Source organism: Shewanella profunda (assembly GCF_023283765.1).
Lineage (GTDB): Bacteria > Pseudomonadota > Gammaproteobacteria > Enterobacterales > Shewanellaceae > Shewanella > Shewanella profunda.
Window position 1 is genome coordinate 1 of record NZ_JAKILG010000024.1, and the last position, 57,671, is coordinate 57,671.

The 57,671-nt window shown below is 44.6% G+C and carries 54 protein-coding genes, 2 rRNA genes, 1 other RNA gene and 1 pseudogene (1 of these 58 running past the window's edge); 38 read left to right on the top strand and 20 right to left on the bottom strand.

All coding sequences use genetic code 11. The features are described from left to right. The 3 genes from L2744_RS12375 to L2744_RS12385 all read left to right on the top strand — a co-directional run. Positions 1-218: ribosomal RNA gene (locus L2744_RS12375) — 23S ribosomal RNA — on the top strand; the annotation flags it as partial. A 137-nt stretch (positions 219-355) separates the two neighbouring features. Next, positions 356-471 (top strand): 5S ribosomal RNA (rrf, locus tag L2744_RS12380). 281 nt (positions 472-752) lie between these two features. Continuing rightward, positions 753-2,027, top strand: a complete 1,275-nt coding sequence (locus L2744_RS12385; RefSeq protein WP_248992191.1) for a CinA family nicotinamide mononucleotide deamidase-related protein — start codon at positions 753-755, stop codon at positions 2,025-2,027. Positions 2,028-2,120: 93 nt separating this feature from the next. On the opposite strand, the gene L2744_RS12390 is transcribed toward L2744_RS12385, so the two are convergent. Together L2744_RS12390 and L2744_RS12395 are read right to left on the bottom strand one after the other, a co-directional pair. Further along, positions 2,121-3,308, bottom strand: coding sequence for a flagellar assembly protein T N-terminal domain-containing protein (locus L2744_RS12390; RefSeq protein ID WP_248992192.1), 1,188 nt, complete (start codon positions 3,306-3,308; stop codon positions 2,121-2,123). A 4-nt stretch (positions 3,309-3,312) separates the two neighbouring features. Further along, positions 3,313-4,041 carry a flagellar basal body L-ring protein FlgH gene (locus L2744_RS12395; protein ID WP_248992193.1) on the bottom strand — a complete coding sequence of 243 codons (729 nt, stop codon included), beginning with the start codon at positions 4,039-4,041 and terminating at the stop codon, positions 3,313-3,315. A gap of 586 nt (positions 4,042-4,627) precedes the next feature. On the opposite strand from L2744_RS12395, the gene L2744_RS12400 reads away from it, so the two are divergent. Further along, the gene (locus L2744_RS12400; RefSeq protein ID WP_248992194.1) at positions 4,628-5,428 is read left to right on the top strand and encodes a hypothetical protein; all 801 of its coding nucleotides are present in this window, start codon (positions 4,628-4,630) and stop codon (positions 5,426-5,428) included. A gap of 194 nt (positions 5,429-5,622) precedes the next feature. Further along, complete coding sequence (locus L2744_RS12405; protein ID WP_248992195.1) at positions 5,623-6,084, top strand: LPP20 family lipoprotein; 462 nt, start codon at positions 5,623-5,625, stop codon at positions 6,082-6,084. A gap of 171 nt (positions 6,085-6,255) precedes the next feature. Here L2744_RS12405 and L2744_RS12410 read toward each other — a convergent pair whose 3' ends face one another. Next, positions 6,256-6,810 (bottom strand): YceB family lipoprotein, encoded by a 555-nt coding sequence (locus L2744_RS12410; RefSeq protein WP_248992196.1) that lies wholly within the window; start codon positions 6,808-6,810, stop codon positions 6,256-6,258. Next, positions 6,810-9,479, bottom strand: coding sequence for a phosphoenolpyruvate carboxylase (gene ppc, locus L2744_RS12415; protein WP_248992197.1), 2,670 nt, complete (start codon positions 9,477-9,479; stop codon positions 6,810-6,812). The genes L2744_RS12410 and ppc overlap by 1 nt, the downstream gene beginning before the upstream one ends. A 622-nt stretch (positions 9,480-10,101) precedes the next feature. Between ppc and argC the strand changes: the two genes are divergently transcribed. From argC to argH, 5 genes are all read left to right on the top strand, one after another. Then, on the top strand, positions 10,102-11,082 hold the full coding sequence (gene argC, locus L2744_RS12420; protein ID WP_248992198.1) for an N-acetyl-gamma-glutamyl-phosphate reductase: 981 nt from the start codon (positions 10,102-10,104) through the stop codon (positions 11,080-11,082). Between the two features lie 32 nt (positions 11,083-11,114). Further along, entirely contained in the window at positions 11,115-11,897 is a 783-nt protein-coding gene (gene argB / locus L2744_RS12425; RefSeq protein WP_248992199.1) for an acetylglutamate kinase, read from the top strand. A gap of 12 nt (positions 11,898-11,909) precedes the next feature. Then, on the top strand, positions 11,910-12,815 hold the full coding sequence (locus L2744_RS12430) for an ornithine carbamoyltransferase (protein ID WP_248992200.1): 906 nt from the start codon (positions 11,910-11,912) through the stop codon (positions 12,813-12,815). A 59-nt stretch (positions 12,816-12,874) separates the two neighbouring features. After that, positions 12,875-14,113 (top strand): argininosuccinate synthase, encoded by a 1,239-nt coding sequence (locus L2744_RS12435; RefSeq protein ID WP_248992201.1) that lies wholly within the window; start codon positions 12,875-12,877, stop codon positions 14,111-14,113. Between the two features lie 110 nt (positions 14,114-14,223). Continuing rightward, complete coding sequence (argH, locus tag L2744_RS12440) at positions 14,224-15,591, top strand: argininosuccinate lyase (RefSeq protein ID WP_248992202.1); 1,368 nt, start codon at positions 14,224-14,226, stop codon at positions 15,589-15,591. Between the two features lie 96 nt (positions 15,592-15,687). Here the strand turns inward: argH and L2744_RS12445 are convergent, their stop codons facing one another. Next, on the bottom strand, positions 15,688-18,207 hold the full coding sequence (locus L2744_RS12445) for a penicillin-binding protein 1A (protein ID WP_248992203.1): 2,520 nt from the start codon (positions 18,205-18,207) through the stop codon (positions 15,688-15,690). Positions 18,208-18,395: 188 nt separating this feature from the next. Here L2744_RS12445 and L2744_RS12450 point away from each other — a divergent pair, with 188 nt between their 5' ends. The 9 genes from L2744_RS12450 (at position 18,396) to L2744_RS12490 (ending at position 27,391) form a co-directional block, all read left to right on the top strand. After that, positions 18,396-19,475, top strand: a complete 1,080-nt coding sequence (locus tag L2744_RS12450; RefSeq protein WP_248992204.1) for a pilus assembly protein PilM — start codon at positions 18,396-18,398, stop codon at positions 19,473-19,475. Further along, the gene (locus L2744_RS12455; protein WP_248992205.1) at positions 19,463-20,047 is read left to right on the top strand and encodes a PilN domain-containing protein; all 585 of its coding nucleotides are present in this window, start codon (positions 19,463-19,465) and stop codon (positions 20,045-20,047) included. The genes L2744_RS12450 and L2744_RS12455 overlap by 13 nt, the downstream gene beginning before the upstream one ends. After that, positions 20,044-20,670, top strand: coding sequence for a type IV pilus inner membrane component PilO (locus L2744_RS12460; protein WP_248992206.1), 627 nt, complete (start codon positions 20,044-20,046; stop codon positions 20,668-20,670). The genes L2744_RS12455 and L2744_RS12460 overlap by 4 nt, the downstream gene beginning before the upstream one ends. Further along, positions 20,670-21,185: a pilus assembly protein PilP gene (locus L2744_RS12465; RefSeq protein ID WP_248992246.1), complete on the top strand. Its 516-nt coding sequence runs from the start codon at positions 20,670-20,672 to the stop codon at positions 21,183-21,185. Before L2744_RS12460 ends, L2744_RS12465 begins: the two co-directional genes overlap by 1 nt. Positions 21,186-21,206: 21 nt before the next feature. After that, positions 21,207-23,258, top strand: coding sequence for a type IV pilus secretin PilQ (locus L2744_RS12470; RefSeq protein ID WP_248992207.1), 2,052 nt, complete (start codon positions 21,207-21,209; stop codon positions 23,256-23,258). Positions 23,259-23,474: 216 nt separating this feature from the next. After that, entirely contained in the window at positions 23,475-23,990 is a 516-nt protein-coding gene (gene aroK / locus L2744_RS12475; protein WP_248992208.1) for a shikimate kinase AroK, read from the top strand. Positions 23,991-23,998: 8 nt separating this feature from the next. Then, complete coding sequence (gene aroB, locus L2744_RS12480; RefSeq protein ID WP_248992247.1) at positions 23,999-25,075, top strand: 3-dehydroquinate synthase; 1,077 nt, start codon at positions 23,999-24,001, stop codon at positions 25,073-25,075. Between the two features lie 18 nt (positions 25,076-25,093). Beyond that, entirely contained in the window at positions 25,094-26,503 is a 1,410-nt protein-coding gene (locus tag L2744_RS12485) for an AAA family ATPase (RefSeq protein ID WP_248992209.1), read from the top strand. Between the two features lie 48 nt (positions 26,504-26,551). Further along, positions 26,552-27,391: a Dam family site-specific DNA-(adenine-N6)-methyltransferase gene (locus tag L2744_RS12490; protein ID WP_248992210.1), complete on the top strand. Its 840-nt coding sequence runs from the start codon at positions 26,552-26,554 to the stop codon at positions 27,389-27,391. 17 nt (positions 27,392-27,408) lie between these two features. Here the strand turns inward: L2744_RS12490 and L2744_RS12495 are convergent, their stop codons facing one another. Beyond that, positions 27,409-27,594, bottom strand: coding sequence for a DUF2970 domain-containing protein (locus L2744_RS12495; protein ID WP_248992211.1), 186 nt, complete (start codon positions 27,592-27,594; stop codon positions 27,409-27,411). Beyond that, the gene (locus L2744_RS12500) at positions 27,594-27,959 is read right to left on the bottom strand and encodes a hypothetical protein (RefSeq protein WP_011791073.1); all 366 of its coding nucleotides are present in this window, start codon (positions 27,957-27,959) and stop codon (positions 27,594-27,596) included. Before L2744_RS12500 ends, L2744_RS12495 begins: the two co-directional genes overlap by 1 nt. A 263-nt stretch (positions 27,960-28,222) precedes the next feature. Between L2744_RS12500 and rpe the strand changes: the two genes are divergently transcribed. The 3 genes from rpe (at position 28,223) to trpS (ending at position 30,657) form a co-directional block, all read left to right on the top strand. Further along, the gene (rpe, locus tag L2744_RS12505) at positions 28,223-28,897 is read left to right on the top strand and encodes a ribulose-phosphate 3-epimerase (protein ID WP_248992212.1); all 675 of its coding nucleotides are present in this window, start codon (positions 28,223-28,225) and stop codon (positions 28,895-28,897) included. Between the two features lie 4 nt (positions 28,898-28,901). Then, a complete protein-coding gene (locus tag L2744_RS12510; RefSeq protein WP_248992213.1) occupies positions 28,902-29,576 on the top strand; it encodes a phosphoglycolate phosphatase in 675 nt (224 codons plus the stop codon). An 82-nt stretch (positions 29,577-29,658) separates the two neighbouring features. Continuing rightward, positions 29,659-30,657, top strand: coding sequence for a tryptophan--tRNA ligase (gene trpS, locus L2744_RS12515; RefSeq protein ID WP_248992214.1), 999 nt, complete (start codon positions 29,659-29,661; stop codon positions 30,655-30,657). Between the two features lie 68 nt (positions 30,658-30,725). Here the strand turns inward: trpS and L2744_RS12520 are convergent, their stop codons facing one another. Then, the gene (locus tag L2744_RS12520; protein ID WP_248992215.1) at positions 30,726-31,598 is read right to left on the bottom strand and encodes a LysR substrate-binding domain-containing protein; all 873 of its coding nucleotides are present in this window, start codon (positions 31,596-31,598) and stop codon (positions 30,726-30,728) included. A 119-nt stretch (positions 31,599-31,717) separates the two neighbouring features. On the opposite strand from L2744_RS12520, the gene L2744_RS12525 reads away from it, so the two are divergent. Then, positions 31,718-32,641, top strand: a complete 924-nt coding sequence (locus L2744_RS12525; RefSeq protein ID WP_248992216.1) for a DMT family transporter — start codon at positions 31,718-31,720, stop codon at positions 32,639-32,641. Positions 32,642-32,661: 20 nt separating this feature from the next. Here the strand turns inward: L2744_RS12525 and dolP are convergent, their stop codons facing one another. From dolP to L2744_RS12545, 4 genes are all read right to left on the bottom strand, one after another. Next, positions 32,662-33,228 (bottom strand): division/outer membrane stress-associated lipid-binding lipoprotein, encoded by a 567-nt coding sequence (gene dolP / locus L2744_RS12530; protein ID WP_248992217.1) that lies wholly within the window; start codon positions 33,226-33,228, stop codon positions 32,662-32,664. Continuing rightward, positions 33,225-33,818, bottom strand: a complete 594-nt coding sequence (locus tag L2744_RS12535; RefSeq protein WP_011791066.1) for a phosphoheptose isomerase — start codon at positions 33,816-33,818, stop codon at positions 33,225-33,227. Before L2744_RS12535 ends, dolP begins: the two co-directional genes overlap by 4 nt. A gap of 92 nt (positions 33,819-33,910) precedes the next feature. Beyond that, complete coding sequence (locus tag L2744_RS12540; protein ID WP_248992218.1) at positions 33,911-34,237, bottom strand: YraN family protein; 327 nt, start codon at positions 34,235-34,237, stop codon at positions 33,911-33,913. Then, positions 34,234-36,099: a penicillin-binding protein activator gene (locus tag L2744_RS12545; RefSeq protein WP_248992219.1), complete on the bottom strand. Its 1,866-nt coding sequence runs from the start codon at positions 36,097-36,099 to the stop codon at positions 34,234-34,236. Before L2744_RS12545 ends, L2744_RS12540 begins: the two co-directional genes overlap by 4 nt. Before the next feature lie 88 nt (positions 36,100-36,187). On the opposite strand from L2744_RS12545, the gene rsmI reads away from it, so the two are divergent. The 9 genes and pseudogenes from rsmI to L2744_RS12580 all read left to right on the top strand — a co-directional run bounded on the left by rsmI (position 36,188) and on the right by L2744_RS12580 (position 39,645). Beyond that, a complete protein-coding gene (gene rsmI / locus L2744_RS12550) occupies positions 36,188-37,030 on the top strand; it encodes a 16S rRNA (cytidine(1402)-2'-O)-methyltransferase (protein ID WP_248992220.1) in 843 nt (280 codons plus the stop codon). Between the two features lie 64 nt (positions 37,031-37,094). Beyond that, an RNA gene (rnpB, locus tag L2744_RS12555) (RNase P RNA component class A) lies at positions 37,095-37,448 on the top strand. 31 nt (positions 37,449-37,479) lie between these two features. Beyond that, positions 37,480-37,681: pseudogene (locus L2744_RS21655) on the top strand (isopenicillin N synthase family oxygenase); the annotation flags it as partial. An 18-nt stretch (positions 37,682-37,699) separates the two neighbouring features. After that, positions 37,700-37,963, top strand: a complete 264-nt coding sequence (locus tag L2744_RS12560) for a PLP-dependent transferase (protein ID WP_248992221.1) — start codon at positions 37,700-37,702, stop codon at positions 37,961-37,963. Between the two features lie 114 nt (positions 37,964-38,077). After that, positions 38,078-38,200, top strand: coding sequence for a hypothetical protein (locus tag L2744_RS21575; protein WP_283103967.1), 123 nt, complete (start codon positions 38,078-38,080; stop codon positions 38,198-38,200). Next, positions 38,179-38,295 (top strand): PLP-dependent transferase, encoded by a 117-nt coding sequence (locus L2744_RS12565; protein ID WP_312018327.1) that lies wholly within the window; start codon positions 38,179-38,181, stop codon positions 38,293-38,295. The genes L2744_RS21575 and L2744_RS12565 overlap by 22 nt, the downstream gene beginning before the upstream one ends. 262 nt (positions 38,296-38,557) lie before the next feature. Continuing rightward, positions 38,558-38,881: a DUF883 C-terminal domain-containing protein gene (locus tag L2744_RS12570; protein ID WP_248992222.1), complete on the top strand. Its 324-nt coding sequence runs from the start codon at positions 38,558-38,560 to the stop codon at positions 38,879-38,881. Positions 38,882-38,890: 9 nt separating this feature from the next. After that, positions 38,891-39,388, top strand: a complete 498-nt coding sequence (locus L2744_RS12575; RefSeq protein ID WP_248992223.1) for a hypothetical protein — start codon at positions 38,891-38,893, stop codon at positions 39,386-39,388. 2 nt (positions 39,389-39,390) lie between these two features. After that, positions 39,391-39,645: a hypothetical protein gene (locus L2744_RS12580; protein WP_248992224.1), complete on the top strand. Its 255-nt coding sequence runs from the start codon at positions 39,391-39,393 to the stop codon at positions 39,643-39,645. A 334-nt stretch (positions 39,646-39,979) separates the two neighbouring features. Here L2744_RS12580 and L2744_RS12585 read toward each other — a convergent pair whose 3' ends face one another. Together L2744_RS12585 and L2744_RS12590 are read right to left on the bottom strand one after the other, a co-directional pair. Further along, positions 39,980-41,629, bottom strand: coding sequence for a BamA/TamA family outer membrane protein (locus tag L2744_RS12585; protein ID WP_248992225.1), 1,650 nt, complete (start codon positions 41,627-41,629; stop codon positions 39,980-39,982). A 176-nt stretch (positions 41,630-41,805) separates the two neighbouring features. Next, the gene (locus L2744_RS12590; RefSeq protein WP_248992226.1) at positions 41,806-43,026 is read right to left on the bottom strand and encodes a threonine/serine exporter family protein; all 1,221 of its coding nucleotides are present in this window, start codon (positions 43,024-43,026) and stop codon (positions 41,806-41,808) included. Positions 43,027-43,184: 158 nt separating this feature from the next. Here L2744_RS12590 and L2744_RS12595 point away from each other — a divergent pair, with 158 nt between their 5' ends. Further along, positions 43,185-43,595, top strand: coding sequence for an MAPEG family protein (locus tag L2744_RS12595; RefSeq protein ID WP_248992227.1), 411 nt, complete (start codon positions 43,185-43,187; stop codon positions 43,593-43,595). 201 nt (positions 43,596-43,796) lie between these two features. Then, on the top strand, positions 43,797-46,172 hold the full coding sequence (locus L2744_RS12600) for a YgiQ family radical SAM protein (protein WP_248992228.1): 2,376 nt from the start codon (positions 43,797-43,799) through the stop codon (positions 46,170-46,172). 265 nt (positions 46,173-46,437) lie between these two features. Here L2744_RS12600 and L2744_RS12605 read toward each other — a convergent pair whose 3' ends face one another. The 4 genes from L2744_RS12605 to speFL all read right to left on the bottom strand — a co-directional run bounded on the left by L2744_RS12605 (position 46,438) and on the right by speFL (position 51,723). Then, positions 46,438-47,592 carry a porin gene (locus L2744_RS12605; RefSeq protein ID WP_248992229.1) on the bottom strand — a complete coding sequence of 385 codons (1,155 nt, stop codon included), beginning with the start codon at positions 47,590-47,592 and terminating at the stop codon, positions 46,438-46,440. A 128-nt stretch (positions 47,593-47,720) separates the two neighbouring features. After that, positions 47,721-49,037: a putrescine-ornithine antiporter gene (gene potE / locus L2744_RS12610; RefSeq protein ID WP_248992230.1), complete on the bottom strand. Its 1,317-nt coding sequence runs from the start codon at positions 49,035-49,037 to the stop codon at positions 47,721-47,723. 82 nt (positions 49,038-49,119) lie between these two features. Next, the gene (gene speF / locus L2744_RS12615; RefSeq protein WP_248992231.1) at positions 49,120-51,282 is read right to left on the bottom strand and encodes an ornithine decarboxylase SpeF; all 2,163 of its coding nucleotides are present in this window, start codon (positions 51,280-51,282) and stop codon (positions 49,120-49,122) included. 324 nt (positions 51,283-51,606) lie between these two features. Continuing rightward, the gene (gene speFL, locus L2744_RS21730; RefSeq protein WP_367303096.1) at positions 51,607-51,723 is read right to left on the bottom strand and encodes a leader peptide SpeFL; all 117 of its coding nucleotides are present in this window, start codon (positions 51,721-51,723) and stop codon (positions 51,607-51,609) included. A gap of 610 nt (positions 51,724-52,333) precedes the next feature. Here speFL and L2744_RS12620 point away from each other — a divergent pair. The 4 genes from L2744_RS12620 (at position 52,334) to L2744_RS12635 (ending at position 55,989) form a co-directional block, all read left to right on the top strand. Continuing rightward, the gene (locus L2744_RS12620; protein ID WP_248992232.1) at positions 52,334-52,684 is read left to right on the top strand and encodes a YkvA family protein; all 351 of its coding nucleotides are present in this window, start codon (positions 52,334-52,336) and stop codon (positions 52,682-52,684) included. A gap of 192 nt (positions 52,685-52,876) precedes the next feature. Continuing rightward, positions 52,877-54,274, top strand: a complete 1,398-nt coding sequence (locus L2744_RS12625; RefSeq protein WP_248992233.1) for a hypothetical protein — start codon at positions 52,877-52,879, stop codon at positions 54,272-54,274. A gap of 2 nt (positions 54,275-54,276) precedes the next feature. Beyond that, positions 54,277-55,314, top strand: a complete 1,038-nt coding sequence (locus L2744_RS12630; protein ID WP_248992234.1) for an acyltransferase family protein — start codon at positions 54,277-54,279, stop codon at positions 55,312-55,314. Positions 55,315-55,398: 84 nt separating this feature from the next. Beyond that, positions 55,399-55,989: a hypothetical protein gene (locus L2744_RS12635; protein ID WP_248992235.1), complete on the top strand. Its 591-nt coding sequence runs from the start codon at positions 55,399-55,401 to the stop codon at positions 55,987-55,989. A 355-nt stretch (positions 55,990-56,344) separates the two neighbouring features. Here L2744_RS12635 and L2744_RS12640 read toward each other — a convergent pair whose 3' ends face one another. Next, positions 56,345-56,929 carry a YSC84-related protein gene (locus L2744_RS12640; protein ID WP_248992236.1) on the bottom strand — a complete coding sequence of 195 codons (585 nt, stop codon included), beginning with the start codon at positions 56,927-56,929 and terminating at the stop codon, positions 56,345-56,347. 147 nt (positions 56,930-57,076) lie between these two features. Beyond that, positions 57,077-57,671: the 3' portion of a hypothetical protein gene (locus L2744_RS12645; RefSeq protein ID WP_248992237.1), read on the bottom strand. The gene runs 341 nt beyond the window's last position; only the last 595 of its 936 coding nucleotides appear in the window; its start codon lies beyond the right edge, outside the window; the stop codon is at positions 57,077-57,079.

Below are 57,671 nucleotides of genomic sequence, written 5' to 3' on the forward strand. Positions count from 1 at the left end.
TGTTCGGGTTGTCATGCCAATGGCATTGCCCGGTAGCTACGTTCGGAATCGATAACCGCTGAAAGCATCTAAGCGGGAAGCGAGCCCCAAGATGAGTCATCCCTAGGAATTAAATTCCTCTAAAGAGCCGTTCGAGACTAGGACGTTGATAGGCATGGTGTGTAAGCGTTGTGAGGCGTTGAGCTAACATGTACTAATGACTCGAGAGGCTTAACCATACAACCCAGATGGGTTTTACTGCAAAGTGACCTTAGACAGAATATAAACACTTAATGAAGTGTGAACTCAAAGCAATCAGCTTTCCGAATTATTATTAACGTGAGCCAGAGACGGACACGGTAATAAACAGAATTTGCTTGGTGACAATAGCATTGTGGAACCACCTGATCCCATCCCGAACTCAGAAGTGAAACGCAAACGCGCCGATGGTAGTGTGGGGTCTCCCCATGTGAGAGTAGGTCATCGCCAAGCGCCTAATTATCTTGTAAAGATGTAACTAAGCCAGCTGAATAAGCTGGCTTTTTTGCGTCTGTAATTTGTACAATTTAGTCTATTTTTCCTACAGATGAGTAAGATTTTTTCTCCATCACACACAATAATCTGTGCCGTCTGGCTTTTATTTCTACCTTTATTAAGGTAATGCTCCGATTTCGCTACAGTGATCTTAACGCTGGATCGAGCCTAGCTATTGCTATTAGTTAAGCGGTTACTTACCTTATATTTTAATTTGTTGGGGTAGATAAGGATCTGAGATGAAGTTAGAGATGATTTGTACTGGGGAAGAGGTGTTGGCGGGGCAGATTGTTGATACCAACGCCGCTTGGTTTGCCAGTACTATGATGGAGCATGGTGTCGAGATCCAGCGTCGAGTGACTGTCGGCGATCGCCTAGAGGATCTAATAGCAGTATTTCAAGAACGTAGCTTACATGCCGATGTGATTTTGGTTAATGGTGGCCTTGGGCCGACAAGTGATGATATGTCTGCAGAAGCTATGGCTAAGGCGAAAGGTGAATCATTAGTTGAGAATACGCAGTGGCGTGAGCGTTTAGAGGATTGGTTTACCCGTAATAACCGTGAAATGCCCTTAAGCAATCTTAAGCAAGCTATGTTGCCAGCATCTGCCATAATGGTTGATAACCCAGTGGGAACCGCCTGTGGCTTTAGAGTTAAGCTTAATCGAGCCTGGTTATTTTTCACACCTGGGGTGCCTTTTGAGCTCAAACACATGGTGATCGAGCAGTTTGTCCCTTTTATCCGTGAAGAATTTAATCTTGATTCCAAGGTCGCCCTAAAGAAGCTGTTGACCATAGGCCAAGGTGAGTCGGCTTTAGCAGACAAATTAGAACCTTTAGAGTTGCCCGAAGGCATTACGATTGGCTACCGTTCTTCTATGCCACATATTGAGATTAAGATCTTTGCCCGTGGCGAGAAGGCGATTGCAGTATTACCTCGGGTCGCTGGGCATATTAAGATGGTGCTCGGTACCGCGGTCGTCGCAGAAGATAAAGCAACTCTTGCCGAAGAAGTTCATTATAAGTTACTCAACTCTGGTTTGACCTTAAGTGTTGCTGAATCTTGTACTGGTGGCATGATCACCAGCCAGTTGGTTGATTTTGCAGGGAGTTCTTCTTACTTGCAACATGGATTAGTCACTTATAGCAATGAATCTAAAGTGCGCGTATTAGGTGTCAATCCTTCAACCTTAGATGATTATGGTGCCGTTTCAATTGCGACTGTGGAAGAAATGGCTAAGGGTGCAAGGCAAATCTTAGACAGTGACTATGCGCTGGCTACCAGTGGGATTGCAGGGCCTGATGGTGGGACAGAACAAAAGCCTGTGGGTACGGTTGCAATAGCACTTTCGACTCGGCGTGGCGTGTATAGCCAGATGCTTAAGTTTCCAGCCCGCTCTCGGGAGTTAGTTCGTGGCCTAAGCGCTGCTGTCGCATTTGATATGTTACGCCGCGAGTTACTTGATGAAGCCGTAATTGTCGACTACGGCTCATTTAAACGTGCGTTGAAGTGAGTGGTGCTTAATCCACCTAACAAAAACTGTGACGATATCGCCACAGTTTTTGTTTAGAATAAATCCTATTTGATTGGTATTAGCTAATGATATTTATGGATTGAAAGGCATTATCACATCGAAGAGATCAACTTGATCTTGTTGTTTTCCTTGTGAATTACTTTCAGGAGATACTCTCAATAAACTTACATTATCGCTTGTGTGAATAACATCTAAGATCACAGGTGAACTTAATGGAATGAGTAAATTGAGCATGCCATTTGTGGTCGGTAGATTCCGTTGTTTGACTAGTTTGAACTTGTCATCAAGTTTTACGCCATGTTGGGTACCTAAGTTAATGGTCACCAAATCATCCTCTTTATAGAGTATGCTGGCACGGGTCGGCTGACAGCTTAAGGTATCGTTAATATCACTTGCTGCATTGTATAATGTGTCGACTATTACTTTGCCATAATCGCTGCGCCAGAACAGACTATTGGCAAGATCCACTGTTGCGTTTGAATCAAAGCTCCATCCTCCTTCTCCATGATATTCGGTTTGCAATAGCAGGCTTTGGCTTAACCTGTCGTAGACAAAGACCTTGATGGTGAAATTCCGCATGGGCTTGATTTTGGTTTGCAGTAACTGAGTCTTTTTCTCTTCAAATAAGCTTACATCACGAATGTATCCGAAGATCAGGTACTGACTTTGAAAACGGTGACTGAGAGACAGAGAAATCGCTTCAATATGTTTAATGTCTATACTATCTAACGGCTCGTCAACATCGACAATTGTTTGTGGCAATAAGGTTTCAACGAAGATGCTGGGTTGATTAGTCAACTTGGTTTTAAAGCGTGAACTGATGTGATCTGGGAGTTTATAGATCCCGCCGTCGGACGCTTGCGCTGGTATCAGTAGCGGAAATTGGCCAATAATGATCTGTTTTGTATATTTGTCTTTAATACAGTTAGTTTGGGATTGAATATTTACTTTTAGGTTAATTGTTAGGGCGTTTTGTGCAACCGATTCGTTGAGTATCACAACCTCAGCAATATGATTTTCTGATAACAGTGCGCTCGAGCTTTCAGCTAAAATGCCGTTGGTTACAGTGTTTTTTATGCTGATGAAACTGCTGGCTTGTAACGATGCATTCTCAATTGCCTGCTTTATAGTTTCAGAGCGTATCTTATTATAGTCTTCATCACCTAGCGATAGTGTGGCTTGGCCGATATACCATTGTGCATGGCAAAGTGGTGCGATTAGCCCTAATGCTAACAATAGAATCCGCATGCTTGCTTGCATCTAATTATCCAAAAATATTGAGGAGTTTACCTATTAGAGAGGTATCTTGATTGTCCTGCTGTTCGCCTTTTCCACTGACTTCAATTACGGAGTTACCCACTAAGATAGAGTCAATTGAATGGTCATATGCGATATCACTGACTCGTACTTCGCCAGAGAAGCGGACGTATTCATCGCCCTTATTGAGTTTGATCCACTTTTCACCAGCGATTATCAAGTTCCCATTAGGTAATTTTTCTCGAACAGAGACCGTTATAGTGCCTGAAAGCGAGTTTTTATGGTTGCTGGCGGATGAGCTATCAAAAGACTTTTCTTGCTTGTAGTCAGCGCTGAGATTGTCGTTGTTGATGGCAATGTTACCGGCTTTGATATCTGGGGATAATTCGAATTGGTCAGACTTATCTCGCTGGTAGCTCAGCGACTTTTCGGAAGATATTTTTTCGTTTAGCCGAACTAAGATCATATCGCCAATCTCATAACGGCTGTTGTTTTGATAGATGTCTCGCATGTCACTCGCGTTAAAAATGGAGCCTGTTACTGGCTGTACTTGGGATAAGTTCCCATCACGCACGGGCCGATATTCTGGTTCTCCACGAACAGGCCCAGCTTCTTTGGTGAGTACTTGTAAGATTGTGTCTTCTTTCGTTGGGCTTTTTATTTCTTGCTTTTCGACCGTTGTACAAGCGGTAAGTAATAAACAGAGTAGTAGGTAATATATCGTCGTGGATTTCATTGATATAAAATTCTTATTGTGTCGTTTTTTTATGTTATCCGAAAAATTTATGGTTTGAATGTTTTTACGGTTTCTTTTCAATTCTTTTCAGTGAGACATTAAAATGATTACAGTTATTTACGTAACTATTGTTTAATTTACTTTTGTTTAAGTTGTTGCGCTAATTGTTATTTTGAATTTTATATCTCGGATTTTCTATGATCTAAACAATAAATTTACGTTTAAATACAGTATGTTGTTTATTTTTTGTGATATGGTCGATATCGATGGGTAGGAATGCTGCATTATTTGATTATCAGAAGTTTATATTTTGGATGGCTTTACTCTAGGCAACTGCTGATTTTTAAATTCAGTATTATATTTGTTGCTATTTCTGCGTTTGTTGTTTAATAATCAGATTTGAAAGCCTTTTTAAATCTATATTTTTAGTTTTATTGCTATATGTTAGTTATCAGATTGGATTAACTTATGAAATCTCATTTGTATAAATTATTTTATAAGCAAGTTTAAATTGTTAGCTTAGTTCTTATCATAAAAACAACATAGTTATTAAGATTAATATAATAAATAGCCATCATGGATATATATGTCATTGGTTGATTTACTAAAAAATGGTACGGCTCAGGCTAGTACCGCAGCAGTGGCGACCAAGAGTACGGGCCCATCTTCCTTGGCTCCGGATACTGGTATCGCATCTACGACAACATCAGAACAAGCTGGGTTTAGCCAAGTCTTTGCTACTATGTTGTCGAACCAATCACAGTTGATAGGTAGTCTGGTTCAAACCGAAACGGCTATCGATGTCAGTGGGATAGGAAACTTGGCTGCGGTTGACACGAGTCAAACAGAGACTTTTACTGAACTCCAGTCTCTGTTTTTAAGTGGAGCCGGGTTAGCATCGGTATTCCCAGCCAGTATGATTAGTTCAAGTGGCACGACACCACTTGTCGATGCTAATGCTCTTACCCAATTGCAGCAAGGGATGTTAAGTGGGCTCGCCAATAACCTTGTTGGAAAGAGTGCTGTTGACACAAGTGGCGTTAATATTGACACCAGTACTGGTTCTGAGTTGGTTCAGTTTGGATTTGGCGTAGACGGTTTAGATCAAAACGACCTATTTGATTCCATCAACGTACTTAATCACATCCCATTAGTATCAGATTATTATCAATCAGCCACCGATACCCATATCAGTAATGCATCAAAACTAGCGGGTAGCTTTATTTATGGCGGCGTTCCGGGATTAGCTCTTTTGGCTGTGGAGGTGGGCGTAGATTACTTTGGAGGCTACAAGGTTACAGATCTCATCGGATCGATGGGATTGGAACCGATGGCTAACAGTGTGGAGGAGGTAATCCAGCCAATTACGGATCTGACTTCGATGTAGTCGTCTTGAGTTTAATCCGTTTAACACTAGGTATTATGATCTTAAGTGGATGTATTTTTAACACTTTTTGCCTGGATATTAAGGGTGCATAGATATTAAAAAGGCCCAGAACCCTATCTGTATCATTTTAGCTTTAGAATTTTTCTCCCTATAGCTGCATCTGCAGTTGAATTAGCTAAAACGCGAGAATTTATATGCTACGAGATTTAATTATTTTGGTCGCCCTTTACTCTTTAACTGGCTGTAATATGTTGAAATCCACCAATGAGCCTTATACTCCGTCGACTTTCCCTGTGCTGAGTGCGATCGGCTATGCGCCGATCGATACCCAGCCGTCAGAATTTCATACTGAGAAAGTCTTAATGGCGATGGAGTCATCGAAGATTTTGGCTTATCGCGAGTTAGCTGAGCAGGTCTATGGTTTACAACTTGATTCGAATACTAAGGTCAAAGATTGGTTGGTTAACGTTAATGTGACCAGTACAAAAGTCGGTGGTTTAATTAAAGGTGCACGAGTGGTGAAATCCTATCCCGTTGATAAATTTTATGTCACTGAGCTGGAACTGGATTTTCGCTTAGTATGGGAGCTTTATCAGCAAGCAGATAGCCCTCGCCAAGAGCGTGTTTTAGTGATAGAACCTGCGCAGAATTTTTAGATAAATACTGCAATATCAATTACATCAGTTATTTTAATCTTCGTAATGGCTTAAATATTCTGCTTTGATTAGGTAAAATTAATGCTTTGTCATAAGCATATAGATTACATATGGCATAGACAAAGCATTAGCTGATACTTAAAACGACACCCATTCGATGTAGCTCAAGTGTTATTTAGTGTTCTCTTGGAACTGTAAGATCAGTTTCCCAGGAACTACCTCTATTCGCTTCGTCATCTCGGCGATTAAGGCTTGGTTACTCTCTTTGATATCCAGTACATAGACTGGTTGAGTCTCAAGGAAATGAGTTAAAAACTGCATAACTTGAGGCGCTATAGATGTTATCGCTTTTTCAATATCCTTCGGTGTTGACTCTACTTTGACTAACTTAAGCTGGCGCAGATAGACACTGTGCGTCGTGCTGTCATACCAAGGCTTAGCCTCAAATGTCGTGGTGAGTTTTGCGCTCAATGGGAAGATCGGATTCTTAATTGATACCTGCGCCGCGGCACTTACGCTCATAGTGTCAGGTTTTTCACCTAGTCTGACGCTGATGTCGTTAATGCGAACTTCTGTGCCAACCAATTGATTGCCTTGTTTTACCTCAAAGTGGATCTCTTTGCTGAGGTACTGTTCCATTTCGCGTTCGCTGATACTGTACTGAGAGACGCAGCCGCCCAGCAGTACAGTCAGTCCTAAGCAAATTGTGTGGTAAAGTTTTTTCATTAACCAGTGTTTCTCATACCCGCTGCCACACCTGCAATGGTCAGCATTAGCGCTAACTGCACATGTCCAGACGCGGGTGTTTCGGTGGTTTCTTTACGCGTCCGTGCTAATAGCTCGGTTTGTAAGAAGTTTAATGGATCGATATACGGATTTCGCAGCTTAACAGACTCGCGATTCCACGGCGTATGCGCCATTAAACTATCCGATTTTGTCAGTTCAAGCACGACTTTAATGCCCAATTCTAAGCGTTGGCGCAAGGTTTCGCCTAAGTGATGCAAGTCCTTCGGAACTAAACAGGTTTCGTAGTAGCGGGCCAAATTGGGTTCTGCCTTGGCGTAAACCATTTCCAGCATTGAAATTCGGGTGCTGAAGAAAGGCCATTCGCGTTCCATCTCTTGGAGTAAGTCCATTTCGCCACGTTCACTGGCAGCTTGTAGTGCTTCACCCGCACCGAGCCATGCTGGCAACATCAAACGGTTTTGTGACCAAGCAAAAATCCACGGAATTGCCCGCAGACTTTCGATCCCACCATCGACACGACGTTTGGCTGGACGACTACCGAGTGGCAGCTTCCCTAATTCCACTTCTGGCGTTGCCGCGCGGAAATAAGCCACAAAATCAGGTTCATCACGTACTATGCCGCGGTAAGCGCCCACTGATTCTTCGGCGATACGTTGCATGCAATCGCGCCATTCTTGCTTCGGTTCTGGCGGTGGTAACAGTGTCGCTTCCAATACGGCCGAGGTATACAGAGCTAAGCTCTGAACTGCGAGTTTTGGCAAGCCAAATTTGAAGCGGATCATCTCGCCCTGTTCGGTAACACGAATGCGGCCATCTACCGAACCCGGTGGTTGGGATAGAATTGCCTTGTGTGCCGGGCCGCCTCCGCGACCAATACTGCCACCACGGCCATGGAACAGAGTGAGCTTCACGCCCGCTTGTTTACAGACTGCGACTAATTGCTCTTGGGCACGATACTGAGCCCAAGCCGCAGCCATGACACCTGCATCTTTGGCTGAGTCAGAGTAACCTATCATGACTTCTTGCATACCCTTGGTGTAACCACGATACCAGTCGATATCGAGCAAGTCGGTAACACACTTAGCGGCGTTGTTTAAGTCGCTTAAGGTTTCAAATAACGGCACCACGCGCATTGGGTGCGAGCAGCCCGTCTCTTTGAGTAATAGTAAAACCGTTAATACATCCGATGGTTTACCCGCCATCGAAATCACATAGGAGCCGAGTGCCTTGGCGGGATGTTTAGCGATTAAACGACAGGTATTGAGCACTTCGGCCACATCGGCTGAGGGTTGCCAGTTACTTGGGATCAGCGGACGACGATTGCTGAGTTCACGTAATAAGAAGGCTTGCTTCTCTGTTTCGTCCCAATGATTGAAATCACCCATGCCGAGATAGCGCGTTAACTCGGCGAGCACATCGCTGTGACGGCTGGCGTCTTGGCGAATGTCGAGTCTGAGCATATGAATGCCAAAACAGGCGAGGCGACGGAGGATATCGAGCAATAAACCGTTGGCGATTAAGCGCATGCCGCAGTCGGTTAAACTCTTATAGAGCATTTCTAACGGCGCTTTGAGATCGCTTTCTTGCCAGATCAGGCTCGATTTATCGACTTCAGGATTATGGCCTTCGATGCGCGCATTTAAATAATCTATGGTATCGCGCAGCCTTTGACGAAGTGAGCGTAATACATGGCGATAGGGCTCGCAGTTATTGTTGGTATAAGCCTTTAACTCATCATTGGCTTCTTCCATCGACAGCTCACCAACGAGTAGGACGATATCTTTTAAGAATAATCTGGCGGCGGCATGGCGGTTACGGTCGAGCACTTCTTGGGTGACTTTGGCAGTTACAAACGGGTTGCCATCGCGATCGCCACCCATCCAACTTGAAAAACGCACTGGCGCGATATCAATGGGTAATTGCTGGCCAGTGCGTTGTTGTACTTGATCGTTAAGCTGTCTTAAAAAGTCAGGCACTGCATGCCAGAGCGACTCTTCAATGGTGGATAATCCCCAGCGGGCTTCATCCACAGGTGTTGGACGCTCGCGGCGGATCTCATTGGTGTGCCATATTTGCGCGATTAATTGGCGTAGGCGCAGGTTGATTTGCTGACGCTCTCTATCCGACAGTTGGTCATTTTCCTGCTCAGTTAGGCAGTCGACGATGGCTGCGTACTTTTGGATCAGGGTACGACGGGATATTTCAGTGGGATGCGCCGTCAGTACTAGATCGATATCTAATGTTTTTAGGCAATCGAGCATCTTTGTTTGATCAATCCGACCATTAAGCATGCGGCCTAGAAGTTGTTCCACCGGATCTGGTACACAGACGAGTTCGTCACAGTTACGACTAATAGTATGAAATTGCTCTGATAAGTTAGCTAGATTGAGGAACTGGTTGAATGCTTTTGCGAAAGGTACTAACTCTTCGTCGGGAAGGGCTGTGAGTAACTCGAGCATTTGCTCTCTGGCGGCTTGATCGCCTCGGCGTGAATCTTTGGCAAGTTTACGGATCTGTTCAACCTTTTCAAGAAAAGAGTCCCCAAGGTGGGTACGCATAGTGTCACCGAGGATTTGTCCTAACATACTCACGTTCGATCTTAATGACGCATACATATCTGTCATATTGTCTGCCATGGTTACTGCCATAGTTACTCCGAATAAAAAACACGAAAAATCTGCTTTACATATCACCCGTTAGCACAATACCTACCACTTGGGTCAATGGTCAACAGAAGAACTTATAACTTATACGACTGGCTTATTTGATGCGCAATCAATCACGGTAATTGATGAAGAATATTCAATAGAAATGCGAACTCTCGCAACATTTCTTGATAATTAGCGTAAGTGAATATGAAGTGCATTATTTTAAGCTTGGTGTTTATGTCTCCTAGCTGTTAATAAAAAGGATTGATATTTTGCGAGTCTAGCCATGGATAACAGATTTATTAAAGGGTTAGCTTAACTAAGCATGTTGGAGTGAGATCTAAGTTTATCGATAAAATACCGAAATTTATTAAAAATATATATTCACATATATTGCATAAATAGATCTTTGTGGTAGTCTAGCCAACAGTTGAGATGAGTCACCATCAGTGGCCTACAGAGTAAATATCATGATGCAAAGTATTAACCCGACAGTGAATAAAATAACAACCTATTACGATTTTCTGCGACGATAGCCTTGTCATTATAGTTATACGCTGATGCGTGTACGCTATTCATCTATTCTTTAAGTTTCTTTAATTCGGTTTATAAGACAAAACACATGAAAAATATCGCCATTATCGGTGCCAGTGGTTACACAGGCGCACAGCTCACCGCTTTAATCCATGCAGAATCAGATCTGACGATTCAGGGTTTGTATGTTTCTGAAAATAGTTTAGATAAAGGTAAACCTTTAGCGGATTTGTATCCTAGCTATAGCCATATCGCATTAACGCTGTCGCCATTGTCCGATGAAGCTAAGGCTAAAATTGTTGCTGAAGCAGATGCCGTGGTCTTAGCGACTGAGCATTCAGTAAGCTTGCATTTAGCGGCTTGGTTTTATGCACAAGGTTTGGCGGTATTCGATTTAAGCGGGGCTTACCGTTTCAGCGATGTAGCCCAATATCCGAAGTGGTATGGCTTTGAGCATGAATATCCAGAGATTTTAGCCAAAGCCGTATACGGCCTGGCTGAATGGAACGCCAAAGAAATCGCTGCGACTAAGATGATTGCCGTACCTGGTTGTTATCCAACGGCATCACTTACCGCACTAAAACCACTGGCGAGTTTACTGACATCGGCTTATCCGGTGATCAATGCGGTGAGCGGCGTGACAGGTGCGGGTCGCAAAGCGCAGTTACACACCAGTTTTTGTGAAGTGAGCCTAACGCCTTACGGCGTATTAGGTCACAGACATCAACCCGAGATCGCCACTCAACTCGGACAAGAAGTGATTTTCACTCCGCACCTTGGCAACTTTAAGCGCGGCATTTTAGCGACAATTACTGTGCAGCTAAAACCGGGCACAACCACTGCCGATGTGGCAGCGGCCTATAGCGTGTATGACAAGGCACCATTGGTAACCGTGAAGCACAACCAGTTCCCGAAAGTGGATGATGTGGTGCTTACACCAAACTGCCACTTAGGTTGGAAGTTTGATGAAAATAGCGGTTACTTAGTCGTAGCCAGTGCCATCGATAATTTGATGAAAGGTGCTGCCAGCCAAGCGCTGCAGTGCATAAAGATTCATTTTAACCTTTAATTGTTCATCCTTAATTTAAGAGAGTCGTCAAGATGTCTACAAACAACTCAATATTAGTTCTTAAAGTTGGTGGCGCGCTGCTGCAGTGTGAAATGGGGATGGCGCGGTTAATGGATACGGCTGCGGTTATGTTAGCCAATGGTCAGCAAGTGTTGATGGTGCATGGCGGCGGCTGTTTGGTGGATGAACAGCTAGCGGCCAACGGCATGGAAACCGTCAAGTTAGAAGGTTTGCGGGTGACTCCGCCTGAGCAAATGCCGATCATTGCCGGTGCCCTTGCGGGTACTTCAAACAAGATCCTCCAAGGCGCAGCCACTAAGGCGGGCATTGTGAGCGTGGGCATGAGCCTCGCCGATGGCAATACTGTCTCGGCTAAGATTAAAGATGAGCGTTTAGGCCTTGTGGGCGAAGTCACGCCAAAGGATGGCACTTATCTTAAGTTTATCCTCGCCCAAGGTTGGATGCCGATTTGTAGCTCGATCGCCATGATGGACGATGGCCAAATGCTTAACGTCAATGCTGATCAAGCGGCGACGGCATTAGCTAAATTAGTGGGCGGCAAGTTAGTGCTACTGTCGGATGTGTCTGGCGTGCTCGATGGTAAAGGTCAGCTCATTCACAGTTTAAATGGCAAGCAGATTGCTGACCTTGTTAAACAGGGTGTGATCGAAAAGGGAATGAAGGTCAAAGTGGAAGCTGCGCTCGAAGTGGCGCAGTGGATGGGGCAGGCGGTACAAGTTGCCTCGTGGCGTGATGCAAGCCAATTAATCGCATTAGCAAAAGGTGAAGCCGTAGGAACACAAATACAACCATAAGTGGAGTAGGTTATGAAGCATTTACTATCGATAAAAGACTTAACACAGCAGCAGTTACAGGATCTGATTGCCTTGGCAAAAACGATCAAAGCCAATCCGGCTGAGTATCGCCATGCGCTGGATGGCAAGAGTGTGGTGATGTTATTTGAAAAGCCCTCGCTCAGAACTCGCGTTAGCTTTGATATCGGTATTAATAAGCTCGGTGGCCACTGTTTATACCTAGACCAGCAAAATGGTGAACTGGGTAAACGGGAATCGGTTGCTGACTTTGCTTCTAACCTGTCCTGTTGGGCCGATGCGATTGTGGCAAGAACCTATGCACATACCACCATTGAGCAATTAGCCGAGTTTGGCACAGTGCCCGTGATCAATGCGCTGTCGGATCTTTATCATCCTTGCCAAGCCTTAGCCGACTTTTTAACACTGGCCGAGCAGTTTGAGGATGTCAGCAAAGCTAAATTAGCTTATGTTGGTGATGGTAATAATGTCACTAACTCGCTGATGTACTGCGCGGCTATTCTCGGTGCTACCATGACAGTGATCTGCCCAGCGGGTCACTTTCCTGATGGCTACGTAGTGGCAGAAGTGCAAGAGCTCGCCAAACGATATGGCGGCAAGATAGTGCTGACTTCAGATATCGATGCGATTGAAGGTCACGATGCGATTTATACTGATACCTGGATTTCAATGGGCGATCCAACGCCTTTGTCAGATATCAAAGGTAAGTTTGCACCTTATCAAGTGAACAAAGCCTTGATGGCGAAAGCGGGCGCTAACTTCTTTATGCATTGTTTGCCCGCCCACCGTGGTGTAGAAGTAACAGATGAAGTGATGGACGGTGCAGGCTCCTTAATTCTGCAACAAGCCGAAAATCGGATGCATGCCCAAAATGCGGTACTGGTAAGCTTATTTAGTTAAATTAACCCTGTTTAGCAGCCTGTTTTCTCCTTGAGAGAAACGAGTCATAGGAATTTAAGATGTCTATCGAGATAAAAAATACTGGCGTGAAAAAAGTGGTTTTAGCCTATTCAGGTGGTCTAGATACCTCGGCCATTATTCCTTGGTTAAAAGAAAACTACGATAACTGCGAAATCATTGCATTTTGCGCCGACGTCGGCCAAGGCGAAGAAGAGCTAGTTGGCTTGACCGAAAAAGCCTTAGCGTCTGGTGCTTCTGAATGTCATATCGTCGATCTAAAAGAAGAATTTGTTAAAGACTATATCTACCCAACGATTGCGAGCGGTGCGATTTACGAAGGCACTTATTTACTCGGTACTTCAATGGCGCGTCCTATTATTGCCAAAGCGCAGGTTGAAGTGGCCCGTAAAGTGGGCGCCGATGCTCTGTGCCACGGTTGTACCGGTAAAGGTAATGACCAAGTGCGTTTCGAAGGTTGCTTCGCGGCATTAGCACCTGATTTAAAAGTGATTGCGCCATGGCGTGAATGGACCATGCAGAGCCGTGAAGATCTGTTGGACTATTTAGCCGAGCGCAATATCAAGACATCAGCGTCAGCGACTAAAATCTATAGCCGTGATGCCAACGCCTTCCATATTTCCCACGAAGGTGGTGAGTTAGAAGATCCGTGGAACGAGCCAAGCAAAGGTGTATGGACACTGACTGCCGATCCTGAAGATGCACCGAACAAGCCTGAATATGTGTCGCTAGAAGTAGAGCATGGCCGTGTGACTAAAGTGAATGGTGAGGCATTAACACCCTACGGTGTACTGATGACATTAAACGCCATTGCAGCGCCACACGGTGTGGGTCGTATCGACATTACCGAAAACCGTTTAGTGGGTATGAAGTCCCGTGGCTGTTACGAAACGCCGAGCGGCACTGTGATGTTCGCTGCACTGCGAGCCATTGAAGAGCTAGTGCTAGACAAAACCAGCCGTAACTGGCGTGAGCAAGTGGCCGCACAAATGGCGCATTTAGTGTATGACGGCCGTTGGTTTACGCCACTGTGCAAGTCACTGTTGGCGGCATCTGAGTCATTGGCTGAGTCAGTGAACGGTGAAGTCGTCGTTAAACTCTACAAGGGTCAAGCGAGCGCAGTGAAGAAACGTTCACCCAACAGCTTGTACTCTGAAGCGTTTGCCACCTTCGGTGAAGATCAAGTGTACGATCAAAAACATGCTGAAGGCTTTATCCGCCTGTATTCATTAGCAAGCCGCATCCGCGCACTCAATGCTAATGATGTAAAGTCTAAGTAATAGGTCGTGTAAAAGGGCGCCTAGCGCCCTTTTTTGTTTCTAGGTTTTGATCCAGTTTTTTGATTCAGATGAGTCGATTTCAAATAAGCAGTAAGCAAGGGGGAGTTAGCATGGCTTTATGGGGTGGAAGATTTCAGGGCGAAACGAGCGCGCTATTTAAATTATTCAACGATTCGCTACCCGTGGATTATCGCCTGTTCGAACAGGATGTGGTCGGCTCTATTGCTTGGGCGGATGCGATTGCCAGCGTTGGTATTATCACGGCAACTGAATGCAGTGACTTAAAACAAGCGCTTAATGAGCTGCTAGTGGAAGTACAGGGCGATCCGGCGATTATTCTCGCCTCGGGCGCCGAAGATATTCACAGCTTCGTGGAATCTGCGCTGATCGCCAAAGTCGGCGATCTTGGTAAAAAACTCCATACGGGCCGTAGCCGTAACGATCAAGTTGCCACCGATTTAAAGCTTTGGTGTCAATCCGAAGGCAAAGCATTACTCGCACGCCTTCAAGGCTTACATGCTGAACTGCTGGCTTTGGCCGAGCGTGAATTTGATGCGGTAATGCCAGGTTACACTCACTTGCAGCGCGCTCAACCTATAACATTTGGCCACTGGTGTTTAGCTTATGTGGAAATGACTGAGCGTGATATCAGCCGTTTAACCGATGCGTTAACCCGCGCTAATACCTGTCCTTTAGGTTCTGGGGCCCTTGCGGGCACAGCTTATAAGATGGATAGACATGCGCTGGCCGCGGCGCTGAACTTTGCCTCGCCGACGCTTAATAGTTTAGACAGTGTGTCAGACAGAGATCATGTGGTAGAACTTTGTTCAACCGCATCGATCAGCATGATGCACTTAAGCCGTATGGCTGAAGATCTGATTTTCTTTAACTCCGGTGAAGCGAATTTTATTTCCCTGAGTGATGAAGTGACCTCGGGTTCATCCCTGATGCCACAGAAGAAAAATCCAGACGCACTAGAGCTTATCCGTGGTAAAACCGGCCGAGTTTATGGCAGTTTAGTGGGTATTCTCACCACCATGAAAGCCCTGCCTTTGGCGTACAACAAAGATATGCAGGAAGACAAAGAAGGCCTGTTTGATGTGGTTGATAGCTGGGCAATTTGCCTCGATATGGCAGCATTAGTGTTATCAGGTCTGAAAGTCAATCGTCCTAATGCGCTGCTAGCCGCGCAGCAAGGTTATGCTAATTCGACTGAGTTGGCCGACTATCTGGTGTCTAAAGGTATGCCTTTCCGTGAAGCGCACCATGTGGTCGGTGAGGTGGTGGTTGCCGCGATAGCGAAGCAAATTCCGCTGGAGGATTTCTCCTTGGCCGAATTAAAAACCTTTGCCACCGTCATTGAAGATGATGTTTATCCAAATCTCACCATTGAAGCCTGTTTAGCGAAACGCGATGTGCTTGGTGGTACTGCATTGCCACAAATTCAGCAGGCGATTGCCGCCAAGAAAGCACGCTAAGGTGTGCTTAATACGATAACAAACGCGACTCTAAGTCGCGTTTTTTATTGTTTATTAATAGTTGTCTATTAATAGTTATCGCATAGAGGGTTAAGCCTATTGGAATAAATCATCCGCTGGCGACTCGATAAAGAGACTATTTTCATCCTGTGTTTCACTGATGTATTCCTTAGGTTCAGTGCCCGAAATAAAGTATTCAAAGGCGCTGGTATAGTCGGTTTTGCGGGTGAGTTTACCCGTTGCTAAGTCGATCCGCACCGAGACAATACCTTCGGGTGGAATTGCTGTCACTTCCGGTGTGCCTTTTAGGACATTGTTCATAAACTCATTCCAACCAGGACCTGCGGTTTTTGCGCCGGCTTCTGTGCCTGTGATCTGGTCTTTCTCGCCATTTGAGTTCCATGCCGTTCTGCCCAGTTGACGACCATGATCGTCAAATCCGACCCAGAAAGTGCTGGTAAGCGTAGGACTAAAGCCACTGAACCAAGTATCACGTGATTCGTTGGTTGTACCTGTTTTACCTGCAATATCATGACGTTTAATTAATTGTGCCGCACGCCAAGCCGTACCTTGCCAACCAGTACCCTTACTCCAATCACCGCCACCCCAGATAACACTTTTTAGGGCTTCAGTAATTAAAAATGCCACCTGCTCTGAAATGATTTGTGGCGCATAGCGGCCTGTTTGCTCAAAGCAACTGGCGATAGGTGCGTCTGTTTCTAAGCCCGCATTGCCAAAAGCCATAGGATCACTTGATGGCTGTATCGCTAGGTTGTTTGGTTTGCAAGCTAAGGTTGGATTGGCTTCCTCAATCACAGTGCCATAGGCATCTTCTACTCGAGCAATATAGAAAGGCTCAACTAAGTAACCACCGTTGGCAAACACGTTAAACGCGGTTGCGACTTGTAGTGGGGTTACCGAAGGTGAACCTAAAGCCAAAGATTCGTTACGGGGTAGATCATTTGGATTAAAACCAAATTTTACCAGCCCAGCTATCGCGGCATCCAAGCCGATATGGCGCATGGCTCGGACCGACATAACGTTAATCGATTGCGCTAAACCCACCCGTAAACGGGTTGGGCCGCCATAAATATCAGGCGAGTTTTTAGGGCGCCACGCAGTACCTTGGCTGATATCGGGTTTATTGATCGGCGCATTGTTGATTAGGGTCGCTAAGGTAAAGCCTTTCTCCAATCCAGCGGCATAGATGAAAGGTTTGATATTCGAACCTAATTGGCGCTTTGCTTGAGTCACACGGTTATATTGACTTTGACTAAAGCTATAGCCTCCGACTAAGGTGCGAATGGCGCCATTTTGTGGATCGATTGAAACGGTTGCACTCGCGACTTCCGGCACTTGGGACAACTGCAGATATTGGCCGTTATCTCTGATCCAAATACGTTCGCCTACATTCAGCATATCGGATGCGGATTTTGGTACGCTGCCTTGACGTTTATCGGTAATAAACTTTCTGGCCCATTTTAACCCATCCCAGGTGATGACTTTGGTTTCACCTTTGGCGGTTAATACGTTGGCCTGCTGATCAGTGATACTTAACACAGCTGCAGGTTGTAATTCCTGTACTGCTGTAATCTTGGCGAGTTCTGTTTGAATTTGGGTATTATCGGGTTTGGTATCCGTCCATAGCACAGCCGCGGGACCTCTATAGCCATGACGCTCATCGTAGGCGTAGACGTTATTACGTAAAGCCTGTTGAGCGAGTAACTGAAGATCCGATGAAATAGTAGTGTAGACGTTATAGCCATTGGTATAGGCTTCTTCTTCGCCATATTTTTGCACCATATAATCCCGCGCCATTTCCGAAATATAAGGGGCGTAAAGATCAATTTCGGCACCATGGTATTTAGCAACTAAAGGCTCTTGTAGGGCGACTTGATATTCTGCTTGATTGATATAACCCACTTCATTCATTCGCATTAAGACTAAATTCCTGCGCGCCAAGGCGCGCGCAGGCGAAGTGATAGGGTTAAGTGTTGAAGGTGCCTTAGGCAAACCCGCAATCATGCTCATTTCAGATAGGCTGAGATCCTGCACGTTTTTACCAAAATACACCTGCGCCGCAGCACCAACACCATAGGCTCTTTGGCCTAGGTAAATTCGGTTAACGTAGAGCTCGAGGATTTCGTCTTTTGTGAGTAACTGTTCAATGTGATAGGAAATAAATATTTCCTTCACTTTACGAATAATCGTTTTGTCACGGGTAAGGAAGAAGTTACGCGCTACCTGCATGGTGATAGTACTTGCACCTTGTTTCTTTTCGCCCGTAGTTAACATGACGACTGCCGCACGCATAACACCAACAGGATCGATCCCGCCGTGCTCATAGAAACGTGCATCCTCTGTTGCAAGAAATGCTTGCAATAGCGGTTTAGGTACTTCTTCCAGTTTCAATGGAATACGCCGCTTTTCACCAAACTGAGAAATGAGTTTGCCGTCACTACTATAAATGCGCAAAGGTGTTTGTAATTGCACATTTTTTAGTGTTGAAACATCCGGTAAGTCCGGCAAAACATAAAAGTATGCTGCAACAATGGCGCCTACACCCAGAAGGGCTAGACTGAATAGAGCTATAACAATACGTTTTAACCACTTCACCTAAATTGTTCCTAATGTTCAGTTAAGTGCGACAGTATATAAGGCGCACACGTCTTGGTGAAGTAAAAACGTGATGTCCATAAAATAGCCTTTGTAAAATATTGAAACATTTTCTACAAATGATTATAACAAGTTGATTTTGTGCTAATCTCTTTAACTGAATGATAACTAAAAAGTGACAACGGACTATGCTTTCAAATTTATGGAAGCGTCAGGCTCCGCAGATGGTGGGAATCGATATAGGTTCACATGAAGTCAAGGCCATTTTGCTGAGTAAGACTGCTGATGGATACAAAATACTAAGTCATGCAGCGGTACCTGTAAAAAAGGGAGCCATTAACGATCATGATATTCGCGATGTCGATGCCGTTGTCGAATGTTTAAGGCAAGTTAAGCGTACCTTACCTAAATCGGTGAAATATGCGGCGGTTGCGGTATCTGGTTCGGCAGTTATGACAAAAGTGATCTACATGGACGCTTCGCTGAGTGAAGAAGAAATGGAAGCTCAGATCGAGATTGAAGCCGATAACTTAATTCCCTATTCCCTTGATGAAGTGAGCATTGATTTCGAAACTCTCAGTACCAACAGCACAGATCCTTCCAAGGTTGATGTGTTACTTAGCGCCTGCCGTACCGATAATATTGACGTGAGAGTTGATGCATTAGATACGGTTGAACTTGAGACTAAAGTTGTTGATGTTGAAGGATACGCGCTTGGGCGTGCGGCAGAATTAATTTTAGCTCAGTTACCAGAAGGAGCGCGGCAAAAAGCCGTTGCACTGGTTGATATCGGTGCCAATATGACGACCTTTTCCGTAGTGGAGTCCGGTGAGACAACCTTTATTCGTGAACAAGCATTTGGTGGTGAGTTGTTTACCCAGTCAATACTGTCTTTTTATGGTATGTCCTACGAGCAAGCTGAAAAGGCCAAGATAGAAGGCGATCTACCGCGTAATTATATGTTTGAAGTGTTGTCACCTTTTCAAACTCAACTACTACAGCAGATTAAACGTACGCTGCAAATCTATTGCACATCCAGCGGTAAGGATAAAGTCGATTACCTCGTGTTATGTGGTGGAACTTCTAAGTTGGAAGGAATGGCTAACTTATTAACTAATGAATTAGGTGTTCATACAATTATTGCCGATCCTTTTCAAGGATGTTTACACGCTGACGAATCGGTTAAAAATATTCTGCAACCTAACATCAGTAAATATATGGTTGCTTGTGGCTTAGCGCTGAGGAGCTACGGTCAATGGCGAACATAAACCTACTTCCTTGGCGTGAAGAGGCGAGAGAAAAGCAAAAACGTGACTATATTGGCATCTTAGCACTGGTTTTTTTGGGTGCGGCTATTTTAGTGTATGTCGCCTTGTCATTGCTTGAAATCATGACCGATGAACAGCGTGGGCGTAATGCCTATCTGCAGTCAGAAATTCAATTACTTGAAACTCAAATCGCCGAGATTAAAAAGATCACCGAGCGTAAGAAAGACATTGAGCGTCGTACCGAGATTATTCTTAACCTCCAACAATCCCGCAATTTGCCAACCCATGTTTTAGATGAGCTAGTGCGTGTAGTGCCACCTGGAATATACCTATCAAGTATCGAGAAAAAGGGCAGTCTATTACTCATAGAAGGCCGAAGCGAGTCTAACAATAACGTTGCTAATATGATGCGCAAAGTTAAAGCTTCGGAATGGTTAACCGACCCGAATATGCAATCTATCGTTACCCAAGATGATGAATTAAGGCAATTACAGCAATTTAATTTGAGGGTTAGCGTAAAAGGTGCGATAGCTGATGATCCTGTAAAAGTGGCGAAAGGAGCGAGTAAATGAAACTCGATCTAAGTCAGTTCAATGACATTGACTTTGAAAATATTGGTGGTTGGCCTAATCAGGTAAAAACTTTTTTTGCAATATTATTAGCGCTTTGTGTTTTTGCTGCAGGCTATTTTCTCGTGATAGCGGATGCTGTTGATTTGTATAGCGCAGAGCAAAATAAAGAGGCGCAGTTAAGAGATGATTTTAAAAATAAATATCAACTGGCGGCAAATTTAAAACTCTACCGTGAACAATTAGCCATTATGGAGGTGCAATTTGCCGAATTGCTTAAAATGTTACCGTCTGAGAATGAAATGCCAGGTTTGCTCGATGATCTTACTTTTGTCGCAACCGATGCAGGATTAAGAATTAAGAGTTTAAATTGGGAGCCAGAGATTCAGCGTGATTTTTATATTGAGTTTCCCATTAAAATGTCTGTTACTGGCGATTATCATCAGCTAGGTAATATGGTCAGTGGTGTCGCAAAATTACCACGGATTGTTAGCCTCCATGATTTTACGATTAAACGGGATGGTTCGGATAATTTAGCGATGGATATTCTAGCTAAAACCTACCGCTTTAAAGAAGGAGCAGAGTTACCACCCGAAAAAACATTAGATAATAAGGGGGCAAAATGATGAAACTCTTCCCCTTACTAGCCTTGAGTATTTTTTTGGTGGGTTGTGTTGGCGATCGTAGTGATTTGGAGCTATTTGTTACTACTACCAAGGCGCAGCATGTGGCTCACATACCGACGCTAAAAGAACCACCTAAGTTTGAACATTTTGCCTATCAAGCAGAGTTGATGCGAAGTCCTTTTGTTCCACCCTCTCGTGAGCTAACAGAGGAGGTGGTGGATACCAGTAAGAACTGCTTACAACCAGATTTAAAACGTCGTAAAGGTCGTTTAGAAACCTATGCAATTGATAATTTAAAAATGCGCGGCACCTTAAGTGAAGCCGATACGACTTGGGCACTTATCGAAACAAATGACGCTAGTGTATATCGTATCGGTGTGGGTGAGTACTTAGGGCTGTTTAATGGGCGTGTAACCAAGGTGACTTCACAAGCTGTTGAAGTAATAGAATTAATTCCAGATGGCTCTGGTTGTTGGTCTGAACGACTCAACAAATTAGAACTTTCTGGAGAATAACGAGCGAAGGATGAAGGAATAATGAAATCTTCTGCTGCGATAAAAATTCCATTAATACTCTCAGGTTTAATCAAGCCTGCTATTGGGATCGTATTCGTATTTGGCATTTTGCCATCGAGTTTTGCTGCAAATCGATTATTAGATGTTAAATATCATGCTTTGGTTGATCACCAGTTAGAAGTTGAGTTAGTTTTTGAAGATGCTGTAACACAGCCTGTCATTGATTCCAATGCATCACCAGCCGAGTTGGTTTTAACATTTGATAACAGTATTTCTGGTTTATCTAAAGATCGTTTACCAATAAATCAAGTTGGCGTAAATGAAATAAGAACAGAGCAGCAGGATTCTCAACTAAAAGTCGCCTTAGGCTTATCTAAAGTGAAGCCATATCAAGGTGCTGTGATAGGTAACTCTTACCGTTTAACGATCAATGATGAAGTCGCTAGTGTGCAGACTATTAGTGATAATCCCTTTGTTAATAGTATTAAAAATATCGATTTTCGCCGTAATGCTGATGGGGGGGGGGAATTACTGGTCTATTTAAATAATCGCTCAGTTGCTGCCAATGTTGAACAAATTGGCGCCAAGCTTGAGATAAAGTTATTTAATACCGACATTAATAATGATTTGCTCTATGTGATGGATGTGCAGGATTTTTCAACACCAGTAAAAAGTTTTGAAACCTTCAAGGAAGATTTAACTACGCGAATATTAGTTGATATTTCAGGTAACTACGACTTCAATTATAAACAGGAAGATAATCTGTTTAGACTCTCAATGAATAAAGTTGAGCGAGTTGCCGCAACAAAAGAAGTAAAGAAATACAACGGTAGAACGTTATCGCTTAATTTCCAAAATATCTCTGTTCGGACAGTGCTGCAGATCATCGCCGATTATAATAATTTCAATCTAGTGACCAGTGACACTGTTGAGGGCAATATTACCCTTAGACTCGATGACGTGCCTTGGGATCAGGCGTTAGATTTAATATTACAAACCAAAGGGTTAGATAAACGCATCGAAGGTAATATTTTAATGGTGGCGCCAAGTGAGGAGCTGGCGATACGGGAGAGTCAAAACCTTAAAAATAAACAAGAGGTTAAGGAATTAGCACCTCTCTATTCTGAATACCTACAAATCAATTATGCCAAAGCGATAGACATTGCTGAATTGTTAAAGAGTGCAGATTCGAGTCTTTTATCTCCTCGAGGTTCCGTTGCAGTGGATGAACGGACAAACACGGTTCTGGTGAAAGACACTGCAGAGATGATAGAAAATATCCATCGTTTAGTGGCAGTGCTGGATATTCCGATCCGCCAGGTGTTGATTGAATCACGTATGGTTACAGTCAAAGATAATGTGTCAGAAGATTTAGGTATACGGTGGGGTGTTACAGATCAGCAAGGTAATAAAGGTTCATCTGGAACCATCGAGGGGGCTCAAGATATCGCAAATGGTGTCGTTCCTAGTTTGGCTGATCGTTTAAATGTGAATTTGCCTGCACAAGTTGATAGTGCGGCGAGTATTGCATTTCATGTCGCCAAATTAGCCGATGGAACTATTTTAGATCTAGAACTGAGCGCACTTGAGCAAGAAAACAAAGGTGAAATTATTGCCAGTCCACGTATTACCACCTCTAACCAAAAAGCGGCTTACATTGAACAGGGTATTGAGATCCCCTATGTTCAGTCAACCTCAAGTGGTGCTACATCGGTAACCTTTAAGAAAGCGGTGCTATCACTGCGGGTGACTCCGCAGATTACTCCTGATAATCGAGTGATTTTAGATTTAGAAATTACGCAAGATTCTGAAGGGAAAACCGTTCCTACATCAACTGGACCTGCAGTAGCTATTGATACTCAGCGTATTGGTACACAGGTGTTGGTCAATAATGGTGAAACTATTGTACTCGGTGGTATTTACCAGCAAAACCTTATCAGTCGGGTTAGCAAAGTACCTGTTTTAGGCGATATCCCCTTAGTGGGTTTCTTGTTTAGGAACACAACAGATAAAAATGAACGCCAAGAGTTACTGATTTTTGTGACACCTAAAATTGTGGATGAGAAGCTCTAATTACCTGTTGTACTTTGAATAAAGCCAGCAAGTGTTGCTGGCTTTATCGTATCTGAAATACAATTCTTAGTATAAATAGCGCACATGACTTGCCATAGTAGACCCTAAACTGAGATAATCCGCGGTCAAGTCTCATAAGAGCAAGGTAACATATAGGTCGGCTTGATTGTGAGTCGATATCGGCATACTTTTCAATAAGATTCAGACGTACAAGAAATGGCTGAAAAACGTAATATTTTTCTGGTAGGCCCTATGGGCGCAGGTAAAAGCACAATTGGTCGCCATCTGGCGCAAATGCTGCATTTAGAATTCCACGATTCAGATCAAGAGATTGAGCAACGCACAGGCGCTGATATTGCTTGGGTGTTTGACGTCGAAGGCGAAGAAGGTTTCCGCCGCCGTGAAGCTCAGGTTATTGCTGATTTGTCTGAAAAACAAGGTATCGTCCTTGCCACCGGTGGTGGTTCAGTACAAAGCAAAGATATCCGTAATCATCTGTCTGCCCGTGGGATTGTTGTTTATCTGGAAACCACTATCGACAAACAGGTCGCTCGTACTCAAAGAGACAAGCGACGCCCATTATTGCAAGTAGATGATCCTCGAGAAGTGTTGGAGAGTCTTGCAGAGATCCGTAACCCGTTATACGAAGAAATTGCCGATGTGGTCGTCAAAACTGATGATCAAAGTGCAAAAATCGTTGCAAATCAGATCATTGAGAAATTAGGTTTCTAGGCAGAATGATGAAGCAAATTCAGGTTGATTTAGGTGAACGTAGTTACTCCATTTATATTGGCCAGAATTTGATGAATGATTGCGAGACACTGTCTCGCTACCTGCTTAAAAAACGCATCCTTATCGTCACCAATGAAACCATCGCTCCTCTATATCTTAAACAGATACAAGAAATGATGGCTTCTTTTGGTGAGGTAGAGAGTGTTATTCTGCCTGATGGCGAGCAATTCAAAGACTTAGCACATTTAGATTCTATTTTTACTGCACTATTGCAGCGAAATTATGGTCGAGATTCTGTGCTAGTGGCTTTGGGTGGCGGCGTGATTGGTGATATGACAGGATTTGCTGCCGCGAGTTATCAACGCGGTATTAATTTTATTCAGATCCCAACGACATTATTATCGCAAGTAGATTCTTCTGTTGGTGGTAAAACTGCCGTAAATCATCCCTTAGGTAAAAACATGATTGGGGCTTTTTACCAGCCACAGTTTGTGTTGATCGATACTCAATGTCTTCAAACGTTACCAGCGCGCGAATTTGCCGCGGGAATGGCCGAGGTCATTAAGTATGGCATTATGTGGGATGGCGATTTTTTTCAATGGCTTGAAAATAATGTGCAGGCATTAAAAAGATTAGAAACTGAAGCGTTAGTGTACGCTATTTCCCGTTGTTGTGAGATTAAGGCCGATGTTGTCAGCCAAGATGAAACTGAGCAGGGGGTTCGTGCTTTGTTAAATCTTGGACACACTTTTGGTCATGCAATTGAAGCTGAAATGGGTTATGGCAACTGGCTTCATGGTGAGGCTGTTGCTGCTGGCACAGTCCTTGCTGCACAAACGGCTAAGTCAGTGGGACTGATTGATGAGTCAATTGTTTGTCGTATTGTGCAGTTGTTTCAAGCCTTCGATCTCCCTGTGAGTGCGCCGAAATCTATGAATTTCGACAGTTTCATTCAACATATGCGACGCGATAAGAAAGTGTTAGGTGGTCAGATTCGACTGGTGCTTCCGACTGGAATTGGTCAAGCGGATGTCTTTAGTCAAGTCACTGAATCTACCCTTGAACAGGTTATTCGCTGCGCATAAACACTGTGTGGTGAGTGAGTGACGTTTCAGGGTTTAGTCTTGCTTCCTTCTCAGGAAGCACTTATACAAAGATTGTATCATATTGCCAGTTATAGCGACCAGCTACTGGTGCTTTCTGGTACCCCAGGTTCAGGTAAAACGACACTTGTTACTGCATTAGCGACCGATTTTGATGAGTCAAATGCGGCGTTAGTGATTTGTCCAATGCATGCGGCAAATGCTGAAATTCGACGTAAGATATTGGTGCAATTGATTTCATCACCGATATTTGATGATGATATTCCGCTTGCTGAAACGCTATTGCGTGTTGCTCCTACTCAAACCAAACCATTACATATCATCATAGATGACGCCCATTTGCTTTCTAAAGAACTATGGGCAGAATGCATTATCCTCAATCAAATCCAATGTGCGGGTAAACGTATAGCGGTCACTCTTACTGTTCCTTCTGCATTTTTGGTAGATTTATTGCCACAGTTACCTGAACAATTAAGGCGGCAAGTTTTACCCGTCAGTATTGAGCCATTAACACTCCCTGAGCGTGAAGCTCTGTACCAAACTTTGCTTAGGTATAGTGACCAAAATCCCTTTACACCAAGGGAGATAGTGCGTGCACAACTCGAAACGCAAGCTGGCACTCCACAGGAAGTCGTTAATTTACTTGAGCTTGCCCTCCATGGTCAGCCTAAGCAAAAATCTGCTTGGAGAAAATATAAAGCACTATCTATTGGCTTCGTTAGTGTGCTGCTCGTGTTAGCTGTTTGGGGAGCCATAACTCAGCTTTCTCCCAATGGGCGAATCTTGGAGCCTATAACCTATCCTGCGATGGATTCACCCGAATTCCTTGCCCATGGTCAACAACGGCTAGCACCTTATTTTAGCCAACGCGCCGAGCAGCTTAGGCTTTCACTGATTGAAGCAGAAGAGATTGTAGAGCCTGAACCTTTGGCAGATTTCCATGGCGAGACTCCGCAAATTGAGTCCGATATGCCAATTGAACATCCTATTGATGAGGCAAGTAGCAAGGCGGCTACAACAGAGTCTAAAAGCGCTATACCAACATCGGCTAAGTCAGAGAGTTCTGATGTTAGTCAAACTGCAAAGGTTAAGGTTGCTCAACATTCCACAATAGCGGCACAGCAGAAGCCGACTAAGGGTTATACCATTCAACTGGCAAGTGTTTCGCAATTGCGCTCTTTACGTTCGACTTTAAAAATGATTGAAGGAGTCGAAGGGGTCAGAGTTGCAAAGTATAAACAACGTTGGGTGGTATTCGTTGGTCACTATACCAATCATCAATCAGCACAGAACGCCGCAACGCAATTAGCTAAGCAATATCGCCTCGATCAACCTTGGGTCAGAAAATGGTCGGAATTGCGAGAATATCAGCTACAAGAAAGTCTCCCGAATCGTGAAATTTCAGAATAAACAGAGTACAATCATGGCCTTTATTTATGTCGGTATTCATCAAATTAAATGATTAAAAAACATAGAGCCTTCCTGAAGTGGGCTGGCGGAAAATTTAAGTTGGTGGATGAGTTAACGAACTATTTACCTGCTGGGGACCGTTTAGTTGAGCCATTTGTAGGGGCGGGTTCGGTGTTTTTAAATACGGATTATCCGAGTTATTTGCTTTGCGACATAAATCAGGATCTGATCGAACTCTATAAAATAGTAAAAGAAAAACCTGCCGAATATATTACTGCTGCTAAAAAGATGTTTGTCGATGAGATGAACCAGAAGGACGCTTACTACAGGGTGCGTACTGAGTTTAACAAAACCAGCGATCCCTTTGTGCGTTCGGTTTATTTCCTCTACTTAAATCGCCATGGCTTTAATGGCTTATGCCGTTATAACCGCAAAGGTGGGTTTAATGTGCCCTTTGGCTCTTACAAAAAACCTTACTTTCCTGAAAAGGAAATTTGGGCATTTTCTGAAAAGGCTCAATGTGCCGAGTTTAAATGTATTGGCTATGAAAAGGCATTTGAACAGATCCGTACTGGCGATGTGATTTATTGCGATCCGCCCTATGCACCTTTATCAACTACTGCCAGCTTTACCACCTATGTAGGCGCTGGTTTTAGCCTAGATGATCAGGCTTTACTCGCTCGACATTCTCGCCATACAGCGCTTGAACGTGGCATTCCAGTGTTGATCAGCAACCATGACATCCCCTTAACGCGGGAGCTATATCGTGGAGCTCACCTTGCAAAGATCCAGGTACAGCGCAACATCAGTCAAAACGGCAGTAGCCGCAATAAAGTGGATGAATTGATGGCGCTATACGATGAAAACTACGATCTACAGGACGAGTGATGTTGATTGTAACAGCATTAGCTAAGCACTTGACCAACAAGTAATATAAGGCTTACCACTAAGACTATTGCCAGCACTATGCCCATAACGATATAGGGTAGGGGTGAATTGGTTTGGAAATCTTGTGTGCGATTTCTATCGGATTGCACACCAAAAAAAGCGGCTAAGGTGCTCTGAAATATTTGCCAAATGCGACTAAACATTAATAGGAAAGTTGCGAATTAGTGGGTTTCATATCATCGATAGGCTTATCTTTATGCCCATATAATAATTCAAGCAGATCAACGAAGTGAAACTGGCTCGAACGATTTTTACCCGTAAGCCAAGTTGTCCAACTTAAGGGTTGTGCTTGGTTGGCACAGCGGTTGTTGGGATGGCTGCTTGGCAAAGAGTTGTTATAGCGAGTGTCACTGCTGCAAGCGCAGGCGGTAGTTTCAGTATTGTCAGTGAGTTTTTGAGCGCCAAAGGCCAAGGAGGCAACAACGACAGCAGTAAATGCTAACATCATTGATGACTTAAATGTGACTAAACCTAGTAAGTTTGAAAAATGATTTAACCGCCCTTTCATAATGCTTCCTTCAACATAACCCTGTGCAGCGTTTCGAGTATAACAAACTCGCTTAGTTTATGAACAATAATTTATCAATCTCTACTAAAATGTTCGAAATCTAGTTTTTCAGCCGTATTTCTTGAAAAGCGTTTGTATTATTAGTATGCATTTCACTGACACCACATTGAATTCAATTACCATAAATGTGGCTTTAGCTATAGAGGCTTAGCGTGGCTAAGGGTAAAATGAAGCACTTTTTGTTCAATTACAGCGAGTGTTTTATGCGTCCATTCTTAATTGCTCCATCGATTTTATCTGCCGATTTTGCCCGTTTAGGGGATGATGTAAAAGCCGTATTAGATGCGGGTGCCGACGTAGTGCATTTTGACGTAATGGATAATCACTATGTACCTAACTTAACCATAGGCCCTATGGTGTGTCAGGCGCTGCGTAACTATGGTATTACCGCCGATATTGATGTGCATTTAATGGTTAAACCCGTTGATCGAATAGTGCCTGACTTTGCTAAAGCAGGGGCTTCTATCATTACTTTCCATCCTGAAGCCTCAGAGCACGTCGATCGTACACTCCAGCTCATCAAAGAATGCGGTTGTAAGGCGGGTCTCGTGTTTAACCCAGCGACCCCATTGCATTACCTTGATCATGTGATGGATAAACTCGATCTGATTTTATTAATGTCGGTAAACCCTGGTTTTGGTGGGCAATCTTTTATCCCATCGACCTTAGATAAGCTGCGCCAAGTGCGTGCGCGTATTGATGCTAGCGGTTTCGATATTCGTTTAGAAGTCGATGGTGGTGTGAAGGTGGACAATATTGCCGAAATTGCGGCCGCGGGTGCGGATATGTTTGTGGCGGGTTCTGCCATTTTTAGTCAACCGGATTACAAGGCCGTTATCGATGAAATGCGTGCCGAACTTGCTAAAGTCGAGGCATAAGCGCATGCAGGAACAAATTAAGGCAATAGCGTTCGATCTCGACGGTACATTAATTGACAGTGTTCCTGACCTCGCTGTGGCTACTCAAGAAGCGTTAGCTGAGCTAGGTTTAACGACTTGTTCAGAGGCGCAAGTACGTACTTGGGTAGGTAATGGCGCTGAAATGTTAATGCGGCGTGCTATGACGAATGCTTTAGGTTTCGATGTTGAACAGCATGTGCTCGATGCCGCCATGCCGATTTTTATGCATCACTACCAAGAGAATCTTGAAAAGCACAGTGCACTCTATGCCGATGTGCATCAAGTATTGCAAACCTTATTCGACCAAGGCTTTAAGCTGGCTGTGGTTACCAATAAGCCGTATCGCTTTACCTTGCCTTTACTCAATGCCTTTGGAATTAATGACTTTTTTAGCTTAGTGTTAGGCGGCGATACGCTACCTAAGATGAAGCCCGATCCTCTGCCGCTTCAGCACCTGTTACAGGAATGGCAATTGGATAAAGGAGAGTTATTAATGGTGGGTGACTCGAAAAATGATATTTTAGCGGCGAAAGCGGCGGGGATAGCATCAATCGGCTTGACCTATGGCTACAACTACGGTGAAGATATCGGGCTCAGTGGCCCTGATGCCGTATGTGAGCAATTTAGTGATATTTTGAGCTGGTTGAAACTTGCTTAAGCTCAAGCAGCGAGAGTCAGTGTTAATTAGTATTGTGATAATTTTTACAGCCTTTTTATTTATATAGTGGAGCAATGACGTAATGACCAAACCCATAGTACTCAGCGGTGCGCAGCCGTCCGGCGAATTAACCATAGGTAACTACATGGGTGCATTGCGTCAATGGGTGGCGATGCAAGATAGCCACGACTGCTTGTATTGTGTAGTGGATTTACACGCCATTACTGTGCGCCAAGATCCTAAAACCCTGCGCGAAGCCTGTTTAGATACCTTGGCTTTGTATTTAGCCTGTGGTGTTGACCCTAAAAAGAGCACAGTGTTTATCCAGTCACAGGTACCACAGCACACACAATTGGGCTGGGCACTAAACTGCTATACCCAAATGGGTGAGTTGAGTCGCATGACTCAGTTTAAAGATAAATCACAAAAGCATGCTAACAACATCAACGTGGGTCTGTTTGGTTACCCTGTGCTGATGGCGGCGGATATTCTGATTTATCAAGCGAACGAAATCCCGGTTGGTCAAGATCAAAAGCAACACCTTGAATTAACGCGTGATATCGCTACTCGGTTTAACAATGCCTATGGCGATACGTTCACTATTCCTGAGCCATTTATTCCTGAGCATGGTGCTAAGGTGATGTCACTGCAGGAGCCGCTGAAGAAGATGTCTAAGTCAGACGAAAACCGTAACAATGTTATCGGTTTACTCGAAGATCCTAAATCCGTGCTCAAAAAACTGAAAAAAGCCATGACAGACAGCGATGAGCCGCCAGTTGTGCGTTTCGATATGGACAATAAGCCGGGGGTTTCTAACCTGTTGAGTCTCATGTCGGGTGTGACGGGTCAAAGCATTGCGAGCCTAGAAGCTGAGTTTGAAGGCAAGATGTATGGCCATTTGAAAGGTGCCGCAGGCGAAGCAGTTGTTAGCATGTTGGAACCATTGCAGGAGCGTTACCGCGCTATTCGTAGTGATCGTGCTTACTTAGATCAAGTGATGAGGGCTGGTGCCGAGAATGCACAGGCGCGCGCCGAAGTGACCTTGAAAAAAGTCTATGAGAAAATTGGTTTGTTAGTTTAAACCGTATTACCTCAAGCATTGAATTTAAAGCCGACATAAGTCGGCTTTTTTGTTTCTGTAACCAGGTTTTAGGCCTGTGATTTAAGCCAAGATGAGAAGGCGGCAATCGCAGGCTCGGATAAGCGGCGCTGCTTACAAAAGAAGGTAAATTCAAAACCCGTATGCACATCGGGTAAGTTCACCGCGACTAAACGCCCAGTGGAAATATCACCCGCTACCATAAAATCTGGTGCAAGGGCTAAACCTTGACCGGCAATGGCGGCTTCAATCGCCATGACGATATGGCTAAATATATGTTGTTGTTCGTTATTAAGCGGGATTTGATGTGCAGATGACCATTTATGCCAGTCAAGCCCCAGGGGCCCTTCATCCACGACTAATAGGGCTTGCTGCTGAAAATTATTGAGGTTGATCTCACGCCATTTGGGGTAAAAGCTTGGACTACACACTGTGATCAAGCGTTCCTTATGCAGTAACTGCTGCCAATAACCCCGCTGGTTGAGTTTACCTGCGATAAAAATATCCGCTGTACTGGTACTTAGGTCAGGATCTTGGGTGATCATCTCAAGGCGGATCTTCACACTCGGGTACTGGCGGCGAAAATCCGCAAGCCGAGGGATCAACCATTTCACGGCGAAGGAGCTATAAACCGCTAAGCATAATTGCTTATTGGGTGTGTCCTTCACCTTAAGATTAAGGTCACTTAGCTCATTGAAAATGCGTTCTAATTCGACGAATAATCCTTGGCCTTTGGGTGTTAATTGCAACTTACGGCCTTGGCGATCAAATAATTGCTCACCAAAATATTCTTCTAATACTCGCACTTGATGTGAAACCGCGCTTTGGGTGATGCATAGCTCATCGGCCGCCTTTGAAAAATGCTGCTGTCTGGCGGCGGTTTCGAATACTTGTAGCGCACGTAATGGTGGAAGCTTTCTCATTATTTTCAATATGTAAAAATTTTAGTATGAATCTAATTCATCTAGCATGAGAAAGCATCATTTCAGCTTAAGTTTTGTGGGGATTATCATGCTGCCATCGAGATTTGTGGAAGTTAAAAATGCAACGCCCTGTTGTTATCGGTTTGATTTTATTGATAGTGGGTAACCTATTTAGTGCTTTTTACGATGTATCTATCAAATGGTTACCGGATGATGCCAACGCCGCAACTTTTCTTCTTGTAAGACAAATTACCTCTGTCTTTATGTTGTTGCCCATATGGTTATATGCGCAGCGACCCATGACGACACATATTTCAGTTCACCTTTGGCGTGCCAACATAGGCTCAGTTGGCGCGCTTTTTTTAATTATTGGTTTAATGGCGTTGCCGCTTGCGACCGTGAGCTCGCTGTTTTACTCGGCACCGCTGATGATCATCCTTATGGGATATTGGTTTCTTAAGGAGCGCATTACCACAGGGCAGGTATTCTGTACCCTGTTAGGATTTGTGGGCATTGTGATTATTCTGCGCCCGAGTGAAATGAATTGGTTCGGTCTTGCTGTACTATTTTCGGCTTTCACCTTTGCGGTGAACCAACTGACGCTTAAAAAAGTGCCCAATACGGAACATCCAGTACTCACCTTAATGCTTTATAACCTCTTAGGTATACCCGCCACTTTGTTGATAACAGCGTTTCAAGGTCTACAGGGTTTCAGTTGGGGATTGTTGAGTATTGCCTTGCTGAGTAATGCTTTTTTGCTGATTTATCATTGGTTTTGTGTGTTAGCTTACCGTAAAGCCCAGGCGAGTGATATTGCGATTGCGGAATATACCGGGCTGTTATTTATCGTGTTTCTAGGTTGGTTGTTGTTCGATGAATGGTTAGACAGTTTAAGTTGGCTTGGGGCGGCATTGATTGTACTGCCATCTTTATTCCTACCTTGGATAGGAATGTTAATTGCTAAGTCTGGGCGCTGCAGTGTTGAGGGTTTGCTGGTGGAGCCCTTGATACTTGAAAGTGTCGAGGGCGAGCCTAAGCGCTAAGTGGCCTAGGCGCGATAGTGTTACTCGATGTATTCAAATACTTTAACCACTTTACGTACGCCTGCGGTATTGCGGGCTATATCTACAGCTAAATCCGCCTGCGAACGATGGATGAGTCCAAGTAAGAATACTTCGCCATTTTCGGTAATGACTTTAATGCGGGTCACGTCTAAACCTTTTTCATTTAACATGCGCCCCTTCACTTTGGTGGTGACCCAAGTGTCATTGCTGCGTGTGGTGAAAGAGGTTGGATTACCAATACGGATCTGATTGTGGATTTTGCCACCTAGCTTAAGATCTTGCACAACCTTAATTGCTTTGTCCCGCAGCATAGAGTTTGGGGCTTGGCCTATCATAAGCACATTGCCATTTACCGATACACCAGTGATATTAGTCTGTTTTTTAAGATCTTCTTGCTCCAGCAGTGCGCTAGTAATCTTAAAATCCGTATTGGTATCATCGAGCTGAGTCTTTACCGTTCGCTCATCATTAGCCACCATGGCGCCACTGACTGCGCCCACCATAACGGCACCGGCACAGCCTTGTAGCAGCAAGCAAACCATTAACAGTGGGGCAGCGTGTCTCATTGCTGCTCGTCCTGCGGGAAAAGTGTGCGGTCAATATTGTCACACAGGCAATGGATCACCAGTAAATGTACTTCCTGAATACGCGCGGTAACATTAGATGGGACACGAATTTCTACGTCGCCAACACTCAATAGGCCTGCCATCGCACCGCCGTCCTTACCTGTTAGGGCCACAATGGTCATATCGCGGCTAAGTGCGGCTTCCATTGCTTTAATCACGTTACCTGAGTTTCCACTGGTAGAAATCGCCAGCAGGATGTCACCTGGTTGACCTAAGGCTAAGATTTGTTTTGAGAAAATCTCGTCATAGCTATAGTCGTTTGCGATAGCTGTGATGGTTGAAGTATCGGTAGACAGGGCGATAGCCGGTAAGGGTGGACGCTCAATCTCATAGCGGTTTAACAGTTCGGCCGAAAAATGCTGTGCATCGCCAGCACTACCACCATTCCCGCAGGCGAGGATTTTATTGCCACCCAAAAGACAGTGCACCATCATCTCGGCCGCTTTAGCGATAGATTCAGGCAGCGCTTCGGCTGCATCGATTTTGGTCTGGATTGACTCAGTAAAACTGTCTTTAATGCGTTCTAACATGGATAAATCCTTTCAGGATAAAGTGTTGCTATCATGCCATAATTTCTCGGGTGAGTTGAGGCATAAGCGTTAAAAATAATTCATGCCGATGTCTAAAAGGCATCGACTAACCAATGGATTTGATTGCCTTCTATTGCGACAACATCGAAACGGCAGGGCACATCGAGTCGATGGATTTGTAAGTAATGGCTAGCAGCCTTACGTATACGGCTTATTTGCGCCTTACTTACTGCTTGTAGTGCGCCACCATATTGGGTTGCAGAGCGATATTTCACTTCAACAAATACCCAATGGTTTTTATGGCGCATGACTAAATCGATTTCGCCAAACGGATAGCGGACATTACGTTCGACAAAAGTGAGCCCTTGTTGTTCCAGGTGACTTTGGGCGAGCGTTTCAGCCTCTTGTCCGAGTATCATAGCAGGCGGAAACTGCCTCTTTGGTATCGTCCCCAGCTTAACTGGCGGTTGATAACACCGTCTGGGCTGACGGATAAAACACCGCTGCGGCCGTTAAATTGATACCCGGGAAATGAGCGCATTTGGGCTAATTTGCTAATTAAATCTATAGCGTCATAACCCATGATAAACAAACGCTTCTGGCTATTATTCCAACCAGCCCACAGGGTATTTACCATGAGGTTTTCTTCGCCATTTTGCATTAGCCAAGGGGCATCACTCATGGTTAAATTATTTAAATCCTGTGCGGTTTGGCTCGACTCGTTATCGATACGGCTGCGGCTTGAGGTATACAGAGGTACAGGCTGAGTGAAGACACTAAAGTTCACATCGATAAACGCTTTGAGCAGAGTTAACTCCTGTGGCGTTGATATCATATAAATAGCATCGATATCTTGGCGTGAACGAAAATCGGCCTGTACTGAGTTACCTATGAGTTCCTTAATGCGGGCAATTCGTTCTTGGCTATCACGTACGCCAAGGGCATCTTGTACTGTGGTTCGCATTTTATCACCGCCATCGTAGTAATAGACTTCGATGGGAGTGTCACTCTTCTTTTTCCATGCTTGGATAAAACTCTCGGCCATACGTTTGCCAATAGCATCGTTGCTGGCAAGTAGTAGCGGCATAGTCACGCCATCTTGATACATACGCGCTGCAGCATCAGCCGCTTCTTGTGCGGGTGAGAGGGCGAAGTAGAATTTATTAGCATCAGGTACTAACTTTTCGGTCTGATTTAAAAATAACTGTGGAATAGGTGCGCTTGTTGCTGGCACCGCACCCGTTACCGTTGTGCTGGTGTTATTCATCGCCTGTAATTGGTCTATTTCACTGGGCAATAGCGGGCCAATGATAAACTCAGCACCTGCAGCTACCGCCTGCTGGTAGGCCGATACGGCATCATTTGCGGTATCGTAAAAATTCACCACAACTTGCTCGTTAGGTTTGGCTAAGTAGCTGGCTAAAATACCTTGACGAATCGCATTAGCAGCATTCGCCCTTGAGCCTGTGAGCGGTAATAGCACCGCAATATTCTTTGGTGCAAAAGGCTTAGCATTGAGTGCTCTATCTAAGTCTGCTGGCAATTTTGCGGCTGCAGGATGATATGGGTTCTGTTTCTGCCATTCGCCTAAGTAGCGCACTAATTGGGCCGGATCGACGGCATAATGCTTCGCAATATAGGCCAGCTGTAACCAACCCGCAAAGATGAGGCTCTTAGTATCACGGGTAAAATTTTGTAGTGTTTGTTCGTGCATAGGCTGCAGTACTTGCCAAATTTTATCATTGACTTCGTTCGCCTCTGCTGGTGGCAGATAGGTCGTGAGCAAACTTAGCTCGCGTACTTGTTCAATGGGCTGCTTATTTAGTTGATATAAGTGAGCTTTAAACTGGTGATATGCCACCATCTGCCACTTCGGCAGACTCCAAGTACTTGGATAATTTAATATATTGAGAGCATCAGTATAGGTCGAAGTATGTTCAAGTACACGAGCTGTGAGATATTTGTGCTCGGCTAATAGCGTCGGGTTCTGCGTTAAACTGGGTTGCATCGACTTAAGCAGTTTTTGCGCGGCGGCATAATCGTTCGCATTGATATACGCATGCGCCGCAAGCAGCAGGTTGGTATCCCGTTGCTGTGCGTCTTTGCTATTGGCTGCCTGTGCTAAATACACATTGGGCGCCAAAGGGGCAGAGGCTAAAGAGGTGACCGCGGTGGGGGCCGTTCCAGTCGAAGTTGTAGGCGTCGAAGTGCCACAACCCGCTAAAATTGCCGCTAAAATGGCCACGGAAACGAACTTAGTTGTATTCAGGCTTTTTAACACTGGGCTTCACTCTGGTAAGATGCAGCCTCTAGTTTAACCTTCTCTCGCGCTTGACGAAAGTCTTGGCACTGTCATTACAGAGGTATATATGGACCAAAGCGTCGCACTCTACATAGTTCCCACTCCCATAGGTAATTTGGGCGACATGAGTTCACGGGCTATAGAGGTGCTGAATCAGGTTTCATTGATCGCCTGTGAAGATACCCGCCACAGCGGCAAGTTATTGAGCCACTTCGGTATTACCACTAAAACTATTGCGCTGCATGACCATAACGAACGTGCTCGTGCCCAGTGGATTGTCGATCAGCTTGCAGCTGGGCTGTCGATAGCATTAATTTCAGATGCGGGTACGCCGTTGATTTCTGATCCGGGTTATCACTTAGTCTCCCATGTGCGTCAGTCGGGTTTTAATGTGATCCCCTTGCCCGGCCCTTGCGCGGCGATTACCGCCCTGAGTGCTTCAGGCTTACCATCGGATCGTTTTTCTTTTGAAGGTTTTTTGCCGTCTAAAGAAAAAGCCCGTGCCGATAAATTGCTGGCATTGAAAGAAGATCCGCGCACACTGATTTTTTACGAATCACCACACCGTATCGAGCATAGCCTGACGACTATGGCCGAAGTACTTGGTGGCGATCGCCATGTAGTGATGGCGCGGGAAGTGACTAAAACCTTCGAAACTTTTTTATCCGGTCCTGTTGCAGACGTATTAGCTAGGGTAAGCACAGATCCTAATCAACAGAAGGGCGAAATCGTGCTGATGGTGCACGGTTACCATATCGATGACGATGAAGCTATTCCAACGGTCGCAATTAATACGCTTAAGCTGCTGTGCGAAGAATTGCCTCTCAAAAAGGCCGCTGCAATTGCTGCGCAAATTCACGGTCTTAAGAAAAATGCGCTGTATAAATATGGGCTAGAGTCTGATTTATAAGCACTGCTACGCGTAGTCTGGATTAACTGTGGTACATAAAGGTGGCTTAGGCTATAATCCGCGCCGAGTTGGCCAGACAGTCGCCGCGTTCGCAAGAACGGGGAGGAAAGTCCGGGCTTCAAAGAGCGGGGTGCCAGGTAACGCCTGGGCGGTGTGAACCGACGACAAGTGCAACAGAGAGGAGACCGCCATTTTGGCTTCGGCTAAGATGGTAAGGGTGAAAGGGTGCGGTAAGAGCGCACCGTGCGGCTAGCAATAGTCCGTAGCAAGGTAAACTCCACCCGAAGCAAGACCAAATAGGGTTCCGTATGGCGTGGCTCGCGTTGGAACCGGGTAGGTCGCTTGAGCCTGTGAGCGATTGCAGGCCTAGATGAATGACTGTCCAAGACAGGACCCGGCTTATCGGCCAACTCAAACCTTTCTATTAGAAGGCCTCACAGTGATGTGAGGCCTTTTTTATGGCGGCGCAGTTGAATGCAACAGTCCCTTTGTTACCTTTACCGAAGCATCTGGCAAGCCAAGCCCAAGGGCCGGCAAGCGATCCATTAAACCCACTCTCCACCAAGTGGCCAGAATGTATTAAAAGGGCGTTTACGCTCTCATCCCGACGTTGCTCAAGCGCATTACGCCTCATTCGCCCATGCCATTTAATGGTTATTAGGCCCTATTATGCAATTTAAAACCACATTGCTTCACACCCATCATAGCGCTGAGGATTCGACGGGCGCTCTTACGACTCCCATCTATCAAAGCAGCACCTTCGTCTACGGTAGTGCCGAAGATGGTCGAGCCCGTTTTGCTGGTGAGCAGCCGGGTTTTATCTACAGTCGAATAGCGAATCCGACAGTTCAGGCTCTTGAACATCAATTAGCACAGCTGGAAGGGGCTGATGAAGCACTCGTTGTTGCGAGTGGGATAGGCGGCCATCAGTAGTATTTTCTATGCCTTAGCCAGTTATGGTGATGAAATTGCATTTATCGACCCCGTATCGTATATGGTGGCACTGCGGCATTTCTCATCCAAACCTTAACCCGCGCGGGTATTACCGTGCGTCGTTATCAAGACGATGATCATTTATTGGCAGAGATTACCGCCGAAACAAAAATTATCCTATTTGAGCCCGCCCAGCAAGTACCACCCATGCGGCAATGGATGCCGAGAGTCGGCTAGCATCTGGGGTTAATGACAACTTGATTAGATTGAGTATTGGCGTCGAAGATCCTCAAGATTTGATTGCCGATCTTGAGCAAGCATTAGCCATTTAAAGATGATGGCAATGCAGGATCGTTCTCGATCGCTGGAGTTAGTTCTCTGATCACCCCGTTGCCTAAATGCTTTGACCCAGTGGGTAAAAATTACCATGGGCAGGTAACTTCTACTCTCAAAGAGGAACGCCGATAGTAATGTATCTATTTAACTATTTGTTTTAATGTATTTATTGGGGTTGGCGCAGCCATTGCAACTAGTGGTTAAGATGCAAAATACAGCATATCGCTGTGTTTATAGTGTTTACCAAGGAGACATCTTATGGCTATTTCACCCAGTACAACAGCCAAGGCTGATAGTAAAAGTAACAATGCTTTAAATTCGCCAACCACGGCAAAAGCCAGTGAGGCCACGCATCATGCCGTTGATGCCGTAGCAGTGAAAGCCGCAGCCGCAGAAGACACATTGCGTAAAACTGCAATTCACTCGCAGGAAACTCTGGCACACAAGCAGGAGGAAATTAAACAGCAACTGCAAAGCTCATATAGCAAAACCCGTGAGCTTGCAGCACAAAACCCACTTGCCACAGCAGGTATAGCGTTTGCGGCGGGTGTCGTGCTGACGGCTTTATTACGCCGTCGCTAAGGCGGATTTATGCAACATAGCGAACGATCCGAAGCACCAGAACAAAAGCCTGTCTCACACAGTGCTGAAGCTCATTCGGGGCAGCCTATATCAACGCAGGCTACCCTGAATAAAACAGCAGAGCAGGCAATTGAACAGTTAGCTGAGATTGCCGCGCTGAGTAGTTCGGTGAAGCAAATTTATACCAGTCAGTTAAAACTGACTGGGCAAATTGCAACGGCAGAATGGCAGCTAACCGGACGCAGTCTAACCATAGCAGCAGCTTTAGTTGTCTGCTTTGGTGCTGGTTTAATTCTACTCTGGGGCAGTATCTTGCTGCTGTTGGGGTATTTACTATTCCAGCTGAGCAGTTCGCTATTGATTACTGGCACAGCGTTAGTGTTATTGCAGTTTGTTTTGTTGTTCTGGTGTTGGCGCAGCCTTGGCTATGTACTATCCCAAGTTGGTTTTTCAAATACCTGGCGACAATTACGCCTTTTGTTTTTGGCTCCTAAACAGGAACAATAAGCATGCTAATTAAAACCTTACTGAAAAAACAGCAGTTGAAGCTGACTGTGCTGACCGACCAAGGCCAGTTGCAGCATGAGTTGTTACTGACGAGGAAACGACAAGTAGCGCAAAGTGCCCGTACTTTTATTGGTTCTACGCCAGGCTTGATCGTCAGTTTCAGCCTTGGTTGTCTGTTTCAAATGCGCCACAACAGCACAGTAAAACTACTGCGTAGCACCTTTGGTCTGCGTTGGATAACCAAACTAATCGTTTGATAATTCTTTAAACGCCGCGACTTATTATCATAATGACTTTCATTGGTTTAGATATGCATTTCGTTGTTATTAGTATTAGTCAACGCCGCTAAAATGATGCCTCGCGTAAGCAGATGTAAGTACTTGGCTTGTTGTGTAGGACTGATGTGGACTAGCAATAAGTTGTTGCATTTATCTTAAATAAAGAGTGGCTATTATGCTGTGGGCTAACGTGTGGCTTGGAATAACTCGTTAGTGCTGAACGCGTTGAGAAGTTTATTTGAGGTCGCAAGGCGTTGAGGATTGTTTTAAAAGAGTAAATTTATCATACGATTATTCTGTATGTACCTTAGGTTTAAAAACTCTGTTTGACTAATAGTCGCCATTCCCAACTATTGGCAGATTCACCGCCCGTGTATGGGAGCGAAAAATCGATATGGGCGACATTGCCATAACTAGAACGTGAGGAGTAAATTCGTGCTCCTATACCGATAGTGCCCAGTGGACCGCTGACTTCGTTATTGTTGGCCAGAGGTCCGCCCGATGCTTGACCAAGATCGGTAAACAGTGCCCAGCCCAGTTCTGCCAGTTGATACAGATTGATATTAGGGTAATGACGGAGTTCTGCGGTGATGATCCATTGATGGTCACCTTGTTGGTACTCATTGGGATAACCACGTACGCCAGTTTCATCCCCAAGCCCTTGGGTAAGATCAAGGTAAGTGTTATTTGAGCTACTGATCCAAGCCTTACCGTAGGCAGTCCATTTAGGGTTGATCCGATGAAAGTATTCGGCTTGAGCTTCGACTGTATAGGTATCTTTTGGCGTTGTACCAAGGGTGCTGCTGCCACCCATTTCTAATAGCCAGAGTTGATTATCGAATCGGTAACCGCCACTGCTTTGCCACTTAAAGTGGTAGCCTAGCGGGTTATCATCAGCTATGTCTTTGGTTTCTAATCCCAACTGAATATAGTGGTGCCAGCCTAAGTTAAAGTCTTCGTTATTGGTGATCAGATGAATATTATTCAGTACGTGAAAATCATCTTCAATAAACTCGTAGGCAATCCAAGGGTACATAAAGTCCCTGTTTTGCGGTAGCGTCGATGTGGGATAGGTATCTATGTTTGCAAACTCATGTTTATCTTGGGTAATACCTGTAATAAAGCGTGAGATATTGTCGCTATTTTGGCTAATTAGCCAGCCGTATTTTAGGTTAAGGTAGTCAGCCTTGTGTTCAAATTCATTCACCTCATCACCATTTTGTCGCAGTATATCGGTACGACTATCGTCTAGGTATTCCAAGGAATACATGCTGTTAGTCTTGAGTGAATAAAAAGGCTTACTGATATACATATGTTTGGCTTGGCCGTCGCTATTATCATAAAACTCTGCGGCTATGATGCCGTGTTCGATAATGCTAAGGGGGGCTTCAAAGGCAAATTTATAACCACTGCGAGATTCGTTTGACTGGTAATTCATCCAAGTACGGATGCCAGTACCCAATAAGTTGTCCTCCTTTACCCCAAAAGAATAACGAGTATCCCCCCCTGAGCTGCTAAAGCTCCCCGTGGGTAGTAATGACCAGTTATCCCACGTTTCAATAACAACGGATTCAACATTAGGGTCTGTGTCTGATAGGGGATCTTTGTCGGCGATATAGATTTTTGCATCGCGAATATAGGGCTCTGCCCGTAAGAGGCGTTGTGACTCATTGAGATCTTTTGGGCTTACGGTGTCGTTTTCAGTAAAAGTGAGTTTATCGCGCACGACATAATCTTTGGTATTGATATGAAACTGGTTCGCCCAGTGATGAATAAAAAAAGCGTTTGGATCTGACTCATCAAAAATCGGATTGTTAACGACAATAATTTTGCCAATTTTCTTCGGCGCTTCTTCCTGTCGTGCCACAGGGGTGATTGTTTGTGACTCCTCGGCTTTGGCAACACTCATCTGGCTGCCGATGCAACAAGGTAGGATGCATGCATACTGGAAAAATTTCTGCATATAGACCACTCCCATGGAATTGACGACTGCAGCGATATCAAACTCACTCTGCAATTCACAATTTAATAACACATGTAAAGTGGTGATTAGTCAAGGAAGTAATAAAATAACATTTTGATTTTACTTGAGGTTGCGCTATGAATATGGCGCACCTTAATGCCACCTATCGAGTACTGCTACAGAGTGCGCCTAGGTGGCACTGCAACATTGGCAAAGATAAGTCCGGCAATCAGCGACATAAAGATTAAAAAAATCTGTGAGCCTATATGGGATTGATTCAGCATTGTCTCACCGGAAATCAGCGCATTAAGTCCAATATAGGTTTTGCTGCCGGGCACTAAGATCACTATGCCTTGCAACAGTGCGATAGAGGCGGGCGCTTTCATCCAGCGAGCAAAAAGATTGGAATATATGCCAACGGCTAAAGCTCCGAAAAAGATCCCTACAGAATCACCAAAAAAATGTCCGCCAAGCATGGCTGAGAAAAATGCCACAATCCCTGCGAGTACGCCCCAAGGTGAATCTTGCATTCGCGCTTTAAAAATAAACACCAACGCCATAGACAAAATGGGTACCGCCGACCATATCGCCCATCGGGGTAAGCCCTCTGGCTCAATATGAATCGCTTCGCCGAACACAGCTTTACCGATTGCCATGCCGAGTACTGCACCGAAATACAGTTTAAACAGCAACATACATGCATCCATAATCCGCGCAGTGCCAGAAATCAAATCCCGCGCCGCGAGTTCGGCCAAACCTAAGGTTAAGGCTAAACCGGGGATAAAGATGATGATTGAAGAGAGGATCACTACTGGGATATTAATATTAGGATCGATACGCGCTATGCCACAGGCTGCCATGGCGCAAAGGATCGTGGCGAAGGGCTCGAGGACTTCGGCCATGCGGGCCGAGCGTTCGGCGCGGTATACCAAGCCATAGACGAATAACCCTAATAATCCTGACCAAAATACATCGTTCCAGCCCGTGCCCATTAACATTGCAAAAGCAGCAGCCGAGGTACCAAAGGAAAAACAAGTTAATACAGGGCCATAGGGGTTGGGTTTATTGGCGATTTCTTCTAAACGCTCTAAGGCTTCGCTTAAAGTGCGTTTACCTGAGGTTAATTCATCGACTAATTCATCGGTTCTGGCAAGGGAGCCTAGATCAAGCTCGCCTGGTTTCACCCTAGCGACATGGTTATATTCTTGATCCGTATCGTGTTGTAAAACGAAAGTCATCGAGGTTGGCGAAATAAGAAAATAGCCTTCGAGGCCTAAGGTACGAGCAACGGTTTGTAGGTGAGTTTCAAGGCGATAAGCAGGTGTGCCAAATTTATGCAAAGCTTTACCTAGCTTAATGATAAATTTACGTTTTTCGATAAACTCTTCGTTATCCAATCGGGGTATTCACTGTATAAAAAAGTTGTTGGGAATGACGCGCGCATATTAACCTATCTTGTCGCTAAAAGGTTAACGGCTTTTAAACTTAATACAAATTAATTGCTGATTTTTTGCGGCTCGGGCTATAGTCATTTTTTTCATAAAGGGAAATTAATATGTCTTTGATGGTAACAGGCTTTTACGCCAGCCTTACTGCGCTATTAGTGGTCACTTTGGCCTATCGTGTGGTCAAACTCAGACGAAGTCAGAGAATTGGTCTCGGTGATGGTGGTAATAGTGCCTTAACACTGGCGGGGCGAGTGCACGCCAATTTAATAGAGAATGCACCCATTGTATTGATTTTAATGGCAGTTGCAGAATTGGGCGGCTTGCCAGCATTTTATTTGCATTGTTTTGGCACGCTATGGATTGTGGCGCGACTGCTCCATGCCATTGGACTCACCCAAGGCCAAGGTGGTTATCATTTGGGACGTTTCTGGGGAGTGTTACTCACTTGGATAGTGATAGTCAGTTTAGCCTTTGTGAATTTAGTGCATTTTGCCCAAGGGTTAGGCAAGGGGTTATAGTCGCTCAACTCGTGTCTGTGTCATATCCATAGCCGATTTAGGGGTATTCTAACCGTAGGCAAAATACCCCACAAAACGCCTTGGTTGGTGTTTTTTTAATCACACTTAACGGCGATTGCCTGCTATACTCCGCGTCCCTAAATCGGCGCAGTACCTTTTCGCTTCGCCTTTGTTTGACATTACGCTTTTGGGTCAATATCGATGCAAGTTGAATCCACACTTTTTAGTCATCCCAAATACTGGGCCGAGTGCTATGGCACGGCACCTTTCTTACCTATGTCCCGTAAGGAGATGGATAAGCTCGGCTGGGATAGCTGTGACATTATTATTGTCACAGGTGATGCTTATGTGGATCACCCAAGCTTTGGTATGGCTGTTATTGGCCGTATGTTAGAAGCCCAAGGTTATCGTGTCGGCATTATTTCCCAGCCCGATTGGTCGAGCAAAGATGCCTTTATGCAATTGGGCCGCCCGAATCTATTTTTTGGTGTCACCGCGGGTAACATGGACTCCATGATCAACCGCTACACCGCAGATCGTCGTATTCGAACCGATGATGCTTATACCCCAGATGATATTGGTGGCAAGCGCCCCGACCGCGCAGTGACTGTGTATACCCAGCGTTGCAAAGAAGCCTTTAAAGATGTGCCGGTGATCATTGGCGGAATTGAGGCAAGCCTTCGCCGTATCGCCCATTACGATTATTGGTCGGACAAAGTGCGTCGCAGTGTCATTTTTGATGCTAAGGCGGATATCCTGATGTATGGCAATGCCGAGCGTCCACTGGCCGAAGTGGCGCGCCGTTTGGCGGCTGGCGAGTCGATTAATGACTTACACAATGTGCGTGGCACAGCGGTTATTCGCAAGGAACCTTTGCCCGAATGGCGTGGTATGGATTCTCGCAAAATCGATCAGTTGCATAAGATAGAGCCTATTCCTAACCCCTATGGCGCCGATGATGTGGGCTGTGCAAATTTATCTGGCCCCTCGGATGCAAAGATCTTCGACAACGATGCGCCAAAACCCATTAGTGTTCAACCGCCTCGTCCTAAGCCATGGGATAAAACCTATGTGTTGTTGCCAGCGTTTGAAAAAGTCTCAGAGGATAAATACTTATACGCCCATGCTTCGCGGATTTTGCACCAAGAGCAAAACCCTGGCTGTGCTCGCGCGTTATTCCAACCCCACGGTGACCGTGGCGTGTGGGTCAATCCTCCCGCATGGCCGCTTAATACCGATGAAATGGATGCTGTATTCGACTTACCCTACAAAAGGGTGCCGCATCCTGCCTATGGTAAGGCGAAAATCCCTGCTTACGACATGATCAAAACCTCGATCAACATTATGCGTGGCTGCTTTGGTGGCTGCTCTTTCTGCTCGATTACCGAGCATGAAGGACGGATTATTCAGAGCCGCTCGCAAGAATCTATTGTTAAAGAAATCAAAGATATTCAGGAAAAAGTGCCTGGCTTTACTGGGGTGATTTCCGATTTAGGCGGCCCAACCGCCAACATGTATCGTTTAGGTTGTACTAGCGAAAAGGCCGAAAAAACCTGCCGTCGTTTATCCTGTGTGTTCCCATCGATTTGCGGCCACTTAGGTACAGATCATAAGCACACTATCGACTTATACCGCGCGGCGCGTGCCGTACCCGGCATCAAGAAAGTGCTGATCGCCTCTGGCGTGCGTTACGATTTGGCGATCGAAGATCCCGCCTACGTCAAAGAGTTAGTGCAGCACCATGTGGGCGGCTACTTAAAAATCGCGCCTGAGCATACCGAAGAGGGGCCGCTCAGTAAGATGATGAAGCCCGGTATGGGCGCCTACGATAAGTTTAAAGAGTTGTTCGATAAGTATTCGAAGGAAGCGGGTAAAGAGCAGTTCCTGATCCCTTATTTTATTTCGGCGCATCCAGGCACGACCGACGAAGACATGGTGAATTTGGCACTGTGGTTAAAGGAGCGTAAGTTCAAACTCGACCAAGTGCAAAACTTTTATCCATCACCTATGGCGAATGCGACCACGATTTATCATACCGAGTTAAACTCGCTTAAAAACGTCAAACATACCAGTGAAGTCGTGCCTGTGCCGAAGAAAGGGCGCCAACGCCGTCTGCACAAGGCACTGCTGCGTTATCATGATCCTGCGGGCTGGCCATTGATCCGTGAAGGCTTAACCGCCATAGGGCGTGAAGACTTGATCGGTAATAGCCCACATCAATTAGTGCCGCCAGAAGGCCGTAATGAACGCGGGTCTAAGTGGATGAAAGATGCTAATCAAGGCCAAAAAGCTTTCACGCGTTTCTCGGCTAATCAGTTTGATGATCGTAAAGGTGATGGTAAACCCAAAGGTTCGATTAAAGGCGGTGCTAATGCGGGTGCAGAGTCAAAACCTGCCGGGAAAGGCGGAAAACCTGCATCGAATACGCCCAAGCCTAATGTACCTAAGTCGAGTCGCCCGGGAGCCAAAGCGCCTTTTGGTCAGTCGAGTTTTAAGGCGTCGGGAGCTCAATCTAAGGGCGGTGGTCAATCGAGAAGTGGCGGCAAACCTTCGGGTAAACCATCCAATAATCGCTAGCAAGCTAAGTCATACCAATCGTCTCAGTTTCAATATAAAAAAAGCCACTTCATAAAATCAATTTGAAGTGGCGTAGAGATGATGGCAAACCAGCGGGACCATCCAATGAGTGTACGGCGAGCGTTTGTAGACGGAACGTGCGCCACTCCTCAGCCTCAAAAAGGCTCACGCATATGAGCGATGACGTGAGCCGTCAGTCCTTAGGTTGTAACGCTAAGCGAGTACAACGATAGATTGAACTCGCTAAAGCGCTTTTGAAAAATAACTAGAAGAAGTAGTTAATCCCCACGGCGAAGCCGTTGTCTTCCTGTGCTTCGAGTGCTGCATCATCCATATTGCTAAAATCCAGCTTCATTTCGGCAAACATTACAGTGTCGTTACTGTAGCGGTAATGCAGACCCAGCATGGCGAATTGACGAGTCCATTTACCTTGGATTGGCATAGTCATATCTGTGTCTAAATCTAAATAGCTGAGTACCAACATAGGGACATAGCCATTATCGAATTGATAGGCTGTCATCAGCTCGACGCCTGTGGCGTCGTAGAGGTCACCACCAACCAGTTCATTGTTTTTGCTTTGGTGGGCGTTAAAACCGACATACAGACCGCTAGCTTCACGACCCTCTGCATAGTGATAATAGTCACCGTACATGGCACCAATACCAATAATCTCATTAGTTTCATCGAGTTGAGTATTACCTAGGTGGCCTTCAAAATCTCCGCGGTTAAAGCCAGCGAGTAGTTTAAATTTTTCGGTTATTGCATAGGTAACGCTAGCGCCATAGCTGCTGTCAAAATTCAGCTCTGAGTTTGTCATTTCGCTACCATCATCATTTTTCAGGGTGACATCCCCATTGGTTTTGGCTGCGTATTGCAGGGCAATGTGTAGCGGACCGAACGTATTGCGGTAAATAAATGCAGAGTCGGCTCGGCCTGTGCCAGTCAGGCTGCCATCACCAAAGGTGTATGCCCCAACGCTATAGCCCGCAAAGACGTTGGGCAGATCCGTGGTGCCAGCGACGTCATAATAGGCGCCCCATTGTTTACCAAAACTGAGGTTACCCCACTCATCGTGGGACATGCCGACATAACCTAAACGGTTATAGAGGAAGTCATCGGTTTTTTCGGCGGCGAGTTTGCCTCCTTGCATCACTAAACTATCGTCACTGGACACCATATTGATGCCCCATTCCGTGGTGGCAAAAGCTGTCCAACCATGTTTTTCATTGCGTTCGAAGCTAAATCGTACGCGGGATGAGTCGTCGATAACCGAGGTATCGTGGCTGTCATTTAGGGCGGCAAATCCTAGCCAACCACTTAAATCTAATGTGTTTTTTGAATCTTTATGAAGCTCAATTGCTTGGCTGCTGGTGGCAGTCAAAAGCATGGGAAGCATTAAGGCGATGCAAGTCTTATTCATAATTCCACCGAAAATAAGCAAGTGTGGGTTAGGGGACCATAGGATTAGCTACCTATGGTCCCTGTGTACTGATTTGTTTTAAGGGTGTTATTCGTTAAGGGTTGAGCATGGACACTGTGGTGTCGTGTTCACACTGGACGCACCTCGGCGGGGGTTTTATTTGAAATAACGCCGTAGATAGTCCAACCGAAGAAGGTCGCTATCGCGCCGAGCATTACTGCGGTTTCGCCGGAGCTATAAAGGGCGTAGAAGCTATAAAGGGCACCAATCACGGCAATCACGTTGGCAATGCGGGCCTTATTGGCTGGGACCTTAAGTTGTTTCTGCATAATACCAAGGGCGGCCATCGACAGAATATAAGGCACAATATTGGTGACTACGGCGAGGTTGACCAGCGCTTCAAACTGTTTGCTTAGCGATGGGCTAATGGTCATCAGAGATAAAACCGTTTGAATACAGACGATAATTGTCATGCCCCAAATAGGCGCGTCGGCTTTGCTGACCTTAGAGAATATTTTAGGGAAGAATCCTTCATCGGCTGAGGCTTTAAACACTTGGGCAATGGTGAATTGCCAGCCTAAGAGTGAACCAGTACAAGAGATAATCGCACAGGCCATCACGATTTTACCGACCACAGGATTAAACATTTGTGCGAAGGCTAAACCGAAGGGAGCATTTGACATAGCCAGTTCAGCATTGGGCACAATACCGGCAATCACGTTTGTAGAGACGATATAAATTACCGCTGCACCTAAGGTACCGCCCATAACGGCAATAGGCACATTTTTCTCTGGGTTATCCACAGCCTCAGAGTTAGCGCAGGCCGATTCTAAACCGAGGAAAGCCCATAAAGTCATAGCAATAGAACCGCCTAGTGCTTTGAAAAACGGCATATCATGCGGGTTCCATGCGCCTTTGTAGAGGTCGATGTCGAACCAGAACCAACCAATTAGAGACACGCCAATCACAGGTAAAATAATCCCCCACACAGTAACGCTACTGACGCGACCTGTGATGCGGGCACCGCCAAAGTTTGCGATTGTCGCTAGCCAAAGTACGCCAATGGTGGCAAGACAAATGGCGATAGGACTTAGGTTAACCTCAAGCAATACCGCGGCGTAACCTACGGCCGAAATAGCAATCGCGACGTTGGCAATTAATAGTGAAACCGCATAGGTATAGTTGGCCATAAAGTTACCTGAACGACCAAAGGCATACTCGGCATAACCGCCCATACCACCGGATTTTTTACTGAACATACCGCACTTAGCAAAGGCAAAGGCGAGGGCCGTAGAGCCCGCGGCTGTGACTAGCCAAGATAAAATTGAAATAGTTCCAACTTGGGCTAATTGGGTTGGTAACATAATAATACCCGAACCCATCATATTGACTATGGTGATAATGGTTAATTGGACGACGCCAATTTTATTCTCTGATTTACTCATAATAATGACCTAATTATGTAATTAATTTTAGATATGAGATTGACTGCAGAGCGGGGTTAATTAACTCTGCAGTCAAAAACTGTTATTTAGCTAATACATAACCTAATGCTTGGATTTTGCCTTCAGCGGTGTTTTCGAGATAAACACCTTGCAACTCTGGCGAGAATCCGGGTAATAAGTTGATGCCTTCTTCAAGGGCTAAGAAATAACGCTGTACAGCACCTCCCCATATTTCTCCTGGAACCATACATAGCACTCCTGGTGGATATGGCAGAGCACCTTCAGCAGCGATACGACCTTCAATTTGAGAGAGTGGAACTAACTCTACTTTACCGCGAATAAACTCTAGATTAGCTTCCTGAGGATCCATTACCTTGGTTGGGAAATGGGCTTTTCGGAACATTTCTTTCTGCAATTGTTTTACATCATGGCTGACATAAAGATTATGCATTTCTTGGCAGAGTTGACGAATGGTATAGTCTTTATAACGGGCTTTATTAGCGTTATAAACGTTAGGCAATACTTCGGATAATGGGGCATCTTCGTCGACTAATTTTTCGAAGCGAGATATTTGCGACACTAAGTGCTGCATTTTTGCCATATCTTCCGCTGGCGTCATCAGGAATAAAATCGAATTTAAGTCGCACTTCTCTGGAATAATATTATTTTCCCGTAGGAAGTTAGCCAGAATAGTCGCTGGAATTCCAAATTCAGTATATTTACCTGTTTCAGCATCTATTCCCGGAGTGGTTAATAGGAACTTACAAGGATCGACGAAATATTGGCCTTTTTCATAGCCTTCGAATGAATGCCATTTTTGACCGGGTTCGAATTCAAAGAAACGTAAATCATCGGCCATTTGTTCGGTTTCATAGTCTTGCCATAGGCGACCATCGATCATAGTTGGCACGAAGGGTTTGATGTGTTTACACTTTTTAAGCAGTAACTTACGAGCTTCGATCCCTGCTTTTACCGCTTCACGCCACAGGTAACGACCGCTTGCACCTTCATGCATTTTCGCGTTCACATCCAGCGCCGCAAATAAGGGATAGAAGGGGCTAGTAGAGGCATGCATCATAAAGGCGTTATTGAAGCGTTTATGGTTGCAATATCTATCTTGGCCTTTGATATGCTTATCTTTTTTGTGGATTTGCGAGGTCTGTGAGAAGCCTGCTTGTTGTTTGTGTACCGACTGGGTCACGATAATACCAGGATCTTCTGGCGTCAGTTCGAGTAAGAGTGGCGAGCAGTCATTCATCATAGGGATAAATTGCTCATAGCCAACCCAAGCCGAGTCAAACAGGATGTAATCACATAGATGACCAATACGATCAACCACTTGGCGAGCATTATAGATAGTACCGTCGTAGGTACCTAGTTGGATAATCGCTAACCGGAATGGGCGTTTTTCATCGGCGCGTTCTGGGGCGACTTCACGAATTTGCTCCCTTAAATAAGATTCTTGGAAACAGTGAGCATCAATACCGCCAATGAAACCGAAGGGATTACGCGCCGTTTCTAAATAAATCGGTGTAGCACCCGCTTGAATTAATGCGCCATGGTGGTTTGATTTGTGGTTATTACGGTCGAATAAAACCAGATCGCCCTTAGCAAGTAAGGCATTAGTCGCCACTTTATTCGATGACGAAGTGCCGTTAAGGACGAAATAAGTTTTATCGGCATTAAAAACTTTAGCCGCATATTTCTGTGCATCTAGCGGTGCGCCTTCGTGGATCAATAAGTCGCCTAATTTGACGTCGGCATTACACATGTCGGCGCGAAAAATGGTTTCACCGAAAAAGTCGAAGAATTGACGACCTACAGGGTGTTTACGGAAGAACTGTCCACCCTGGTGGCCTGGACAGGCAAAGGTTGAGTTACCCATTTCAACGTATTTTTTGAGGGTACCGAAGAAAGGTGGTAGCAGGGCTTGCTCATATTTATTAACCGCAGTTTCAACCTGTTTACCATAGAAATCAGTGTTATTGCCGCAGAGTTCAAATACACCTGTAATTGATGAGCAAATATCATCTGGGAAGGTTTCTTCACAGCAAACTGAAACGAAAATTGGCAATTTCAATCCAGTATTTTTAATCTTTTCAACAATACCATTTCTAACATCATCAACAGAGACAACAGCCGCACCCACATCGCAAAAATCTGTGGTTAATACGTTGACCACTTCTCTGTCTATATCGAAACACGATCTAACAGATAAGCTAGTGGCTACTTTTAATGATTTCATAGTTAATTTCCTTTTTGCTACTAAATAATTTGGATACAACAGTGCCTATACCTAATTAAAAATATTAATGGCATAAAAATTAGATATAGCTATTCCATGCGCAGCTTAGATGTGGCGATACGTAATACGCTAAATAAAATATAAGGGGAAATATATTTTATTGGGTGCGCAAATACAGTAGCCGCAGAAAGTCTGCACTAACAAAAGAATGCTTTGATAAAGGTGCTAGATAATAAACCGCTGTAATACAGTGTGATAGGTGCAAATTTAAGTTAGCACAATACCACGTTTGACCTGCTATTTGGCTTACTATCTACGCTAGGATTAGCGGAGAAAGATAAATGAATGGTCGAAATAATCACGTTGACTAGGCATCATGATATGTCGTGTGCGCCGGATATGCGCCATGATTTTAGATTTCCTCTTCATATACAACTCCATTATGACTTAGAGAAAATGATAGAAACGTTTTATTGCGGTGTAGAGTTTATCTGCGCGTTATAAATAAAAATATGACCTGTGTCTTGTTTTTAATTAAGTGTAATTATTTATTTCATCAATTTTTTAATTTACTAAATAGAGTTAGTCATTCTTAAGTATTATTATCTAAATAACTAAAGTAAATGTTGCCAGGATATTATAATATTTAAATTTGCATAAAACTATTAATGATATTTATCTAATTATAATTAAAAGACCACTATAATAGCGATTAGGATTTATAGTGCATGCCGTGTTTGCATTGTTATGCATAAATACTCCTTACAAAATCATCTTCCTGCGTAAACATGTTAATATTCTTAGATTTATTATTACATTTGAGCATTCGGGGCAGGAATTTGTCATTTTAGGGCCGAGGTAGTGATGTAAGGGGTTGGGGTAAATTAGTTCAGTTGAAACATAACTCGAGAATCAATGAAGTCAGCGGTCTGTGGTATTGGTTTTTAATGGTTTGGTTGTTAAGGTGAGAAGCTTTTGGCGCGTTTAAAGCTGACCCCAGCGGCATATCATCGTACACTGTGAGAGTTGTGTATTATCGGAGGGAAATATCATGGCGGATGAGCAATTCACTGAAACGGGATTTTGGAACAAGATCAAACTCTTTGGGCGCCAAGCCGGAAGGGATGTGATCGAGCGCGCCCTATGGCTCTATTATGCCGCGCAACAGCCCAATACACCCAGATGGGCGAAATCTATTATTCTCGGGGCGCTGGCATATTTTATTTCTCCTATAGATGCAATTCCCGATTTAACTCCCTTGATTGGATTTACTGACGATTTAGGGGCCTTAGCCGCAGCACTGACTATGGTGACACTTTATATTGATGATGAAGTAAAATCCCTCGCTGCAGATAAATTGGCACTTTGGTTTGGAGATGAAACATCGAATACTAAAACTTAACAGCGGTATTTTGCTATGACTTAAACGGTTATATTTAACGCTAAAAATATGATTTTATTAGTAGTTACTGATCTGGTTTGAACTTTGGCTTTTTAGGGAGAAATTATTTTTTTGCAAATGTTTCACTATTGGGAGATTGCGCTATATGCTAGCGCTGTTTTGTGAACTCATTGTATGTTTTTAGGCCAATAAATGAAAAATATTATGGTGGTGATCCTATGGTTTTTAGGAGTCTCTGCCGCAATCCCCGCGCTTGCTGATAAGGCATCTCCTGAACAACTCGCTCGTCTATACCTCGATTATATGACTCAAAGTAGTCGCCAGAGTGAAGTGCTGTGGCCGGGATTTAGGCTTGAGGATAAAGTTCACCTGTTTAGCTATGGCGGCAATGTATGGTTACGCCAGCCGGGTGGCGAGATCATCCAAGATAATAGTGTCTTAGAGTCTGTTAATTTGCATTCTGGATTATCGGTCAACTTTGGGTTTCCACAGTATCAAGGGTTACCTGGAGTATTAATCCAGCTTGAAGCGCCGACAATTCAATTTGCTGCAGATACTAAAATCACCGATTTATCCTTTTTAGTCTGGGCGGGTAACAGTTTACATGAGGCCTTTCATTTTTATGCTCAATCGGAATGGCAAATATTAGAAGAAGGACGCCGTTACGAAGGTGAAGTTTTTCCACTCAACTTTGACGCACGCTATTACCGTTTACAGTTATTTAATGCCCTGATGATGGCGTTAATCCAACCGGAACAGCAGTCTGTGCAACTAGGCTATGCTGCCCATTGGCTGCAACTATGGCGTCAAATTGCGCCGAATGAGGATAGGGCTGGATATTTAAATGATTTAGCTGAAGGTAGTGCCAAGTATATCGAGTTAGTTGTAGGTGCACGGTTGTTAAGTCAAAATCAATCCTACTTGGGTTACCAAAAACTGCTGTTGCAGTATGTTCATGATTATTATCAACAGCAAAAAATGCTGGGTGGCTGGACTGCTGAGGCGGAAAATATCGGCGCTATTGCTGGGATATTATTGGACATCAACCAAGATCCCTATGTGTGGAAAGAGTCGGTCATGTCGGGCATGTTAGCCGTAGATCTGTTGCTTAATAGTGTGAAGCCTATAGTGCCACCCGTTGAAAAACAGAGCGCACAGAAAAAAAGTTTGCAGAATATGTTGGCCTATTATCCAGCAACTGATCAGAAATTAGCGCAGTTGCTTAGGGATATTCAGGACCCTAAAGTGCCTTTACTCGTGATGCCAAGCGTGAGTGATAGTAGCAGTTTTATCGATGTGGGCGATGTGCGCTCAGGGTTTTACGTGGTGCCCTACCAAGGTGAGATGACACAAGCTTATTTAGGGATGAGTTCACAATTCAGTAACTTAAATGTCAATGGAAGTCCACTATTGGATGTCCCCTTACAGAATTATTGTGAGGGCATTGAAGCTGCAACTCTGTTACCTTTAGCATTTCCCTTCCAACGCGAGGGGCAGTATTTAGTATTCAATGAACTGGAAATCCATGGAACAATCAGGGTTTCTGCAAGTGTTGTTGAGGGGCGAACTCTCTACTGTGCGATGAATTAATAATGAGAAAAAATCAACTCGAATTTACCTATATGCGTGGCATCGCGATTATTTTAATCGTACTTGGCCACAGTATTTATAACTCTGGGGAAGGGTTTCCACTGTTACTGGAAAACTTACTGAGGGGAGGCACGGCGCTGTTCGTGTTTATCTCTGGGTATTTTTTTCATCGTATCTTCTACAAGGATTTTGATTACAGTAAGTTTATGAAGAATAAAGTACACAATGTGCTTTATCCCTTTTTAGTCGTCTCCTTGGTTGGTCTATTCTTCTTATGTCTGCGCTGGATATTTATGGAGCAGCAGTCACTAAGCCAAGTGTTTCTAAGCATCTTCTATACAGTGCGGAATGGCTATATTCTCTATCCTCACTGGTATATTCCCTTCATCATGGCGGTTTTTTTATTCTCGCCTGTATTTTTGTGGTTTATCCGTTGTTCGCAGCAGATGCGCTGGACGCTGTTCGTGCTGAGTTGTGTGGTGGCAATTTTTCTACACAGGCCTATAGGCAATATCAATTTTATCCATTCTGTGGTGTATTTTATGCCCTTCTATTTGATAGGCATTTTATATTCCCAAGATGAACATCTTGTGACACGCTTCGGGGGGATTATCACGGGATTAGCCATCATTTTCTTGGTGGTGAGTTTGGTCGAGCAGAGCTATATAGTGGGGCATATTGGTAACTATCATAAAGCGCCATTTGAATATAATGGTGTCGATTGGCAGTTTATCCAAAAGCTATGTCTGTGTGTACTGGCATTGAATCTCTGCGAGTGGCTTTCGGGGCGCAGTCGTTTACCTTGGTTGGTGGAAGTTGCCGAGATGAGTTTTGCCATTTTCTTTATCCATCCGCTCTTCGATATGCTTTTCAATGTAACGGCAACCCTAATGCGTTACCGTTTACCACCGGGATCTTGGGTGACTAGTGTGCTGTTTTCCGCAGGGATTTTCATATTCATGATGGTGGGAAGTGTTATCACAGCTCGTTTTATTAAGAAGCGCCTAGGTAATCGTTCTCGTACTTATATCGGTTGGTAATCCATAACCCGAGCACAAGGGAAATTCAGTTTAAATTTATTCCCTTGTGCTAAGTTGCTTTTCATCAAAAAAATGGAGAACAAGATGAAAAACAGTATTATCCTTCAGAGCCTTGGGCTCGCTACTCTATCTTTACTTGCTATGCCATCCTTTGCCAATTCGCTTAAGGCTCAGGACGCATTTTTTGCGCAAATAGCCAGCCATTGTGGGCAAGCCTTTGCCGGCAAAGTGGTATCAGGTGACAGTGCTGATTCGGCATTTAGTGGCAAGTCGTTAGTTATGCATGTACGCGAATGTAGCGATACTGAGCTTAAAATCCCATTCCATGTGGGGGATGACCATTCACGTACTTGGGTACTCACAAAGACGCCGCAAGGACTTAGGCTAAAGCACGATCATCGGCATCAAGATGGCAGCGAAGATGCTGTGACTATGTATGGTGGTGACACTGCGGATGAAGGGACAAATCAAAAACAATCGTTTCCTATTGATAAGGGATCTATCGATAACTTTATCAAAAATGGCTTAACCCAATCGGTGACGAATGTATGGCATATGGCGATAACGCCCACGATTTTTAGCTATCAACTCACTCGCGAAAACCGCGATTTTAAAGTGGATTTTGATCTGACCCAGCCACAACCTCTGCCTCCTGTGCCTTGGGGACATAAGTAATTACCCAAAGGGTATAGAACAATGCAGTTCTAGTGCTAGAGCCCACACTTTTCTCAGTCTAGATCCTGTGAGTTAGAACTGAGTTTCTAACTCACTACTACACAAAAGTGAGCTAAAAAACGCATCTGACTATTGGTTAAAAATAACATAGCAGTGTTAATGTCTACCTGGGCGTGTTCGGATTTGTAGCCCATGGTTATATTGGGTATCGTTAGATGATTTAGCTAAGTTATTGTGGCTTGATAGGGCTTATGTGAACCAATAGCAGTAGATTTAATAAAAAGTAACGGCGAGCACTTTGGCTCGCCGTTTTTACATCTAAGAATAATATCTTGCCTTGAAATCTAAAGTCGCTTTAGTTCGCTTTAGGCTCGAAGGTAAAAGATTGTCCCGCTAACGCCGCTTCAAACATTAAGCCACCTTTTGCTGCGGTAAATACTGCCATACCATTGATATATGCCCCAGTCGCGGATTGGTTTCCACCGGATTGCCCCGCTCCTGCTGAATTCCCCGTAGTGCCTGCCCGAGCATTGGCACCCATGTTAATCGCAACGGCTGAGGCTTGGGCGTCAAATTCAAAGCTACCGCTGGTGAAGGCTTCGTAGGATTTGGCGTCCTTAAAGAAGATGATCTCGCTGTAGGCTTGTCCACCGAGTTGAAAGCCGATGGATAATTGTGTCAGGCTCGAATCGCCAGTATATATGCCGCCTTGATAGACTCGGCCTTTACCATAGGCCGCGCCTATGCCTATACCACCTTTGCCAATCGTCGGGAATAAGGCATAGCCATAGGCAGTGTCGAAAAATTTACGCGTCTCTGCGGCTTGATGGAAGTTATCCTTGGCCTCTTGGTAGCTATCATCCGCCCGTACAGACGGCGCAATAAACAGGCTCGCGAAAAGGCAAGTCGATGCAGCAATAGCGGTTAAAAAAGATTTCATATGGTTTTATCCTCAAGTACTCAGTTGCACCAGAGTACCCTTAATAGTGAATAATGACAGCCAATTGCTGCACTAATGTCAGCAGTGGTTCAGTTTACTTGGGTAAGCGGGAATGCTTGATGCAATATTGGATATCGAATAATGCTTTTAGTTCTTAGCGTTGTGCTTAGATTCTACAGATTTATCACTGGTTTCATTCGATTCGTCTTGAAGATGTTGTAGAAAGTTAAATTCCTCTGGCGTAAGTAACTCTCCTGGTTGGGATGTCGTTGCAGATGTCGATGGCGCCGCAAGATGGCCTTTTAAATAGGCTGTACGGGTAATTTGTTTCAGGCCATATACGGCTAGTAAATAGATGCTCAGTAGTAAGCTTAGGCGAGGTAAGGCGTTGGAAAGTATGGACAGGGAATCACCAAGATAGAAGGGGATGACTACCACAAAAACACGGATTAGCCAGTTAAGGAGCATGGCTAAGGTGAGACTAAAGAGCCAGCGAAAACGTATTAAACGCAGGTTTGCCAGTGGTGCATTGAGCGTGTCTTGTTTCGGCTGTTTATAGCGTCGGAATAAAAACCACAGGGCAATAAAATATCCGCAGGTTTGTATAGAAAGTAACAGGGGCAAGAGTATGCCCCAGTGGCTAATATCAATATTGATGCGATGAAGGATAATTTCGGATTGGATCCAAATCGGATTTTTTTGTAAATCTGCCCTAAGAACTACATCTATTACTGCAATAAAA

What these genes read in the sequence shown, in the direction of transcription:
- L2744_RS12385 (WP_248992191.1), top strand. Translation starts at nt 753, where the DNA reads ATGAAGTTAGAGATGATTTGTACTGGGGAAGAGGTGTTGGCGGGGCAG.
- L2744_RS12390 (WP_248992192.1), bottom strand. Translation starts at nt 3,308, where the DNA reads ATGCAAGCAAGCATGCGGATTCTATTGTTAGCATTAGGGCTAATCGCA.
- L2744_RS12395 (WP_248992193.1), bottom strand. Translation starts at nt 4,041, where the DNA reads ATGAAATCCACGACGATATATTACCTACTACTCTGTTTATTACTTACC.
- L2744_RS12400 (WP_248992194.1), top strand. Translation starts at nt 4,628, where the DNA reads ATGTCATTGGTTGATTTACTAAAAAATGGTACGGCTCAGGCTAGTACC.
- L2744_RS12405 (WP_248992195.1), top strand. Translation starts at nt 5,623, where the DNA reads ATGCTACGAGATTTAATTATTTTGGTCGCCCTTTACTCTTTAACTGGC.
- L2744_RS12410 (WP_248992196.1), bottom strand. Translation starts at nt 6,810, where the DNA reads ATGAAAAAACTTTACCACACAATTTGCTTAGGACTGACTGTACTGCTG.
- ppc (WP_248992197.1), bottom strand. Translation starts at nt 9,479, where the DNA reads ATGGCAGTAACCATGGCAGACAATATGACAGATATGTATGCGTCATTA.
- argC (WP_248992198.1), top strand. Translation starts at nt 10,102, where the DNA reads ATGAAAAATATCGCCATTATCGGTGCCAGTGGTTACACAGGCGCACAG.
- argB (WP_248992199.1), top strand. Translation starts at nt 11,115, where the DNA reads ATGTCTACAAACAACTCAATATTAGTTCTTAAAGTTGGTGGCGCGCTG.
- L2744_RS12430 (WP_248992200.1), top strand. Translation starts at nt 11,910, where the DNA reads ATGAAGCATTTACTATCGATAAAAGACTTAACACAGCAGCAGTTACAG.
- L2744_RS12435 (WP_248992201.1), top strand. Translation starts at nt 12,875, where the DNA reads ATGTCTATCGAGATAAAAAATACTGGCGTGAAAAAAGTGGTTTTAGCC.
- argH (WP_248992202.1), top strand. Translation starts at nt 14,224, where the DNA reads ATGGCTTTATGGGGTGGAAGATTTCAGGGCGAAACGAGCGCGCTATTT.
- L2744_RS12450 (WP_248992204.1), top strand. Translation starts at nt 18,396, where the DNA reads ATGCTTTCAAATTTATGGAAGCGTCAGGCTCCGCAGATGGTGGGAATC.
- L2744_RS12455 (WP_248992205.1), top strand. Translation starts at nt 19,463, where the DNA reads ATGGCGAACATAAACCTACTTCCTTGGCGTGAAGAGGCGAGAGAAAAG.
- L2744_RS12460 (WP_248992206.1), top strand. Translation starts at nt 20,044, where the DNA reads ATGAAACTCGATCTAAGTCAGTTCAATGACATTGACTTTGAAAATATT.
- L2744_RS12465 (WP_248992246.1), top strand. Translation starts at nt 20,670, where the DNA reads ATGAAACTCTTCCCCTTACTAGCCTTGAGTATTTTTTTGGTGGGTTGT.
- L2744_RS12470 (WP_248992207.1), top strand. Translation starts at nt 21,207, where the DNA reads ATGAAATCTTCTGCTGCGATAAAAATTCCATTAATACTCTCAGGTTTA.
- aroK (WP_248992208.1), top strand. Translation starts at nt 23,475, where the DNA reads ATGGCTGAAAAACGTAATATTTTTCTGGTAGGCCCTATGGGCGCAGGT.
- aroB (WP_248992247.1), top strand. Translation starts at nt 23,999, where the DNA reads ATGAAGCAAATTCAGGTTGATTTAGGTGAACGTAGTTACTCCATTTAT.
- L2744_RS12490 (WP_248992210.1), top strand. Translation starts at nt 26,552, where the DNA reads ATGATTAAAAAACATAGAGCCTTCCTGAAGTGGGCTGGCGGAAAATTT.
- L2744_RS12495 (WP_248992211.1), bottom strand. Translation starts at nt 27,594, where the DNA reads ATGTTTAGTCGCATTTGGCAAATATTTCAGAGCACCTTAGCCGCTTTT.
- L2744_RS12500 (WP_011791073.1), bottom strand. Translation starts at nt 27,959, where the DNA reads ATGAAAGGGCGGTTAAATCATTTTTCAAACTTACTAGGTTTAGTCACA.
- rpe (WP_248992212.1), top strand. Translation starts at nt 28,223, where the DNA reads ATGCGTCCATTCTTAATTGCTCCATCGATTTTATCTGCCGATTTTGCC.
- L2744_RS12510 (WP_248992213.1), top strand. Translation starts at nt 28,902, where the DNA reads ATGCAGGAACAAATTAAGGCAATAGCGTTCGATCTCGACGGTACATTA.
- trpS (WP_248992214.1), top strand. Translation starts at nt 29,659, where the DNA reads ATGACCAAACCCATAGTACTCAGCGGTGCGCAGCCGTCCGGCGAATTA.
- L2744_RS12520 (WP_248992215.1), bottom strand. Translation starts at nt 31,598, where the DNA reads ATGAGAAAGCTTCCACCATTACGTGCGCTACAAGTATTCGAAACCGCC.
- L2744_RS12525 (WP_248992216.1), top strand. Translation starts at nt 31,718, where the DNA reads ATGCAACGCCCTGTTGTTATCGGTTTGATTTTATTGATAGTGGGTAAC.
- dolP (WP_248992217.1), bottom strand. Translation starts at nt 33,228, where the DNA reads ATGAGACACGCTGCCCCACTGTTAATGGTTTGCTTGCTGCTACAAGGC.
- L2744_RS12535 (WP_011791066.1), bottom strand. Translation starts at nt 33,818, where the DNA reads ATGTTAGAACGCATTAAAGACAGTTTTACTGAGTCAATCCAGACCAAA.
- L2744_RS12540 (WP_248992218.1), bottom strand. Translation starts at nt 34,237, where the DNA reads ATGATACTCGGACAAGAGGCTGAAACGCTCGCCCAAAGTCACCTGGAA.
- rsmI (WP_248992220.1), top strand. Translation starts at nt 36,188, where the DNA reads ATGGACCAAAGCGTCGCACTCTACATAGTTCCCACTCCCATAGGTAAT.
- L2744_RS12560 (WP_248992221.1), top strand. Translation starts at nt 37,700, where the DNA reads ATGCAATTTAAAACCACATTGCTTCACACCCATCATAGCGCTGAGGAT.
- L2744_RS12565 (WP_312018327.1), top strand. Translation starts at nt 38,179, where the DNA reads ATGGATGCCGAGAGTCGGCTAGCATCTGGGGTTAATGACAACTTGATT.
- L2744_RS12570 (WP_248992222.1), top strand. Translation starts at nt 38,558, where the DNA reads ATGGCTATTTCACCCAGTACAACAGCCAAGGCTGATAGTAAAAGTAAC.
- L2744_RS12575 (WP_248992223.1), top strand. Translation starts at nt 38,891, where the DNA reads ATGCAACATAGCGAACGATCCGAAGCACCAGAACAAAAGCCTGTCTCA.
- L2744_RS12580 (WP_248992224.1), top strand. Translation starts at nt 39,391, where the DNA reads ATGCTAATTAAAACCTTACTGAAAAAACAGCAGTTGAAGCTGACTGTG.
- L2744_RS12585 (WP_248992225.1), bottom strand. Translation starts at nt 41,629, where the DNA reads ATGCAGAAATTTTTCCAGTATGCATGCATCCTACCTTGTTGCATCGGC.
- L2744_RS12595 (WP_248992227.1), top strand. Translation starts at nt 43,185, where the DNA reads ATGTCTTTGATGGTAACAGGCTTTTACGCCAGCCTTACTGCGCTATTA.
- L2744_RS12600 (WP_248992228.1), top strand. Translation starts at nt 43,797, where the DNA reads ATGCAAGTTGAATCCACACTTTTTAGTCATCCCAAATACTGGGCCGAG.
- L2744_RS12605 (WP_248992229.1), bottom strand. Translation starts at nt 47,592, where the DNA reads ATGAATAAGACTTGCATCGCCTTAATGCTTCCCATGCTTTTGACTGCC.
- potE (WP_248992230.1), bottom strand. Translation starts at nt 49,037, where the DNA reads ATGAGTAAATCAGAGAATAAAATTGGCGTCGTCCAATTAACCATTATC.
- speF (WP_248992231.1), bottom strand. Translation starts at nt 51,282, where the DNA reads ATGAAATCATTAAAAGTAGCCACTAGCTTATCTGTTAGATCGTGTTTC.
- speFL (WP_367303096.1), bottom strand. Translation starts at nt 51,723, where the DNA reads ATGGAGTTGTATATGAAGAGGAAATCTAAAATCATGGCGCATATCCGG.
- L2744_RS12620 (WP_248992232.1), top strand. Translation starts at nt 52,334, where the DNA reads ATGGCGGATGAGCAATTCACTGAAACGGGATTTTGGAACAAGATCAAA.
- L2744_RS12625 (WP_248992233.1), top strand. Translation starts at nt 52,877, where the DNA reads ATGAAAAATATTATGGTGGTGATCCTATGGTTTTTAGGAGTCTCTGCC.
- L2744_RS12630 (WP_248992234.1), top strand. Translation starts at nt 54,277, where the DNA reads ATGAGAAAAAATCAACTCGAATTTACCTATATGCGTGGCATCGCGATT.
- L2744_RS12635 (WP_248992235.1), top strand. Translation starts at nt 55,399, where the DNA reads ATGAAAAACAGTATTATCCTTCAGAGCCTTGGGCTCGCTACTCTATCT.
- L2744_RS12640 (WP_248992236.1), bottom strand. Translation starts at nt 56,929, where the DNA reads ATGAAATCTTTTTTAACCGCTATTGCTGCATCGACTTGCCTTTTCGCG.